Origin of the sequence: Cellulomonas iranensis NBRC 101100 = JCM 18110 (assembly GCF_001552375.1) — a bacterium.
GTDB lineage: Bacteria > Actinomycetota > Actinomycetes > Actinomycetales > Cellulomonadaceae > Cellulomonas > Cellulomonas iranensis.
Window position 1 is genome coordinate 1 of the sequence record NZ_BCRB01000021.1, and the last position, 54,495, is coordinate 54,495.

The window sequence follows — 54,495 nt, forward strand, 5'->3', positions numbered from 1 at the left end:
GGCCGACACCCGGTGCGGCCACCCCGCCGGCGGGGTGGCCGCCCGCGGGGTCGGACGCGCCGCCGCCGACCGCAGCGGCGTCCCCGCTCACGGCCGGGGGCAGCGCCGCCGCGAGCGCACCCAGCACCTGAGCCGGCGTCGGCACGCCCTCGGCCCGCGTCACGACCCGCCCGTCGGCGTCGAGCACGACGACGGTCGGGGTGCTCACGACCCGCAGCGCGGCCGCGAGCCCGGGCGCGTCCGCGACGTCGACCTCGACGTGCCGCACACCGGGCACCGAACCTGCCACACGCGCGAGCACGCGACGCGTCGCGCGGCACGGCGCGCAGAACGCGGTCGACACCTGCAGGAGCGTCGCCCGCTCCCCCCGCGGCCCGCCGAGGTCGTGCGCCGTGAGCGTCAGCGGCTCGGTCACGCGGGCAGCGCGGCCAGGTCGACGTCCAGCTCGGCGACGAGCGTCGCGGGGCCGGCGAGCTCGGCCTGCCCGTCGGCGTGCAGCGTGACGCGCACCGTGCCGCCCGGCACGTCGACGAGCCACACGTCCGGCGCCTGGTCCCCGCCCCACGCGCGGACCGCGGCGGCCGCGGCGACCGCCCCCGTGCCGCACGACCGGGTCTCCCCCACGCCGCGCTCGTGCACGCGCATGCGCACGTGCCCCCGCGGGTGACCGTCGGGTCCGGCCTCCTCGCCCAGCGGCACGACGAGCTCGACGTTGGTGCCGTCGTGCGGCACGGGAGCGACCTCGGGAGCGGTCGTGAGGTCGGCGCGCGCGAGGTCGGCGCCGTCCGCGAGCACGACCACCGTGTGCGGGTTGCCGACGTCGACCGACAGGCCCGGCCGCGTGACCGCGAGGCCCGCGACGTCGACGTGCGCGTCACCGCCGTCGGACACCGCGGTCGCACCGCCGGGCAGCGTCACGGCTCCCATGCCGACCGCGAACCACAGCCCCTCGCCGACGTCGGCGGGGACGAGGGCGACCGTCCGCAGCCCGGCGCGGGTGCCCACGTCGAGCGGGCCCGCGGCCGGGTCCCACAGCCCCAGGCGCTGCGCGTACGCCGCGAACACCCGCACGCCGTTGCCGCACATCTGCGCGACCGACCCGTCGGCGTTGCGGTAGTCCATGAACCAGCGCGCGGCGCGCGCCGCGGCGGGGGCGTCGTCGACGTGCGCGGTCGCGACGAGCCGGATCACGCCGTCACCGCCGACGCCCGCACGCCGCTCGCACAGCGCACGCACGAGCGCGGGCGTGAGGTCGAGCGCGCCGTCGCGGTCGTCGAGCAGCACGAAGTCGTTCTGCGTGCCGTGGCCCTTGGTGGCCACCAGGCGTCCGGCCGGCGGGGCGGCGGTCGGCGTGGCGGTGGTCGTGGCGGTCACGACCCCAGCGTACGGCGGGCGGGCGCGTCGACCACGGGGGCGTCCAGCCGCCCGGCGTCGGCCGCCGCGACCACGTCGAGCGCGCGCGCCACGAGGTCCGGGTCCCGGGCGTCGAGCCACGTGACGCGGGGGTCCCGGCCGAACCAGCCCATCTGCTTGCGGGCGAGCCGGCGCGTGCCCGCGGCGGTCGCGGCGCGCGCCTGCGCGCCGTCGAGCTCGCCCGCGAGCTCGGCGAGCGCCTGCGCGTAGCCGACCGCGCGGGACGCCGTGCGACCCAGCCCGTGGGCCGCGAGCGCGCGCACCTCGTCCAGCAGACCCGCGTCCCACATGCGCTCGACGCGCCGCGCGATGCGCTCGTCGAGGGCCGCGCGGTCGCAGTCCAGCCCGATCTGCACCGCGGGCACCTCATACTCGTGCCGCGGCAGGCTCGCGGAGTACGGCCGCCCGGTGAGCGTCACGACCTCGAGCGCGCGCACGAGCCGGCGGGCGTTGCGCGGGCCGATGCTCTCGGCGGCCGCCGGGTCGACGGCCGCGAGCTCGGCGTGCAGCGCGCGCGCCCCCTCGGTCTCGACGCGCTCCTCGAGCGCGGCGCGCACCGCCGCGTCCGTGCCGGGGAACTCCATGCGGTCGAGCAGCGCGCGCACGTACAGCCCCGACCCGCCCACCGCGACGGCGCGCACGTCGCGGCGCGCCAGGTCGGCGAGCACCGCGCGCGCCTGCACCTGGTAGTCCGCGACCGAGGCCTCGTCGCGCGGGTCGAGCACGTCGAGCAGGTGGTGGGGCACGCCGCGCCGCTCGGCGGGCGCGAGCTTGGCCGTGCCGACGTCCATGCCGCGGTACAGCTGCATCGCGTCGGTGTTGACGACCTCGCCCCCCAGCGCGAGGGCGAGCTCGAGCGCGAGGTCCGACTTGCCGGTCGCCGTGGGGCCGACGAGCGCCACGACGAGGCTCACGACGCCGCCCGCCACAGCACGGCGGCGTGGGCCGCGCCGCGCCAGACCGTCGCCAGCCGCACCTCGGGTGCGGGCCCCTCGTCGCGCGCCGTCGCCGCGCGGGCGTCGAGCGCGCCCACCAGCACCTGCCAGGGCGCCCAGCCCGTCACCGCGAGCGCCGCGGCGGTCGCCGGGTCGAGCGCGGCCAGCGCGCGACGCGCGGGTCCCGCACCGTCCGCGAGCGCGCGCAGCAGGGCGTCGTCCAGGTCGTCGGCGCGCGGGTCGCCGGGCAGGGGGGCGTCGTCGCCGTGGCGTGCCGACCCGGACCCGACCACGACGAGGGCGGTCGACGGGTCGGCGCCCAGCGCGGCGCCGAGCGCTCGCAGCGCGCCCGCGGGCCCGGGGGCGACCTCGACCGCGTGCAGCCGCTCGGCCCGCGTACCCGCCGCGAGCGCGAGCCGCAGCCCGACGACCGTCCCGGTCGCGGCGCCGCCGACCGCGGCGTCCGGCGCACCGGGGGCCGGGCGCAGCCGCACGGTCGGCACGGGCTCCCGCAGCAGGTGGTCCGGCACGCCCGCCGCACCGGCGCCGAGCGGGACGTCGCCGGTCAGCGCGCGGTCGCGCGCGCCCGGGGCGACCACCACGACGCGCTCGGCACCCGCCACCGCGTCCGCCACGACCGCGCCGGCCGCGGCACGCAGCGCGCGCAGCGCGGCCTCGTCGGGGCCGCGGCCGGCGGCACCCGGCAGCAGCAGCACGGTGTCGGGGACGAGGGCGGCGGCGAGCACGGACCGACCGTAACGCGTGCCACGTCCGCGACCGGCGCCCCGCCCCGCGCGTCGTCGGCGGTGCCAGGTAGGGTCGGCCGCATGGGGTGGTTCCGTCTGCGCGCTGCGCGCTGGAGGGCTCGTACGCGTCCCGCACCCGTGCGCGACGCGAGCTCCGTCGACGACCGCGAGCTGCACGACCGCGTGTCCGAGCTGCTCGTGCGCGAGCTCGGCGGCGCCGACGCGGCGACCCGGGCACCGGCACCCGTGTCCCCCGCGCGCATCGCGTCGTGGATGTCCGACAACCAGTTCTCCTACTTCGTCGACAACGACGGCGACCTCGGGGGGCTGTGGCGCGGACGGCTGTTCTACTTCTTCCTCTTCGGGGAGCAGTCCGAGATCCTCCAGGTCCGCGGGCAGTGGCACCGCGAGCTCGCGATCGAGCGCCTCGAGGAGGTGCTCGACCTGTGCAACGAGTGGAACGCCGAGCGGATCTGGCCCAAGGCGTACGCGCGCGTGCGCGACAACGGTCGCGTGCACGTGGTCTCCGAGGTCGCGACGGACCTCGAGCACGGCGCGACGGACGCCCAGCTCAGCCAGCTGCTGTTCTGCGGCCTGTCGACGGGCAGCATGCTGTTCGACGCGCTCGACGAGCGGTACCCCGACCCCGCGGGGACGGCCCCGTGAGCGCCCCGGGCTGGCTGCTGCGCGTGCTCGGCGGGCTGCCCAAGCCCACGAAGACGCGCCCCCAGGACGACGAGCCGCCGCAGCCCCTGACGCGCGACCGCGTCGCGGACTACCTGCTGGGGCGCGGGTACCGGTTCGTGATCGACGAGGACGGCGACCTCACCGGCACGTGGGACGGCAGCCGGTTCTGGTTCCTGCTGCTCGGCGAGCAGTCCGAGATCCTGCAGGTGCGCGGACGCTGGCACCGCACGCTGCCGGTCGAGCAGCGCCGCGCGGTCGCGCTGGCCATCAACGACTGGAACCGCGAGCGCATCTGGCCCAAGGCGTACGTCCGCGAGGAGGAGGGCGAGCTCGCGGTGTACGCCGAGGTCTCGGCGGACCTCGAGCAGGGCGTCACCGACCTGCAGCTCGCGCAGCTGCTCGCGTGCGGCCTGGGCACGGGTGTGCAGCTGTTCGCGGCGCTCGACCCCGTGGTCCCGGCGGACGGCCCGCCGCCGCCCGACGTGCCCGACAACTGAGCGCCCACACCGCCGCGGCGCCTCCCGGGCGGCGGGGCGTCACAGCCCGCCGAGCACCTGCCCCAGCACGATCTTGGTGATCATCGCGGCCGGGTACACGAGCGCGTAGCCGAGCGCGACGCGCGCGTCGTACCCGGTGCGCGCGTTCGCGAACGCGAGCACGGCCGGCTGGGTCTGCGTGCCGCCGACGATCCCGGACAGGCGCGTGCCGCCGATCCGGAAGACGCGACGCATGACGAGCGAGAGCCCCACCGCGACCGTCGTCGTGACGAGCGCACCGAGCAGGAGGATCCGCAACCACTCGCCGGACGTGAACGCGGCGCCGATCTGCGCGCCCGCACGTGACCCGGCCTGCGCCAGGAACACCAGGAGCCCGAGCTCGGCGACGGCCTGCGCCGCCGTGTAGGGCATGGCCGTGACGACCGGCCCGATCCGGCCGACGCGCCCGAGCACGAGCCCGACGAGCAGCGTGCCGGCGGCCGAGCCGATCGAGAACACACGGCCCGGCACGGGGAACGCGACGGCACCCAGGAGGATGCCCAGCGTCATGCCGACGCCGAGCACCACGGGCGTGATGTCCGACAGCCCGCGCGACGAGTCGCCGAACCACCGCGACACCTCCGCCATGCGCTCGCGCGGTGCGATCACGCGCACGCGGTCGCCGAGCTGGAGCTGGAAGTCGTCCGTGGCGAGGACGTCGACGTCGCCGCGACGCACGCGCGAGATGGTCGCGCCGAACCGGTGCAGCAGGTCGAGCTCGGCGATCGTGTGCCCCGCTGCGTGGTCCGCCGAGACCGTGACCCGGCGCATGTCGAGGTACAGCCGGTCGGCCTCGAGGCGGTGCGACGACGCGTGCCCGAGCTCGCGCGTCACCGCCTCGACGTCGTCCACCGGGCCGACCACGGTCACGAGGTCGTCGAGCACGAGCAGGTCCGCGTCGGCGGCCGTCCGGATCGGCGACGTCTCGCCCCGTCGCACGCGCGAGAACTTGATCCGGTCGCGGTGCGCGAGCTCGAGGTCGCGCACGCGCACGCCCGCGGTCGCCTCGACGCGCACGGTGCGGCTCACGAGCGTCGGGGGCGCGTCGGTGTCGTGCTCGCGGTGCCGCAGCGCGACCGACACCGCGACGAGCATCCCGACCACCCCGAAGAGGTAGGTGACGGCGTAGCCGATCGTCGGCGTCGTCGCGTCGCCCGCGGCGTCGCGCGCCGCCGCGAGCGCGGGCGTGTTCGTCACCGCACCCGCCCACGCGCCCGCCACCGTGGGGGCGTCCAGCCCGAGCAGCCGGCCGGCGCCGACCGCGACGCCCGCGCTGACGACGAGCACGCCCGCGGTCGCGAGGATCGGCGCGAGCGAGCGCCGCAACGACGAGAAGAACGTCGCGCCCGAGACGAGGCCGACGCAGAACGTGAACAGCGTGAGCCCGAGCGTGCCGAGCGCCTCGGTGATCTCGAGGTCGACGCCGTACGACGCCGCCCACGCGGACGACCCGATCGCGAGGAACAGCACGGCGGCCGCGCCGAGCCCGACGCCCCGCACCTTGACGTGGCCCACCGCGGACCCGACGCCGATGACGACGAAGAGCAGCAGCACGGGCTGCTGGGCGAGGAACAGGAAGACGTCTCGCATGACGGGCTCCACTGACGCTGCGACGTGGCGACACTGCCGCGTTCATTGAAGCGCCGGTCGTCGGGCCGCTCCTGGTCCGAAGGGCCCGGGTCGCGCGGCCGCGCCGGCAGGGCGCGTCAGCGCAGCGTCGTCGGCGCGCGTCAGCGCAGCGTCGTCGGGCGCGCGTCAGCGCAGCGTCGTCGGGCGCGCGTCAGCGCAGCGTCGTTGGGCGCGCGTCAGCGCGCGGGGCGACCGAGCGTCGGCAGGCCGAGCACCACGGGCCCGGCCGGTGCCGGCGCACCCGTCCCGCACGAGGACGCTCCGCCGTGGTCGTGCTCGTCGCGCCCTTCGGCACGGGCCTGCCACGCGTCGCCGGCGCGCGTGCGGCGCACGCGGAACGTGCCGCCGGGCGCGAGCGCCGAGTCGGCGACCAGGTGGTGCGGCGCGCCGTGCGTGACCTCGACGGTCACGAGGTCGCCCGGCCGCGGCGCGTCCTGCGGCGCCAGGTCCGCCGGCAGCGCGAGGTGCACCAGACGGTTGTCCTCCGCGCGCCCGGAGATCCGGGCCGTCGCACCGTCCTTGCGTCCCTCGCCCTCGGCGACCAGCACGTCCAGCGTCCGCCCGACCTGCGCGGCGTTCTCCTCGGCGGAGATCCGCTCCTGCAGCTCGACCAGCCGCTCGTACCGCTCCTGCACGACCGCCTTGGGCAGCTGGTCGGGCAGGTCCGCGGCCGGCGTGCCCGGGCGCGGCGAGTACTGGAACGTGAACGCCGACGAGAACCGCGACGCCTCGACCACCCGCAGGGTCTCGGCGAAGTCCTCCTCGGTCTCCCCCGGGAACCCGACGATCACGTCCGTCGTGATGGCGGCGTGCGGGATCGCGGCCCGCACGCGCTCGAGGATCCCGAGGAAGCGGTCGGAGCGGTAGGACCGCCGCATCGCGCGCAGCACGCGGTCGGAGCCCGACTGCAGCGGCATGTGCAGCTGCGGCATCACGGTCGGCGTCTGCGCCATCGCCTCGATCACGTCGTCCGTGAACGCGGCCGGGTGCGGCGACGTGAAGCGCACGCGCTCCAGGCCCGGGACGGCGCCGACGGCGCGCAGCAGCTTGCCGAACGCGTGCCGGTCGCCGAACCCGACGCCGTACGAGTTGACGTTCTGCCCCAGGAGCGTGACCTCGATGGCCCCGGTCGCGACGAGCGCCTCGACCTCGGCGAGGATCTCGCCCGGGCGGCGGTCGCGCTCCTTGCCGCGCAGGTGGGGCACGATGCAGAACGTGCACGTGTTGTTGCAGCCCACGCTGATCGACACCCATCCCGCGTACACGGACTCGCGCCGCGTCGGGAGCATGGACGGGAACACCTGCAGCGACTCGGCGATCTCGACCTGCGCCGCCGCGTTGTGCCGCGCGCGCTCGAGCAGCGTCGGGAGCACGTCGAGGTTGTGCGTGCCGAAGACGACGTCGACCCAGGGCGCGCGCTCGACGATGCCCGCGCGGTCCTTCTGCGCGAGGCAGCCGCCCACGGCGATCTGCATGCCTCCGGGGCGCGTGCGCTTGGTGCCCGCGAGCCGCCCGAGGTTGCCGTAGAGCTTGTCGGCCGCGTTCTCGCGCACGGCGCACGTGTTGATGACCATGACGTCGACGTCCTCGGCGGCCGCCTCGGCGGGCGGTGCGGGCACGTAGCCGGCCTGCTCGAGCATGCCGGCCATGTGCTCGGAGTCGTGCACGTTCATCTGGCAGCCGAGCGTCTTGACGAGGTAGGTCCGCGGGCGCGCGTCGGCGCCCGCGGGCGCGTCGGGCGCGTGCGGCGCGGCTGCGGCGTCGGTCAGGGTCGTGGACATCGTCCACCAGGGTACGACCCGCCCGGCGGCCCTCGACGCACCCGCGGGACTGACCCCGCCGACCGCGCGGGCGACACGGAACGGACGTTTCGTGTGAACCCGCTGTTACGCGACCGTGACGTCCACACGTGGCATACGCAACATCTCACCCGTAGGTTCGGTCCATGGTTGACAGCACCACGGCGGAGCCGGGCCGTGCGGACGTGGACGCACGTCCGACCGGCGAGCCGCTCCTCGTCCTCGACCACGTCGACAAGCACTTCGGTGCGCTGCACGTCCTGCGGGACGTCAACCTCACCGTGCACCGGGGCGAGGTGGTCGTCGTCATCGGGCCGTCGGGCTCCGGCAAGTCGACGCTGTGCCGCACGATCAACCGGCTCGAGACGATCGACTCGGGCACCATCACGATCGACGGCCGCCCCCTGCCCGCGGAGGGCCGCGAGCTCGCGCGGCTGCGCGCCGACGTCGGCATGGTCTTCCAGTCGTTCAACCTGTTCGCGCACAAGACGGTGCTCGAGAACGTCACGCTCGGCCAGATCAAGGCCAAGGGCGTCAGGCCCGCGCAGGCGAAGGCGACCGCGATGGAGCTCCTCGAGCGCGTCGGCGTCGCCAACCAGGCGCACAAGCGGCCCGCGCAGCTCTCGGGCGGTCAGCAGCAGCGCGTGGCGATCGCGCGGGCCCTGGCCATGAAGCCGAAGGCGATGCTGTTCGACGAGCCGACGTCCGCGCTCGACCCCGAGATGATCAACGAGGTGCTGGACGTCATGGTGAGCCTCGCGCGCGACGGCATGACCATGGTCGTCGTCACCCACGAGATGGGGTTCGCGCGCCGGGCCGCGCACCGCGTGGTGTTCATGGACGCCGGGCAGGTCGTCGAGGAGGCCGACCCCGAGACGTTCTTCACCGCGCCCCGCAGCGAGCGCGCCAAGGACTTCCTGTCGAAGATCCTCACGCACTGACCCGACCCGCGACCCATCCTCACCGACCATCCCGACCCTGACCGACGTAGGACGAACGAAGGGGAAGCACACATGCGTGCACGACGACTGGCCCTCGCGCTCACGGCGGTGGCCGCGCTCACGCTCGGCGCCTGCTCCGGCGGCGACGACGGCGCCGGCAGCGGCGGCTCGGACGGCGCGACCGCGGGGGGCGGCTCGGGCGAGAAGATCCGCATCGGCATCAAGTTCGACCAGCCCGGCCTGGGCTACCAGGACGGCAGCGAGTACACGGGCTTCGACGTGGACGTCGCGACGTACGTCGCGGGCAAGCTCGGGTACGAGCCGGACCAGATCGAGTGGGTGCAGGCGCCGTCCGCGCAGCGCGAGACGATGCTGCAGAACGGCCAGGTCGACATGATCTTCGCGACGTACTCGATCACCGACAAGCGCAAGGAGGTCGTCGCGTTCGCGGGGCCCTACTTCGTGGCGGGGCAGGACCTGCTGGTCGCGGCGGACGACGACTCGATCTCGGGCCCCGAGGACCTCGAGGGCAAGAACCTGTGCTCGGTGACGGGCTCGACGTCGGCGCAGCGGATCAAGGACGAGTACGCGGCGGGCACGAACCTGCTCGAGCAGCCCGGGTACGGCGAGTGCGTCACCGCCCTCGTCGCGGGCACGGTCGACGCGGTCACCACCGACGACATCATCCTCGCGGGCCTGGCGTCGCTGCCGGCGAACGAGGGCAAGGTCAAGGTGGTCGGCAACCCGTTCTCCGAGGAGAAGTACGGCGTGGGTCTGCCGAAGGACAACGACGTGTGCGCCGACGTCAACAGCGCGATCGAGGCGATGATCGAGGACGGGTCGTGGCAGAAGGCGCTCGACGACAACGTCGGTGCGTCGGGGTACGAGCCGAACGACTCCCTCAACCCGCCGACGGTCGAGGCCTGCGCCTGATCCCCGTCTGACCGTCGACCGGGGCCGGCCGCGCGCACGTCGCGCGGGCCGGCCCCGGCACCGCCCACCGCACCCCGGGAGGCCGCGTGGACGAGGGCTACCTCGACCAGTTCGTGTCCCTGTTCGACCAGTACGACGTGCTCGGCGCGTTCTGGGTGAACATCCAGCTCACGGCGTACGCCGCCGTGCTCGCGCTCGTCATCGGCACGGTCCTGGCCGTCATGCGGATCTCCCCCGTGCCGAGCCTGCGGTGGGCCGGCACGACGTACGTCACGCTGCTGCGGAACACGCCGCTCACGATCATCATCGTGTTCTGCGTGCTGGGACTGTGGGGCCAGCTCGGCATCACGCTCTCGAGCGACTTCCAGACGAACTTCTTCCGGCTCGCCGTGCTCGGTCTCGCGGTCTACCACGCGGCGTTCGTGTGCGAGGCGCTGCGCTCGGGCGTCAACACGGTGCCGGTCGGGCAGGCCGAGGCGGCGCGCGCGATCGGCCTGGGGTTCTGGCCGGCCGCGCGCCTCGTGATCCTGCCGCAGGCGTTCCGGGGCGCGGTCGCCCCGCTGGGCAACGTGCTGATCGCGCTCATCAAGAACTCGACGGTGGCCGCGGCGGGCTCCGTCGCCGAGACGTCGGGGCTCATGAAGACGATGATCGAGTTCCGGCCCGACGTGATCCTCGCGGTCTTCCTCACGTTCGCGATCGGCTACGTGATCATCGTCGTGCCCGTGGGGCTGGCGACGACGTCCCTCTCGCGACGGCTGGCGGTGGCCCGGTGAGCAACCTCGTCCTGTTCGACGTCCCCGGGCCGCGCACGCGGCGTCGGATGCTGCTCGTCAACGTGCTCGCGGGGGTCGTGGTCGCGGGGATCGCGGTCTGGGCCCTCGTGCTCCTGGGCCGCAAGGGCCAGCTCGCGCCCGCCATGTGGGAGCCCTTCGTCCAGCCCCGCACGTGGACGGCCTACCTGCTGCCGGGGCTGCTGCAGACGCTGCGAGCGGCGGGGCTCGCGATCGTCGGCTCCGCGGTCTTCGGGCTCGTGTTCGGGATGGGCCGGCTGTCCGGCTCGCGCGTGGTGCGCTGGGTCAGCGGCACGGTCGTCGAGTTCTTCCGCGCCGTGCCCGTGCTGCTCATGATGGTGTTCTTCTACAGCGGCATCGCGCAGCTGCGGGTCGTGGACCCGCCCGACGTGCCGCTCCTCGCGGTCGTGCTGGCCCTCACGCTGTACAACGGCTCGGTGTTCGCCGAGCTCGTGCGCTCGGGCGTGCACAACCTGCCGAAGGGCCAGCGTGAGGCCGCGCTGGTGGTCGGGCTGCGGCCCGCGCAGTCGTTGCGGCTCGTCGAGGTGCCGCAGGCGCTCATCGCGATGCTCCCCGCGATCGCGAGCCAGCTCGTGGTGATCCTCAAGGACACGGCGCTGGGCGCGATCATCACGTACCCCGAGCTGCTGGACGCGGCACGCCGGTTCGGCTCGGGCAACGGCAACATGCTGCAGGCCCTGCTGATCGCTGCGCTGGTGTTCATCGTCATCAACGTCGCGCTCACGACGCTGGCCGAGCGCCTCGCGGCGCGCGTCGGCCGGCTCACGGCGGGCACGGCCAAGGCCGAGACCCCGGCGATGGCGGCGACCACCTAGCCGTACGGACCGGGCACCGGCGCACCCGGGGGCCGGAGCGCTCCCGGCGCGACGCGGCCGGCCGGTGCCGCACGCGGCACGAGGGGGCGCGCGTCGCGTCAGCCCGCGGTCGCGCTCGCGCGCAGCTCCCGGACCACGGTCACGCGGATCTCTCCCGGGTACGTCAGGTCGGCCTCGATGTGCTGCGCGATGGCGCGTGCGAGGTGGGGCAGCGCCCGGTCGTCGACCTCCTCGGGCTCGACGACGACGCGCACCTCGCGGCCGGCGGCCATCGCGAGCGCGCGACGCACCCCCTGGTGCTCGGTGACGAGCGCCTCGAGCTCGACCATCCGCTCGACGTACTGGTCGACGTCCTGCCGCCGCGCACCGGTCCGCGCGGCCGAGACGGCGTCGGCCGCCTGCACGAGGACCGCCTCGACGGTCGCGGGCGGCACCTCGTCGTGGTGCGCGGCGATCGCGTTGACGACGGCTTCGCTCTCGCCGTGCCGGCGCGCGAGGTCCGCGCCGACGGCGGCGTGGGTGCCCGGCACCTCGGCGGTGAGTGCCTTGCCGAGGTCGTGCAGGAACGCGCCGCGCCGCGCCACCTCGACGTCGGCGCCGATCTCGGCGGCCGTGGCGGCGGCGACCTGGGCGCACTCCACGAGGTGCTCGAGGACGTTCTGGCCGTACGACGACCGCAGGCGCAGCCGTCCCATGGTGCGGACGAGCTCGGGGTGCAGACCCGTCACGCCGGCGCGCTCGGCGGCGTCGTGACCCGCCGCGTCGTGCCGCTCCTGCGCGCCGGCCTGGGCGTCGGCGTACGCGGCCTCGATACGCTGCGGGTGGATCCGGCCGTCGGCCATGAGCGCCTCGAGAGCGACCTGGGCGAGCTCGCGGCGCTCGGCGTCGAAGCACGACAGCACCACGCTGCCGGGCGTCTCGTCGACGAGGACGTTGACGCCGGTGAGTGCCTCGAAGTGCCGGATGTTGCGCCCTTCCTTGCCGATGATCCGGCCTTTCATCTCGTCGGACGGCAGTGGCAGCACGGTCAGCGCGTGCTGCGCGCTGCTCGGCACGGCGAGGCGTTGCACGGCGGTCGCGACGATCCGGCGGGCGCGGGCGTCGGCGGTGCGACGCGCCTGCGCCTCGGCGCGACGCACGCGGGCGGCGGCGTCGTTGGCGGCCTGGTCGGCGATGCGGCGCGTGAGCTCCGCGAGCGCCTCGTCCTGCGTGAGTCCGCTGACCGACTCGAGCTCGGCGCGCGCCTGCGCGCGGGCGTCGGCGAGGCGTTCGTTGGCGGAGCGGTCGGCGTCGGCGAGCGTGCGGGCGGCGACGTGCTCGGCACGGTCGAGCGCGCGGGCCGCGCTGCGCTCGGCGGCGGCGACGGCCTCCGCCTCGGCGCGGGTGCGGCGCTCGAGCTCGGCGATCTCGGCGCGCTGCGTGGCGACCTCCTGCTCGCGCTCGACGACGCGCCGTTCGCGCCGTTCGGCGTCGGCGAGCATCGCGCGCGCCTCCTCGCGGATGCGCTCGACGTCCTGCGAGGCCCGGCGTCGCTGCAGGTCGGCCTCGCGGCGCGCGACCAGGACGAGCAGGAGCGCGACGAGGCACGCACCGAGCAGCCCGACGACCGTCGCGATCGTGCTCTGGTCCACGTGGTCCTCCCGACGTCGGGAGCCGCGGCAGCACCCGTGACCTTCATTGTGCCGGGCGACGGGCCCGCCGCTGACCAGGTGGCGGCGCGGTGGCGCCACGGTGGGGCGTGGTGCGGGGCACGACGCGCGACCCTGCGGACCCGAAGAGCGTGGCTACAGCGTGCCGTCGTCCGGGGCGTCCTCGTCGTCGACGCCCTCGGCCGCGAGCTCCTCGCGCACGAGTCTGGACACGAGCCCACCGGGGTAGCCCTTGCGCGCGAGCGCTCCGTAGACGCGCCGTACGCGCACGTCGCGCTCGAGCGCCGCGGTGGTGCGCAGGCGGCGCCGCACGAGCTCGCGCGCGGCGTGCTCCTCGTCCTCGTCGTCGACGCCCTCGAGCGCGACGGCGGCGGTCTCGTCGTCGATGCCCTTGCGGCGCAGCTCGACGGCCAGCGCGCGCCGCGACAGCCCGCGTTCGGCGTGGCGTGAACGCACGAGCATGTGCGCGTACTCCTGGTCGTCGATCAGCCCGACCTCGGTGAAGCGGTCGAGCACGCGCGTCGCGACGTCCTCCGGGACGTCGCGGCGCGCGAGCGCGTCGGCGAGCTGGGCGCGTGACTGCGCCGCCCCGGTGAGCCGGCGCAGCACGATCGCGCGCGCCACCGACTCGGGGTCGGGCTCGTCGTCCTGCGCGGCCGCGCCGACCTCGGGCGGCTCGACGGCCGGCCGGCCGCGGCGACGTGCCGCGGGCCGGCCGGTGAGGTCTCCCACGATCAGAAGTCGACCGGGACCGGGGCGTCGGCGGGCGCGTCGACCACGGCGCCGATGCCGAGCTTCTCCTTGATCTTCTTGTCGAGCTCGTTGGCCAGGTCGGGGTTGTCGCGCAGGAACTTGCGCGCGTTCTCCTTGCCCTGGCCCAGCTGGTCGCCCTCGTAGGTGAACCAGGCACCCGACTTGCGGATGAAGCCGTGCTCGACGCCGAGGTCGATGAGCGACCCCTCGCGCGAGATCCCGACGCCGTAGAGGATGTCGAACTCGGCCTGCTTGAAGGGCGGGGCCATCTTGTTCTTGACGACCTTGACGCGCGTGCGGTTGCCGACCGCGTCGGTGCCCTCCTTCAGGGTCTCGATGCGACGGATGTCCATGCGGACCGAGGCGTAGAACTTGAGCGCCTTGCCACCGGTCGTCGTCTCGGGGCTGCCGAAGAAGACGCCGATCTTCTCGCGCAGCTGGTTGATGAAGATCGCGGTGGTGCCCGACGCGTTGAGCGCACCGGTGATCTTGCGCAGGGCCTGCGACATGAGGCGCGCCTGGAGGCCGACGTGCGAGTCGCCCATCTCGCCCTCGATCTCGGCCTTGGGCACGAGCGCGGCGACCGAGTCGATGACGATGATGTCGATGGCGCCGGACCGGATCAGCGTGTCCATGATCTCGAGCGCCTGCTCGCCGTTGTCGGGCTGCGCCACCAGCAGCGCGTCGGTGTCGACGCCCAGCTTCTTGGCGTACTCGGGGTCGAGCGCGTGCTCGGCGTCGATGAACGCCGCGATGCCGCCGGCCTTCTGCGCGTTGGCGACGGCGTGCAGCGCGACCGTCGTCTTGCCGGAGGACTCGGGGCCGTAGACCTCGATGATGCGCCCGCGGGGCAGACCACCGATGCCGAGCGCGACGTCCAGCGCGATCGAGCCGGTGGGGATGACCTCGACGGGGGCGCGGCCGTCGTCGCCGAGGCGCATGACCGACCCCTTTCCGAACTGGCGGTCAATCTGGCTGAGTGCGGCCTCGAGGGCCTTCGCGCGGTCAGGTGCGGCCATGGTGCTACCTCGTCGTCTCGTGCAGCGTCGCGCTGCTCCTGCGGGAACTGGTCTCGTCCTGCGTGACGCTATGCCCGACCACCGACATCCCGGCCGGACCGCCGCGCGCCCGCGTCCGGCGCTGCCGGGGGGCGGGGCTGTGGTCGGTTCGACCGTGTCACCGCACCCCACGCTACCCGAACACGTGTTCGATGCACGCACGCGTGCCGGCGTGTCGCGCCGCGCACCCGCACCCGCGCCGGCGGCGACCCGCCGTCACGGCGCCGCGCGGACCTCGGTGACGTCGCCCGGCTCGAGCACCCGCACCTCGACGTCCGGCGCGACGCGCCGCGCGGCGGCCTCGAACGCGCGCCCCGCACGGTCCATCCACCCCGGCGGCAGCCGCCGCGACGCGGGCGCGTGCAACGTGCCCCAGTGCACCGGGACGGCGACGCGCGCGCCGACCGACGCGCACACGCGCGCGGCCTCGAGCGGGTCGAGGTGCCCGCCGGACAGCCGCGGCCCCCACCCGCCGACCGGCACGAGCGCGACGTCGACCGGCCCGCCGGCCAGCTCCGGGACGCGCGCGAGCCCCGGGAACGGGCCGGTGTCCCCCGCGAACCACACCGTCACCCCGTCGCCGCGGACGACGAACCCCGTCGCCGCGTTCGGGCGGTGCGGCATCGGCCGGTGCCCGTGCTCCGCGGGGACCGTGCGCACCCGCACGTCCGTGCCCGGCGACCGCCACCACTCGTCGTCGGCGAGCCCGACGCCGTGCAGGCCGTGCGCCGCGAGCCAGTGCGCGCTCGTCGGCGCGGCGAGCACGGGCACCGGGCCGAGCAGCCGCAACGAGCCGAGCTCGGCGTGGTCGTGGTGCAGGTGCGACACGAGCGCGACGTCCGCGCCGCGCCAGTCCGACGTCCGCGGGGCGCGGCCGCCGCGGCGGCGCAGCACGCCGGCGTGCCGCCGCAGCAGCGGGTCGGTCACGACCCGCACCCCGGCCACGTCGAGCACGGTCGTCGCGTGACCGAGCCAGCGGACCCGCACGCTCACGACGCACTCTCCCCTGGCTGCCTGGTCGTGCGCGCGAGCGGCGCGGCGCGCACCCCCCGCTCGACGAGCCAGTCCACGAGCTGCGCGTGCACCGCGTCCGGGCCCACGAGCACGCGGCGGCCGTCGACGTCCTCGCAGCGCGCGTCGTCCACCGCGAGGTCCGCCGGGTGCAGCAGGAACGCGAGGTTCTGCGGACCGCCCAGTCCGCCGTGCGAGCCCACCTGCCCCTCGAACGCGTGCACCTGGTCGCGCGGGCCGACCGCCGACACGAGCAGCAGGTCGCCCGTGTGCGGCAGGCGCGCGGCGCGCGCGAGGTCGGCGCGGGCACGCGAGGGGTACGCCGCGAGCGGGTCGTCCCCCTCGACCACGTCCCCCTCGACCTCGAGCAGCCGCAGCCCCGAGCGCCCGACCGCCACGAGCCCGCGCGTGCGCGAGTCGACCACGACCACGCCCACCGCGGGACGCGCCGCGAGCCCCGGCACGAGCCCGGGCCAGCGCTCGTGCACGTCCTCGAGCGTCAGTCGCCCGGGCGCGTCCGGGAACCACACGAGGCCCAGGTTGCCCGACCCGACCACCACGACGTCCGGCACGTCGGAGCCGGCCCCGCGTGCGGCGCGACCGTGCTCGCGCACGCGCGGCACGCCCTCGTCGCGGCGCACCCGCCCGCGGCGTCGGTCGGCCCCGGCGTCCGGGCCCAGCACGACGGGGTCGCCGGGGCGTCCCAGCACGCTCGTGAGCAGGGAGTTCAACGGCCCCCAGTCCTCGCCGTCCGCGCTCTCGACACCCTCGACGCGCTCGACCCCGCCCTCGGCGGCGGGCTCGACCATGAGGGCGCGCACGGTGTCCAGCAGCGAGCGGCCCTCGACCTGCTCGAACGTCGCCCCGAGCGTCTGACCGTGGTCCGAGAGCACCACGAGGTCGTACTCGCGCGGCGCGACGCGCGCGACCTGCTCGAGGATCCGCAGCACCTGGTCGAGACCCTCCAGCGAGCGCAGCGACTCGGGCCGCGTCGGTCCCGCGTGGTGCGCGACCTCGTCGTAGTCCACGAGGTCGACGAACACGGTCGGCACGCCCCGCACGAGCGCGTCCGCGACCAGCGAGGTCGCGAGGTCGCGCAGCAGCACGTTGGTCACGGCGCGCAGCAGCACGTACCACCCGCCGCGGGGCACGCGCGGACGCACGTCGTGCACGGTCTGGCGGCGCGCCTGGTAGAGCTCCTTGACGACCTCGCCGACCGTGACGGTGACGGCGCGCGCGAGCACGAACGGCCGGGCGAAGAACCGCACGTAGCCCGGCCCCGGGCCCAGGCCGTGCCGGCGCCCCCGGCTCATCACGAGGTAGGACGCCGCGGCGTCGCCCGAGAACATCGTCGCGACCGCCGTGCCGCCGCCGGCCAGCAGGCCCGCGCCGTCGGACAGCCGCTCCTCGACGACGGCCGCGTCGTCGGGGTGGTTGGTGACGACGAGCCGGCCCAGACCGCGGTCCCACCAGCGGAACGCGGGGATCTGGTCGGCCGCGCCGTGCAGCAGACCGGCCTGCGCGGCGGGCGTCGTCGACGGCACGGTCGCCCACCAGGTCGCGAGGCGGTGCGTGCCCTCCTCGACCCACCGCTGCATCGTGGGGACGAGCCCGGCCTCGACGGCCTGGTCGAGCACCGGCGCGCTCACGCCGTCGAGCTGCACCACGAGCATGCCGCGCGGCCGGTCCCCCGCGTCGTGGTCGCGCGCGCCCGCGGACCGCTGCGCGCGCCGCACGACGTCCGCGACCACGTACTCGTTGTCGCTCGACCCCCAGAGCCAGCGCCCGGCCGCCATCACCACCGACGTGAGCACGAGCACCCACAGCACCGCCCAGCCCGACGTGACCTCGACGCCCGACGCGACGCTCAGCGCCGCCCACAGCACGAGCACCTGCGCCGCGAGCCCCGCCACGAGCGCCCCGCCCGCGCCCGCGACCGACGCGAGCAGCCGCAGGGGCGCGCGCAGCACGAGGTCCCCCACGCCGACCGCGAGCGCCGCCAGCAGCACGCCCCACGGGGTCGTCGCGCCCACGCCGTCGACCACGGTGATGGCCACGCCCAGCCCGAGCGCGGTGACGACGAGCGAGAACAGCGCGTCGCCCACGTCCACCGCGCGCGGCAGCAGCCGCCGGCGGCGGTCGTCCCCCACGGACGGGCGCGGGTCGGGGGCCACGGTCCTCAGCGGTCCGCGCGGCGCGGCGGCGCCTGCCGGTGCGGGTCGCTCCCCCAGCGTCGGGCGTCCGGGATGCCGAGCTCGTCGCACAGCGCGTGCCACACGGCGCGAGGGTCCTCGCCGTCCGCGAGCGCGACGGCGCCCGTGCGGCCGCCGAGCTCGCCGAGCACGAGCTCGTCGAGCAGCAGCCGGCCCTGGACGGGGCCCAGCACGTCGTCCACCAGGTCGGTCAGCTCGCGGTACCTCACGCCCCCAGCCTGCCACCGTCGCGCCGGGCCGCGCGTGTCGGTGCCGACCGACACAATGGCCCGGTGGTGCTCGACCGATTCTCGGAGCCGACCCGTGCGTGGTTCACGGGCGCGTTCGCCGCGCCCACGGCCGCGCAGGCGGGAGCGTGGGAGGCGGTGTCGGGCGGCGACCACGCGCTGGTCGTGGCCCCCACCGGGTCGGGCAAGACCCTCGCGGCGTTCCTGTGGGCGCTCGACGGCCTGCTGACGGGCGAGCCGCCCGCCGAGCCCGGTGCGCGGTGCCGCGTCGTGTACGTCTCGCCGCTCAAGGCGCTCGCGACCGACGTCGAGCGCAACCTGCGCTCGCCGCTCGTGGGGATCCGGCAGGCGGCGACCCGGCTCGGGCGCACGCTGCCCGACGTCACGGTCGGCATCCGCACCGGCGACACGCCGCCGAACGAGCGGCGCGCGTTCGCCACGTCACCCCCCGACGTGCTCATCACGACCCCCGAGTCGCTGTACCTGGTGCTCACGTCGGGCGCGCGGGCGGGGCTCGCGGGCGTGCGCACCGTGATCGTCGACGAGATCCACGCGGTCGCGGGCACCAAGCGCGGCGCGCACCTGGCCGTGAGCCTCGAACGGCTCGACGCGCTGCTCGAGCGCGAGGGCGGGCCGGGTCCCGTGCAGCGCGTCGGGCTGTCGGCCACCGTGCGGCCGGTCGACGCGGTCGCGGCGTTCCTCGGCGGCGCGCGACCGCGCGACGAGGGCGGTCGCGAGGTCGTCGTCGTGCAGCCGCCGTCGCAGAAGGTCATCGAGGTCGACGTCGTCGTGCCCGTGCCCGACCTGGGCGACCTCGCGTCCGCCGCGCGTCCCGGCGCCGCGGGCACCGCCCCGGGGTCGATGAACCGCTACGGCGGCCCGGGGATCGACCCCGACCTCGCGGGGTTCGGCGCGCCCGCACCGGGGGCCGCGCCCGTGGCGGTCGACGACGGGCCGCCGCGCGCGTCGATCTGGCCGCACGTCGAGGAGCGCGTCGTCGACCTCGTCGCGGCGCACCGCTCGACCCTCGTGTTCACCAACTCGCGGCGCGGCGCCGAGCGGCTCACCGCGCGCATCAACGAGGTCTGGGCGGAACGCCACGGCGCGGACGTGCCCGACCCGGGCGCCGCGCAGCCGGCCGCGGCACCCGGGCAGTCCGGCACGTCGGCGGGCGTCGACACGCGCGACGCCGCGACGATCGTCGCGCGCGCGCACCACGGCTCGATGAGCCGCGCCGAACGCACCCGCACCGAGTCCGAGCTCAAGGCGGGACGGCTGCCCGCGGTCGTCGCGACCAGCTCGCTCGAGCTCGGCATCGACATGGGCGCGCTGGACCTCGTCGTGCAGGTGGGTGCGCCGCCGTCGGTCGCGAGCGGCCTGCAGCGCGTCGGGCGCGCGGGCCACCAGGTCGGGGCCGTGTCCCGGGGCGTCGTCTTCCCGACGTACCGCGGCGAGCTCGTGCCGGCGGCGGTGACCGCGCAGCGCATGCGCACCGGCGAGCTCGAGGCGCTGGCCGTGCCGGCCAACCCGCTCGACGTCCTCGCGCAGCAGGTGGTCGCGATGGTCGCGGTGGACGACTGGCCGCTCGACGACATCGCGCGCGTCGTGCGGCGCGCGGCGCCGTTCGCGACGCTCGGCGAGGCGACGCTGCGGGCCGTGCTCGACATGCTCGCGGGCCGCTACCCGTCGGAGGACTTCGCGGAGCTGCGCCCGCGCATCGTGTGGGACCGGGTCGCCGACGTGCTCTCGGGCCGCCCCGGCGCGTTGCGGCTCGCGGTGACGAGCGGCGGCACGATCCCCGACCGGGGCCTGTTCGGGGTGTTCCTCGCGGGCGGCGGCGAGACCAGCGACGTGCCGGCCGACGCCGAGCGCTCGGGCGGCCGCGTGCGCGGCGGCAAGCGGGTCGGCGAGCTCGACGAGGAGATGGTCTACGAGTCGCGCGTCGGCGACACGTTCACGCTGGGGTCGAGCACGTGGCGCATCGAGGACATCACGCCCGACCGCGTGCTCGTCACGCCCGCCCCCGGGATCCCGGGGCGCCTGCCGTTCTGGAAGGGCGACGCCCCGGGACGCCCCGCCGAGCTGGGGCGCGCGGTGGGCGGGTGGGTCCGCGAGGTCGCGGCGCTCGGCGACGACGCCGCGCGCGAGCGCGTCGAGGCGGCGGGGCTCGACGCGTGGGCGGCGGACAACCTGCTCGCCTACCTGCGCGAGCAGCAGGAGGCGACGGGGCAGGTCCCGAGCGACACCGTGGTCGTCGTCGAGCGCTTCCGTGACGAGCTGGGCGACTGGCGCGTCGTGCTGCACTCGCCGTACGGCGCACGTGTGCACGCGCCGTGGGCCCTCGTCCTCGCGGCGCGCCTGCGCGAGCGGTACGGCGTCGACGCGGCCGCCATGCACGCCGACGACGGCATCGTGCTGCGCCTGCCCGACGTGCTCGACGGTGCCGCGGACACCGCGTGGGACGCCGACGGCGGCACCGACTCCGGGCCGCGCCTCACGCTCGACGACCTGCTGCTCGACCCCGACGAGGTGCTCGCGTCGGTGCGCGACGAGCTGGGCGCGTCGGCGATGTTCGCGGCGCGGTTCCGCGAGGCGGCCGGCCGTGCGCTGCTGCTGCCCCGACGGCGCCCCGACCGGCGCCAGCCCCTGTGGCAGCAGCGGCAGCGCGCCGCGCAGCTGCTCGAGGTCGCGGCGCGCTACCCCGACTTCCCGATCCTGCTCGAGGCGGTGCGCGAGTGCCTGCAGGACGACTTCGACACCGACGCGCTGATCGAGCTCATGCGGGACGTCGGCTCGGGGAGGGTGCGCGTCGTCGAGGTCACGACGACGCACCCGTCGCCGTTCGCGCAGTCGCTGCTCTTCGGCTACACCGCGCAGTTCCTGTACGAGGGCGACGCGCCGCTCGCGGAGCGACGCGCGGCCGCGCTCACGCTCGACCCGACCCTGCTGGCCGAGCTGCTGGGCTCGGGCGGCGAGTCGCAGCTCGCGGACCTGCTGGACCCCGAGGCCGTCGAGCGCACCGAGGCCGAGCTCGCGGGCACGGCGCCCGACCGGCAGGCGGGGACGCTCGAGCAGGTCGCCGACGTGCTGCGCCGCCACGGCCCGCTGCCCGTCGCCGACGTGCAGGCACGCACGCGCGCCGACGTGCGCGACCTCGTCCCCGACTGGCTCGACGAGCTCGCGGCGGCCCGCCGGGCGATCCGTGTGCGGCTCGGCGGCGTCGCGCCCGAGCGCGCCGAGCAGTGGGCGGCCGTCGAGGACGCCGGTCGGCTGCGCGACGCGCTGGGCGTCGCGCTGCCCGTCGGGGTGCCCGAGGTGTTCACCGAGGTCCTGCCCGACCCGCTCGCGGACCTGCTGCGCCGGCACGCGCGCACGCACGGCCCGTTCCCCGCGGCGCAGGCGGCCGCGCGGTTCGGGCTCGGCGTGGCCGTGGTCGGCGAGGTGCTGCGCCGCCTCGAGGTGTCCGGCGTGCTCGTGCAGGGGCGGCTGCGCCCCGACGTGCTGGGCGGCACCGGCGACGAGTTCTGCGACGCCGACGTGCTGCGCCGCCTGCGGCAGCGCTCGCTCGCGGCGCTGCGGTCCCAGGTCGAGCCGGTCGACCCGCGCGCGCTGGGCGTCTTCCTGCCGCGCTGGCAGGGCGTGCACGCGGTCGGGCGACGGCCCTCGGGCCTGCGCGGCGTGGACGCGGTGGCCCGCGCGGTCGAGCAGCTCGCGGGCTTCGCCGTGCCGGCGTCGGCGCTCGAGACGCACGTGCTGCCCGCGCGGGTGCCGGACTACTCCCCCGCGATGCTGGACGAGCTGACCTCGGCCGGTGAGGTGCTGTGGGCGGGCCACTCGCCCCTCGCGGGCCACGACGGCATGGTGTCGCTGCACCCGGTCGCGGTCGCGGACCTCACGCTCGCCCCCGTGCCGGACCTCGACGCGACCGACGCGCCCGCGAGCGGCCCGGTGCACCGGGCCGTGCTCGCAGCGCTCGAGGGCGGCGGCGCGTGGTTCCTCGGTCCGCTCGTCGAGCGGGTCGCCGCCGTCCGGCTCGACGACGACCCTGCGCCGGGCACGACGGCCGTGCTCGAGGCCCTGTGGGACCTCGTGTGGGCGGGCCGGGTGACGAACGACGGCCTCGGCCCGCTGCGCGCGTGGCTCGCGGGCGGCCCGACCGCGCACCGCACGCAGGCCGCCCCCGCGCGCGGGCGCCCGCTGCGACCGCGACTCGGGCTGCGGGCCGGGGTCCGGCTGGGTGTGCCGACGGCACGTGACGACGGCGGGCGCGTCGGCGGCTCGACGTCCGGCGCGGGCGCCGGACGCTGGTCCCTGCTCCCGGCACGCGAGCCCGACCCGACCGTCCGGGCGCACGCGCTGGCGGCGCAGCTGCTGGACCGGCACGGCGTCCTCACGCGGGCGGTGGCCCCCGCCGAGGGCGTCTCCGGGCGGTTCGGCGACGTGTACCGCGTGCTCAGCGCGCTCGAGCAGTCCGGCCAGGTGCGCCGCGGGTACTTCGTCGAACGGCTCGGGGGGTCGCAGTTCGCGCTGCCGGGCGCCGTCGACCGGCTGCGGGCGGACGCCGAGGTGGTCGACCGCGCACGCGAGCGCGCAGCCGACCGGCTCGACACCGCTCCCCTGGGTCCGGGCCTGCCGTGGCAGGACGTGCCGCCGCCCGCCTGGGGGGCGCCCGCCGGGCCGGGCGCGTGGTCGCCCGGAGTACCCGACGCCGACCGGCGCGCCGACCAGCCGTGGGTCGTCGTCCTGGCCGCGACCGACCCCGCGAACCCCTACGGTGCGGCGCTCGCGTGGCCCGACGCCCCCGAGGGGCGCGACGGCTCGCGGCACCGACCGGGGCGCAAGGCCGGCGCCCTCGTCGTGCTCGTCGACGGCGGCCTCGCGCTGTACCTCGAACGTGGCGGGCGGACGCTGCTGACGTTCAGCGACGACCCCGTGACGCTCGGCGCGGCGGCCGACGCGCTGGTGCACGCCGTGCGCGAGCGCCGCGCGGGCCGGCTCACCGTCGGGCGCATCGACGGCGCCGAGGTGCTCTCGGCGGACGTCCTCGCGACCCCGGCCGCGACCGCGCTGACCGGTGCCGGGTTCGTGACGACGCCGCGCGGGCTGCGGCTGCACGCGTCGTGAGGGCCGCCCGGGAGCCGGGGGCGACCGATGCCCGAGGGTGACGTGCTGCGCCGCGCCGCGGCGCACCTCGACCGTGCGCTCGCCGGGCAGCGGCTCGCGCGGGCCGACCTGCGCTGGCCCACCGCCGCGACGGTCGACCTGCGCGGGCGCACGGTGCTCGGCACGCGGCCCTACGGCAAGCACCTGCTGACCCGCTTCGACGACGGGCGCACGCTCCACACGCACCTGCGGATGGACGGGACGTGGCGGGTCGTGCCGTCGTCGGACCGCCGCGCGGCGGCCCGGGCACCGCAGGTGCGCGCGGTGCTCGCGGTCGAGCGGTGGACCGCCGTCGGGTACCAGCTCGGCATGCTCGACGTCGTGCCCACGTCGGCCGAGCCGACCCTGCTGGGGCACCTGGGGCCCGACGTCCTCGACGGCGACTTCGACGACACGCCCGGTGTGCCGTGGGCCGGGCCACCGGTCCTCGACCTCCCCACGCCGGGGATCGACGAGGCGGTGCGGCGCTGGCACGCGCAGGGCGGCCGCCCCGTCGGCGAGGTGCTGCTGGACCAGCGGGTCGTGGCCGGGCTCGGCACGATCTTCATGGCGGAGTCGCTGTTCGCACGCGGCTGGTGGCCGTGGGCCCGCGCCGACGCGGTCGACGACGCGGCGGAGGTGCTGCGCGCGGGTCGCGCGCTGCTGCGCGCGTCGGTCGCGACCGGCCGTCCGGACGCGGCGGTCTACGGGCGCGAGGGTCGCACGTGCCCGCGGTGCGGCGCGCGGGTCGCGCGCGACGACATCGGCGTGGCACCCACGCAGCGGCAGGTCTACTGGTGCCCGGGCTGCCAGGTGCGCGGGCGCGGCTGAGGCCGCGGGTCGACGACGGCAGGACGCACGACGGGCCGGGCACGCCGCTCCCGGCGTGCCCGGCCCTCGTGATGCCTGTGCGTCAGCCGACGGGCGTGAGCTCCGACCGCGGCATCGCCCACCCGGCGTCGCCGAGGTCGGACCCGGCGGCCAGGTCGGCGGGGACGGTGTCGGGGATGTGCAGACCCTCGGCCACCGCGACACGGTCGCTGACCTCGCGCAGCACGAGCGACAACGGCACGTCGAGCGCGTCGCAGATGCTGCTGAGCAGCTCGGACGACGCCTCCTTCTGCCCGCGCTCCACCTCGCTGAGGTAGCCGAGCGAGACACGGGCTGCCGAGGAGACCTCACGCAGGGTGCGGCCCTGGCGCTGGCGCGCGTCCCGCAGGACGTCACCGATCTCTCGTCGTAGGACGACCATCTGGGCTCCCCCCTTCACGTCACGTCCTCGGTCGACGGACGGTCCCGCGGGGTGCGCGGCCGTCCCACTCGCTGCACCCGGCCGCACGGCCGGGAGGCGACCACCGTACCGCGCACCGCCGACGCGTGCGCCTGACGGGCGGGTGGTGGTCCGGGTGGTGTTCACACCGTCCCCAACGCGAGGGCGGCCCGCCGTGTTCCCCGCGACGTCAGCGCTCACCCGGCAGCGCCGCGAGCGCGAGCGCGAGCACGGCCCGCACCGTCCCGGTGCGGACCCGCGCCCGGTCCCCCGCGAGCACGAGGCTGCGGACCTCGCGCACCCCGGCCGCGACGACGGCGACGTGGACGGTGCCCGGTGGACGACCGTCCTGCGGGTCGGGCCCCGCGACGCCGGTCGTCGCGAGACCGACGTCGGCGCCGCAGACTCGACGCACGCCCGCGGCCATCGCGAGCGCCACGTCGGGGTCGACCGCACCGCGCGCGGCCAGCAGCTCCGCGTCGACGCCCAGCACGCTCGCCTTGAGGTCGGTGGCGTACGCGACGACCCCGCCGCGCACCACGGCCGACGCACCGGGCACGTCGACGAGCGACGCCGCGACGAGCCCGCCCGTGAGCGACTCCGCGGCCGCGACCGTGAGGCCCGTGCGGGCGAGCAGCCCGACCAGCGCCCGGGCGTCGGGCAGCGGGCTCACAGCCCCGCCGTCGGCGGGACGCCCGCGGCGCGGCGGATCCGCACGGCGGTCCGCACGTAGTCCGCACCGGTCACGAGCGTGACCGCGACCGCGGCCGCCATGACCACGGCCGCGACGACGCCGACGAACGCCGGCAGGTGGTCGAGCGGCAGCAGGTACAGCGACAGCGCGACGGACTGCAGGACGGTCTTCAGCTTGCCGCCGCGCGACGCCGGGAGCACCACGTAGCGCAGCAGGAAGAACCGCATGACCGTGATCCCGAGCTCGCGCACGAGCACGAGCACCGTGACGGCCCACCAGAGGTCGCCCAGCCACGAGAGCAGCACGAGCGCGGCGCCGATCAGCAGCTTGTCGGCGATCGGGTCGAGCATCTTCCCGAGGTCGGTGACCTGGCCGGACCGGCGCGCGAGCCAGCCGTCGAGCCGGTCGGAGGCGGCGGCCACGACGAACAGCGCCGTCGCGAGCAGGCGTCCGCCGACCGTGTGCCCACCGTCCGCGAGGAGCGCGACCGCGAAGAACGGCACGACGGCGATCCGCAGGACGGTCACGACGTTGGCCGGGTTCCAGGCGGAGGGAGCGTCGGCGACCACGCGCCACAGCCTACGGGGCGGGCGGCGCACGACCGGCATCTCGCAGGTCACGGGTCCAGGACGCGCGCCCGGCGGTGACGGCGCGCCTCAGGCGAGCGGCAGCGCGCCGCCGTAGAGCCACCCCTGGCCGTAGCGCCAGCCGTTGCGGCGCAGGAAGTCGGCCTGCTCCTCGTTCTCGATGCCCTCCGCGATCGTCACCATCGCGAGCTCGCGCGCGAGCGCGCCGAGCGCACGTGTCACCTTGCCGGCGGTCGGGTCGTGCGGGATGCCTGACGTGAACGACATGTCGAGCTTGACGCCCGCGACGGGCAGGTCACGCAGGTACGACAACGGCGAGACACCGGTCCCGAAGTCGTCGAGCAGGATCGGCACGCCCGCGGCGGAGAGCTGGGTCAGCTCGTGACGGATCCGGGTCCCGGACGCCACGAGCGAGGACTCCGTCAGCTCGAGCACCAGCCGCCCCGCCGTCACGCGGTGCCGCGACAGGTCCTGCAGGAGTCGCGTCGCGAGCTCGGAGTCCCCCAGCTGGTCGGCCGACACGTTGACGGACACCCAGCGCGCGTCGTCGGCGGTGCGCGCCAGGAACTCCACGACGCGCGACGCCACGAACTGCCCGAGCAGCACCGACACGCCCGCCTCCTGGAGGTGCGGGAGGAACGCGCCCGGCAGCAGCAGGCCGCGCTGCGGGTGCTGCCACCGCACGAGCGCCTCGTACCCGACGACCCGGGCGTCCGACAGGTCGACGATCGGCTGGTAGTGCACGACGAGCTCGTCGTGCTCGATCGCGTGCACGATCTCGCGCTGCAGGGTCGGGGCGGTGGACAGCTCCATCGACGCGTCGTACACCTCGGTGCGGCCGCGGCCGCCCTGCTTCGCGCGGTAGAGGGCCGCGTCGGCCGCAGCGAGGAGCGTCGGGGCGCCGGCGTCCACGAGGTGCTGGTCCGCGAGCGCGATGCCCACGCTGGCGGCCACCGCGAGGCGGCGTCGCCCCACCCGCACGGGCTCCGCGAGCCCGGCGTGGATCGCGTTGGCGACCTCGAACACCGCGCGCGCCGCGTGCACCGACTGCAGCACCACGACGAACTCGTCGCCCCCCAGCCGCGCGACCGTGCCGCCGCCGGCCGTCGCGGCGCGCAGCACGCCCGCGACGTGCACGAGGATGTCGTCGCCGGCGGCGTGGCCGTACCGGTCGTTGACCGCCTTGAAGCCGTCGAGGTCGCACGCGAGCACCGACACCCGGTCGACCGCGCCCGGCTGCGACAACGCCGTGTGCAGCACCTCCTGCAGCAGCGTGCGGTTGGCCAGCCCGGTCAGGGGGTCGTGCATGGCCCGGTGCGTGAGCATCTCGGCCTGCATGCGGGACTCCGTCGCGTCGCGCACCTGGACGACGAAGTGGTCGGGCCGGCCGTCGGCGCCGCGCACGAGCGCCGCGTCGAGCACGACCCAGACGAGCTGCTCGTCCGCGCGCCGGCACCGCATCTCGAGCGAGAAGCGCTGCTGGCCGCCGCCCAGGAGCCGGTCGGTCGCCGCCCGCTGGGCCGCGTGGTCCTCGGGCGCGCTGAGGTCCGCCATGGGGTACCCGCGCAGGGCCTGCACGTGGGTCCCGAGCAGCTCGGCGAGCGCGACGTTGGCCTCGGTGATGCGCCACTCGAGGTCGACGAGCGCCATCCCGATCGGCGCGTTCTCCATCGCGACGCGGAACTGCGTCTCGCTGCGCGACAGCGCGACCTCGACGTCGCGGCGCGCGGTGATGTCGACGACCGTGGTCAGCACGGCGGCCTCGTCGTCGTCGGCGGGCACGCCGCGGCTCGTGACCTGGACGACCGACGGACGCGCACCCGCCAGCGGCGGGACGAGCGTGACCACCGTGGTGCGCTCCGGCTCGCCGTGGCGACCGAGCACCTGCGCGGGGCTCACCGCCAGCCCCCGGTCGTCGAGCAGCACGAGCGGCAGGTCCGCGACCGCGACGCCCACGACCGCGTCGCGGGCCACGCCCAGGATCTCGGCCGCGCGCTCGGACAGGTCCAGCACGCGCGCGTCGTGCGACTGCACGACGACACCCTCGTGCGTGACGCTCTGCAGCGCGTCGTACCGCCGGCGCAGCTGCCGGGCCACGTGCACGAGCTCGGCGTTGCGCCGCGTCTGCGCGCGCTCGCGCCGCAGCAGCACCAGCACGGTCACGAGGGAGACGATCGCGACGAGCGCGATGACAGCGCTGACGACGCCGTACGGTCCGACCAGGTCTGCGCCCACCGGACGGCCGCTCAGTCGTCGGCGGGCTCGGGCCCGCCGTCCCTCTCCTCGTCGTCCGGCCCGTCCGCGGCACCCGTGTCGCCGCGCAGCATCGCGAGCGTGCCGGGCAGGTCGTCGGGCTGCACGAGGACCTCGCGCGCCTTCGACCCCTCGGAGGGGCCGACGATCTCGCGGGACTCGAGCAGGTCCATGAGCCGCCCGGCCTTGGCGAAGCCGACCCGCAGCTTGCGCTGCAGCATCGAGGTCGAGCCGAACTGGGTCGTGACGACCAGCTCGGCGGCCTGCAGCAGCAGGTCGAGGTCGTCGCCGATGTCCTCGTCGACCTGCTTCTTGGCGGCGACGACCGTGACGTCCTCGCGGTAGACGGGCTTGAGCTGCGCCTTGACGTGCTCGACGACGGCGTGGATCTCGGACTCGGCGACCCACGCGCCCTGCGTGCGCATCGGCTTGGCCGCGCCCATCGGCAGGAACAGCGCGTCACCCTGGCCGATGAGCTTCTCGGCGCCCGGCTGGTCGAGGACGACGCGCGAGTCGGTGAGGGACGACGTCGCGAACGCGAGACGCGACGGCACGTTGGCCTTGATGAGGCCGGTGACGACGTCGACCGACGGTCGCTGCGTCGCGAGCACGAGGTGGATGCCGGCGGCGCGCGCGAGCTGCGTGATGCGCTGGATGGACGCCTCGACGTCGCGGGGGGCGACCATCATGAGGTCGGCGAGCTCGTCGACGATGACCAGCAGGTACGGGTAGGTCGCGATCTTGCGCTCGGAGCCCGGCAGCGGCTTGACCTTGCCCGCGCGGACCGCGGCGTTGAAGTCGTCGATGTGCTTGTAGCCGAACATCGCGAGGTCGTCGTACCGCGCCTCCATCTCCTTGACCACCCACTCGAGGGCCTCGGCGGCCTTCTTGGGGTTGGTGATGATGGGCGTGATGAGGTGCGGGATGCCCTCGTACAGCGTGAGCTCGACGCGCTTGGGGTCGACGAGGATCATGCGGACCTCGTCGGGCGTGGACCGCATGAGGATCGAGACGATCATCGAGTTGACGAACGACGACTTGCCCGCGCCGGTGGCGCCCGCGACGAGCAGGTGGGGCATCTTCGCGAGGTTCGCGACGACGTAGCCGCCCTCGACGTCCTTGCCGACCCCGATCACCATGGGGTGCTCGGACCGCTTCGCGGCGCTCGAGCGCAGCACGTCGCCGAGCGCGACGGTCTCGCGGTCGGTGTTGGGGATCTCGATGCCGATGGCGGACTTGCCGGGGATCGGCGACAGGATGCGCACGTCGGCGCTCGCGACCGCGTACGCGATGTTCTTGCTCAGCGCCGTGACGCGCTCGACCTTGACGCCCTGCCCGAGCTCGACCTCGTACCGCGTGACGGTGGGGCCACGGGTGAACCCGGTGACCTGCGCGTCGATCTGGAACTGCTCAAGCACCGACGTCAGCGACTCGACCACGCGGTCGTTCGCGGCGGAGCGCACCTTGTGCGGCGCCCCCTTGGCGAGCGCGTCCTCGTGCGGCAGCAGGTAGACGACGTCGCCCTCGAGCATCGGCTGCTCGCCGCGCGGCACGCCGGTCGGGGCCGGGGCGGTGAGCTCGGGCGTGACGACCGCGGTCGGCGCGGTGGGGGCCGCGGGCGGCATGCGCCGCGTCTCGACCACGTCGGGGACGTCGTCGACGTCGTCGAGGTCCTCGTGGTGGACCTGGGCGGCACGCTCGAACGCCTCGTCGCCCTCGTACTCGTCGAGGCGCCGGTCGTCGGGGTCGGGGACGTCGTCCGCGCGACGCCGGCCGAGCAGCGAGCGGCGCTTCTTCGCGGGCGGCTCGGGCCGCGCGCTGTGCAGCGCCTCGATCACCAGCGGCGCGTCCTCGTCGTCCTCGACCGCCGCGCTCTCGTGCTGGCCGGTCAGGCGCCGGTACAGGCCCTGCAGGCGCGGTCCGATCTGGTGCACGGGGGTGGCGGTGACGACCAGCACGCCGAAGAACGCGAGGATCCCGAGCAGCAGGCCGGCGACCACGGGGGTCAGCAGCGTCGCGAGCGGCGTGCCGACGGCGAACCCGACGATGCCGCCGGCCGCACGGACGGCCGCCATGTCCTGCGTGCCCGGCTGCCCGTGCGTGAGGTGCACGATCCCGCAGACCGCGATCGTGATCGCGCTCAGGCCGATGCCGATGCGCGAGTTGGCCTGGACGCGCTCGGGGTGCCGCATGAGGCGCACCGACACGCCCAGCAGCACGACCGGCACCGCGACGCCGACGACCCCGAACGTCCCGGCCACGACGTTGTGGATCACGTCGCCCGCAGTGCCGGACAGGTCCCACCACTCGCGTGCGGCGACGACCACCGCGAGGCCGAGCAGCGTGAGCGCCAGACCGTCGCGCCGGTGCGCCGGGTCGAGGTCGCGCGCTCCTGCGCCGACGTGCCGGGCGGTGCCGCCCACGACGTGCGCGACGCCCATCCACGCGCCGCGCAGCATCCGCAGCGGCAGGGGCGGGCGCGGGGGCTCGGCGGGCTTGCGGGCGGCGGGACGCGACCCGCCGCCCGCCCTGCCGCCCTGGGGCGACCGCGACGACGCTCCGGAGGCGCGCGTCGAGCGCGCAGTGCCTGGGGTCGTACGGGTCGCCATGGTCCTCACGGTAGCGGTGGGTCGGGCCGGAGCGTCGTCGGCGCACGTCCGTGTCGCGCACCGACCTGCGCCGTCCCGTCCGCACGACGCCCGTCGGACGGGTGTCGGCGCCCCGTGCCACGATGCCCGCATGGCACGCACGCCACGTCGAGCCGCCGGCACCGGCGCCACGCCGTCGGTCGACCGTGGGACCGCGCTGCGCCACCGCGCGCACGTGCAACAGCTCACGCGCCCGCCGTCGTCGGCGGCCGACCCGACGGACGCGCACGTCCTCGACCTGGGCGTCCAGGACACGGGACCCGACGGGGCGCTGTGGGCTCTCGCCGTCCGGGGCGTCGCGACGCGGGCGCGCGAGCACCCCGACGTCCTCGCCTACGCATGGACGCTGCGGGGCGCGCCGCACGCGTACCGCCGCGCCGGCCTGCGGGATGTCGAGCGCGCCGTGCGCCCGTGGTCGGACGACGACGCCGCGCGGCGCATCTTCGACGCGGCCCGGCCCCTGCGCGCCGCGGGCATCGGCCCCGCCGCGGCGCTCGGCCGGGTCGCGAGCGCCCTGCGCGAGGTCGTCGACCGCCCCCGGGTCAAGGGCGAGGTCTCGACAGCGCTCACCGCGCTGCTGCCCGCGCCGTACCTGCGCGAGTGCCGCCCCTGCGGGGCCACGCACGCCTACGAGCAGACGTTCCGGCTCGCGGCGCTCCACGCGGGCCTCGAGCTCGAGCCCGGCACGTCGCCACCCGTGCTGCGCCGCGTGCCCCGGTGGACGTCGACCCGCGTCGGCGACACCACGCCGGCCCCGCCCGGCGCGCCCCTCGACCTCGTGCACGGCGCGCTGCACCTGCTCGGACCGACCACGCGTCGCGACGTCGCGACATTCCTCGACGCCGCCCCCGCGGACGTCGCAGCGCGCTGGCCCGACGACGCCGTCGACGTCCTCGTGGACGGTCGTCCCGCCCAGGTGCTGGCCGACGACCTCGACGCGCTTCTCGCCGCACCCGCGCCGACCGGCGTCGTGCGGCTGCTCGGCCCCTTCGACCTCTGGCTGCAGGCGCGCGACCGCGACGTCGTGGTGCCCGACCCCGCCCTCCGTCGCACCCTGTGGCCCACGCTGGGGCGGCCGGGCGCCGTGCTCGCCGACGGCGAGGTCGTCGGCACGTGGCGTCCGCGGACGCGCGGCCGGAGCCTCGCACTCGAGGTCGAGCCGTGGACGCCGTGGGACGACGCGCTGCGCCACGCCGTCGACGAGCAGCACCGCCTGCTCGCCGCGTTCCGCGGCGTCGACGTGACGTGACGGTGCGGGCTCACACCCGCACCGTCACCGTCCGCTGCGCTCCGGCTCAGGCCTCGAACCGTGGTCGGTCCGCGCCTGCGCTCCGCTCCGGCTCAGGCCTCGACGACCACCGGGATGATCATCGGGCGACGGCGCAGCTTGTTGGACACGAAGCGGCCCACGACGCGCCGCATGACCTGCTGCAGCTGGTGCGTGTCGGTCGCGCCGCCGCGCACGGCCTCCTCGAGCGCGGCCGTGAGGTCCGGGAGCACGCCGTCGAAGACGTCGTCCTGCTCGGCGACGCCGCGCGCGTGGATCTGCGGGCCGGCGAGCACCGTCCCGTCGGCGGAGGACACGACCGCGAAGATCGACACGAAGCCCTCGTCGCCGAGGATCCGGCGGTCCTTGAGCTCGGCCTCCGTCAGCTCGCCGACGCTCGAGCCGTCGACGTACACGTACCCGCACGGCACGGCCCCGACGACGCTCGCGCGACCGTCGACGAGGTCGACCACGACGCCGTCCTCGGCGAGCACGACCCGGTCGGCCGGGACGCCGGTGCGCACCGCGAGCGCGGCGTTCGCGATGAGGTGCCGCACCTCGCCGTGCACGGGCATGACGTTGCGCGGACGCAGGATGTTGTAGCAGTACAGGAGCTCGCCGGCGCTCGCGTGGCCCGAGACGTGCACCTTCGCGTTGCCGGAGTGCACGACGCGCGCCCCGAGCCGCATCAGCCCGTTGATGACGCGGAAGACCGCGTTCTCGTTGCCCGGGATGAGGCTCGACGCGAGCACGACCGTGTCGCCCGGGCCCACGGAGACCTTGTGGTCGCCGTTGGCGATCCGCGACAGCGCGGCCATCGGCTCGCCCTGCGAGCCCGTGCACATGAGCACGACCCGGTCGTCCGCGAGCTTCTCGATCTGCTTCTGGTCGACCAGCACGCCGTCGGGCACCCGCAGGTAGCCCAGCTCGGCGGCGATCCCCATGTTGCGCACCATCGACCGCCCGACCAGGGCGACCTTGCGCTCGTTCGCGACGGCCGCGTCGATGACCTGCTGGACGCGGTGGACGTGCGACGCGAACGACGCCACGACGACGCGCCCCGTCGACTCCGCGAACACCTGGTCGAGCACGGGGCCGATCTCGCGCTCGGGCGTGACGAAGCCGGGCACCTCGGCGTTGGTCGAGTCGACCATGAACAGGTCGACGCCCTGCTCGCCCAGGCGCGCGAACGCCCGCAGGTCCGTGATGCGGCCGTCGAGCGGCAGCTGGTCCATCTTGAAGTCGCCGGTGTGCAGCACGGTCCCGGCCGGCGTGCGCACGGCGACGGCGAGGGCGTCGGGGATCGAGTGGTTGACCGCGACGAACTCGCACTCGAACGCGCCGAGCGTCTCGACCTGGCCCTCGCGCACCGCGAGCGTCAGCGGCGTGATGCGGTGCTCCTTGAGCTTGGCCTCGACGAACGCGAGCGTGAGCTGCGAGCCCACCAGCGGGATGTCGCGGCGCAGCCGCAGCAGGTACGGCACGGCACCGATGTGGTCCTCGTGGCCGTGCGTGAGGACGATCGCGTCGATGTCGTCGAGCCGGTCCCGGATGTAGTCGAAGTCCGGCAGGATCAGGTCGACGCCGGGCTGGTGGTCCTCGGGGAACAGCACGCCGCAGTCGATGACGAGCAGGCGCCCGCCGTACTCCAGCACGGCCATGTTGCGCCCGACCTCGCCGAGGCCGCCGAGCGGGACGATCCGCAGGCCGCCCTCCGGCAGCGGCGGCGGCAGGGTGAGGTCGGGGTGGGGGTGACTCATGGATCTCCTGGGTGATCGGTGGGTGCCGACCCGTGCGTCATGCCCGGTCGGCGCCCGCGACGACGTCGAGCAGCCCGCTGGCGGCCAGACCGGCGCGCACGTGCGCGGCCTCGTCGTCGGTGAAGGGGACGAGGGGCAGCCGCATCGCGCGGCTGCTCAGGAGGCCGAGCTCGACGAGCGCGGCCTTGGCGGCGGAGGCCTGGAAGCCCGCGCCGTTGACGGCCGTGACGGCCGGGAGGACCTCGCGCAGCACGGCGAGCGCACCGGCGGCGTCGCCCGCGTGCCACGCGGCGAAGAAGCGCGCGAACGCGGCCGGCGCGACCTGCGTCGTCACGCCGACGAGGCCGACGGCGCCGTGCGCGAGGAACGCGAGCGCGAGCGCGTCGTCGCCGCTGTACCACGCCAACCCCGTGCGCGGGATCGCGCGGGCGGCCTCGACCACGTCGCCCGACGCGTCCTTCATCGCCACGACGCGGTCGTGCGCCGCGAGCCGGTCGACCGTGCCCGGGGCGAGCCGGACGACCGCGCGCCCGGGGACGTCGTAGAGCATGACGGGCAGGTCGGTCGCGTCGGCGACGGCGGTGACGTGCCGCACGACGCCCTCCTGCGAGGGCCGCGAGTAGTAGGGCGTCACGACGAGCAGGCCGTGCGCACCGGCGGCCGCGGCCTGCTCGGCCATGCGGACCGCGTGCGCGGTGTCGTTGGAGCCGGCGCCCGCGACGACGTACGCGCGGTCGCCCACGGCCTCGACGACCGCCTCGACGACCGCGGCCTTCTCGGGCGAGTGCGTGGTCGAGGACTCCCCCGTGGTGCCGTTCAGCACGAGGCCGTCGTGACCCGCGTCGACGAGGTGCTGCGCGAGCCGGACCGTCGCCTCGAGGTCGATCGCGCCGTCGGCGGTCATCGGGGTGACCATCGCCGACAGCAGCGACCCGAACGGGTGGGTGGCGGAGGTCACGGCAGGCATGCGCACACGGTACCGCCCGGGCACGGCCGCGCGCGGCGGCGTCCCGTGCGCCGGTCGGCCGGGCCCGCGCCCGCGACCGACGGGCGCGTCAGCGCCGCCACGTGTCGAAGCGGTAGCGGGCGCCCGTGCGGGACACGAGCCACGGCGCGTCCTGACCGCCGGCGACGCACCGCCAGCCGGGGCCGATCGCGGGCGCCGTCGTGTCCCCCGGCACGTCGAGGTCGACGACGGTCACCTCGAGCACGTCGGCGCGGTCGAGCGCCGCGGCGTAGACCGCTCCCCCGCCGATGACCCACACGTCGCGCGCGGTCGCGAGCGCGGCGTCGAGGTCCGCCAGCACGTCCGCGCCGGGGGCGTCGAACCCCGGGTCGCGCGACAGCACCACGTTGCGCCGGCCCGGCAGGGGGCGGAAGCGCTCGGGCAGCGACTGCCAGGTCGCACGCCCCATGACGACGGTGCCGCCGGCCGTGACCTCGCGGAAGTGCGCCATGTCCTCCGGCACGTGCCACGGGATGCCGCCGCCGTCGCCGATGACCCCGGCGGGCGTCTGCGCCCAGACCAGCCCGATCACCGCGCTCAGACCGCCACGGGCGCCGCGATGGCCGGGTGGTGCCGGTACCCGACCACCTCGACGTCGTCCCACGTGTAGTCGAACAGCGACGCGGCGCGCCGCAGGTGCAGCTGCGGCGCCGGGTACGCCTCGCGCGTGAGCTGCTCGCGCACCTGGTCGACGTGGTTGTCGTAGACGTGGCAGTCGCCGCCGGTCCACACCAGGTCGCCGACCTCGAGGTCGACCTGCTGCGCGACCATGTGGGTCAGCAGCGCGTACGACGCGATGTTGAACGGCACCCCGAGGAACAGGTCGGCCGAGCGCTGGTACAGCTGGCACGAGAGCCGACCGTCGGCGACGTAGAACTGGAAGAACGCGTGGCACGGCACGAGCGCCATGTCGTCGAGCGCCGCGACGTTCCACGCCGAGACGACGTGGCGGCGCGAGTCCGGGTTCGACCGCAGCTCGGACAGGAGCGTCGTCAGCTGGTCGACGTGCCCGCCGTCGGGCGTCGGCCAGGACCGCCACTGCACGCCGTAGACCGGGCCGAGCTCACCGTCGGCGTCGGCCCACTCGTCCCAGATGTGGACGTCCTTGGCGACGAGCGAGGCGATGTTCGACTCGCCGCGCAGGAACCAGAACAGCTCCTCGGCGACCCCGCGGAAGAACACCCGCTTGGTCGTGACGAGCGGGAAACCGGCCCGCAGGTCGAACCGCATCTGGTGCCCGAACACCGAGCGCGTCCCGGTGCCGGTGCGGTCGGCCTTCGGGGTGCCGGTGGTCAGGACGTGCCGCAGCAGGTCCTCGTACGGCGTGGGCACGGTGGCGGGGAGCGCGACGGGCGCGGCGGCGAGGTCGGCCATGGGCACATCGTCGCACCCCCGCGCCGACGCACGGGCCCGGCGTCCGGCGCGCCGCGACCGCGAACCCCGTCACGGGCGTGCCGTCCGGTGCGGGACCCTCACCCCGCGGTTGGCGGGCGCGCCGCCACGCGGCGAGGATGGCGCGCATGAGCACGTCGCTGCCCCCCTCGGTCGCCGCCCACCTGCCCACCGGGCTGCTCGTCGGGGGCCGGTGGCGCCCCGCACGCTCGGGCGCGACGTTCGCGGTCGAGGACCCCGCGACGGCCACGACGCTGTTCGAGGTCGCGGACGCCGACGAGCGGGACGCGCGCGACGCGCTCGACGCGGCCGTCGAGGCCGCCGAGCCGTGGCGACGCACGTCGCCCCGCCGACGGGCCGACCTGCTGCGCGCGGTGTACGACGTGCTCACGGCGCGTGCCGAGGACGTCGCCGCGCTCGTCACGGCCGAGGGCGGCAAGCCTCTCGCGGAGTCCCGCGCCGAGGTCGCGTACGCGGCCGACTACGTGCGCTGGTACGGCGAGCAGGCCGTGCGGCTCGACGGGCTCGCGCGCCGCGCACCGGCCGGCACGCACCACCAGCTCGTGCTGCGACACCCGGTCGGCCCCGCGCTGCTCGTCGCGCCCTGGAACTTCCCGGTCGCGATGATCGCCCGCAAGGTCGCACCGGCGCTCGCCGCCGGGTGCACGTGCGTCGTCAAGCCCGCGCAGCTCACGCCCCTGACGACCGCGTACGTCGCCGAGCTGATCCGCGCCGAGCTCGAGGCCCGCGACCTGCCCGCGGGCGTCCTCAACGTCGTCCCGTCGTCGTCGGCGCGGCGCATCAGCGAGCCGCTGCTCGCGGACCCCCGCCTGCGCAAGCTGTCCTTCACGGGCTCGACCCAGGTGGGCGCGACGCTGCTCGCGGCCGCCGCGCCGCACGTGCTGCGCACGTCGATGGAGCTGGGCGGCAACGCGCCGTTCCTCGTCTTCGCGGACGCCGACCTCGACGCCGCGGTCGAGGGCGCCGTGCAGGCCAAGATGCGCAACAGCGGGCAGACCTGCGTCGCCGCCAACCGCTTCCTCGTGCACGCGTCCGTCGCCGAGGAGTTCACGGCCCGGCTCACCGCCGCGTTCGACGCGCTCGTCGTCGGGCACGGCGCCGAGCCCGGCGTGACCGTCGGGCCGCTGATCGAGCGCGCCGCCGTCGAGCGGGTCGCGGACGTCGTCGCCGAGGCCGCGGACGGCGGTGCGACCGTGCGGACGGGCGGCGACCCGCTGCGGCGCAGCGGCTACTTCTTCGCGCCGACCGTGCTCGCCGGCGTCGCGCCCGACGCGCGTGTCGTCACCGAGGAGACGTTCGGACCCGTCGCGCCCGTCGTGACGTTCGACGACGACGCCGAGGCGCTGCGCCTGGCGAACGGGACGCCGTTCGGTCTCGTCGCGTACGCGTACACGCGCGACCTGGCGCGGGCCATGCGGCTCGTCGAGGACGTCGAGGCCGGGATGATCGGCATCAACCGCGGCATGGTGTCCGACGCGACCGCACCGTTCGGCGGCGTCAAGACCTCGGGCCTCGGCCGCGAGGGCGGCGAGGCCGGCATCGAGGAGTACCTCGAGCCCGTGTACGTCGCGCTCTGACCGGGAGCCGCCGCGCCGCGTCCGGGCCCGGCCCGCGGCGGTCGCCCCGTGGACGCCGCGGCGGACCGCTCGAGGGCGTGTGCGACAGTGACCGCGTGACACCGCTCGACCCCGTGACCGCCGCACGACGGCAGGCGGTCTCGGTGTCGGTCGCCACGGGGCTGTACGGCGTGTCGTTCGGCGCGCTGTCCGTCGCCGCCGGGCTCGACGTGCCGCAGACCATGGCGCTCAGCCTGCTGATGTTCTCGGGCGGGTCGCAGTTCGCGTTCATCGGCGTGGTCGGCGCCGGGGGTGCCGCGGGCGCGGCCGTCGCGTCCGCCGCGCTGCTGGGCGCGCGCAACGGCCTGTACGGCGCGCAGCTCGCGCCGCTCCTCGCGCTGCCGTCGCGCCGGCGCCTGCCCGCCGCGCACCTGACGATCGACGAGTCGACGGCCGTCGCCACGGCGCAGCCGACGCGGGCGGCGGCGCGCGTCGGGTTCTGGTGGACCGGGCTCGGCATCTACCTGCTGTGGAACCTGTTCACGCTCGTCGGCGCCCTCGCGGGCGACCGGCTCGGCGACCCGCGCGCCTACGGCCTGGACGCCGCCGCGGCCGCCGCGTTCCTCGCGCTCGTCTGGCCCCGGCTCGCGGGTCGCACCGCGCAGGTCGTGGCGGTCGCCGCCGTGGTCGTCGCGCTCGCGACCACGCCCGTCCTGCCCGCCGGCGTGCCCGTGCTCCTCGCGGCGCTCGTCGCCGTCGTCGTCGGGCTCGTCAGCACGGGCCCGCCGCCGGCCGCCCCGGCACCCGGCGGTGCCGCGTGACCGGGCTCTGGTTCGCCGTGCTGCTCGCGGGGCTCGCCTGCCTGGGCATCAAGCTCGCCGGTCACCTGCTGCCCGAGCACTGGCTCGCGCAACCCCGCGTCGCCCGGGTCGCCGCGCTCGTCACGGTCGCGCTGCTCGCCGCCCTGGTCGCCGTGCAGACCGCCACGACCGGCGGCCGGCTCACGCTCGACGCGCGGCTGCCCGCGCTCGTCGTCGCGGCGGTCGCGCTGGCGCTGCGCGCGCCGTTCGTCGTGGTCGTGCTGCTCGCCGCGGCGACCGCCGCGGGGCTGCGCCTGCTCGGCATGCCCTGACGGACCGCGCGTTAGGCTCGCCGGGTGCTGCCCCCCACCGCCGACGTGTCCGTGCGCCCCGCCGTGCCCGGCGACGAGACCCGCATCGCGCACATCCAGCTCGCCGCGTGGCGCACCGCGCACGCCGACGTGCTGGGTGAGGTCGTGCTCGGCTCGCTCGACGAGGACGCGTTCGTCGCGCAGTGGGCGCAGGCCGTCACCGCTCCCCCGGGCCCCGGGTACCACGTGCTCGTCGCGTGCGACGGCCCGCACCTCGTGGGCTTCGCGTCGGTCGCGCCGATCCCCGCGCCCGACCCGACCGACGCGCCCGCGGGCGTCGTGCTCGCGCTCGAGGTCGACCCGCAGGCGCAGCGCGGCGGCCACGGCTCACGGCTGCTGGCCGCGGCGGTCGACCTGCTGCGCGCCGACGGCGCCGACCAGGTGCAGACCTGGGTGATCGAGGGCGACGCCGCGCGCGAGCAGTTCCTCGAGGGCGCCGGGCTGGGGCCCGACGGCCTGACGCGTCGGCTCGCCACCGGGCCCGGCCCCGACGAGGAGGCGCACGTCGTGGTCGAGCGCCGCTGGTACGCGGGCATCTGACCGCCGCCGGCCGAGGGCGTCAGGGCAGCTCGGTGCGGGTCGGTCGGCCGCGGTGCAGACGGCTCGCGGTCCGCAGCGCGGCCCGCGCACGCGAGCGGTCGCCCGCCGCGTCGTAGGCGAACGCGAGGTGGTACCACGCGCGCCAGTCGTCGGGCGACGCGTCGACGCGCTCCCGGTGCGGCTCGAACGCGGCGCGGGCCGCGGCACGGTCGACGCGACCGCCCGGGGAGCGCGGCAGGTCGTCGACCGGCAGCTCGCCGGCCGCCGCGAGCGCGTCCGCCATGCGCTGCACGTCGAGCGCCAGCAGCCACTCGCGCACGATCAGCGCGAGCACCAGCAGCGGCGCCACGAGGAACGCGACACCCAGCGCGACGCCGACGGGCTCGCCCGTGCCCATGAGCTGCACGGCGCGCACGCCCACCAGCCACACGTAGAGCGCGAGCAGCGCGCTCAGCGCGACGGCGGCGACGAGGCCCGTCCGGCGACGGCGCGTGCGCGGGGCGTCGGTCATGCGTGCAGGTCCAGCAGGTCCTCGAGACCGACCGTCAGGCCCGGCCGGTCGACGACGCGACGGACCGCGAGCAGCACGCCGGGCATGAAGCTCACGCGGTCGAACGAGTCGTGCCGGATCGTGAGCATCTCGCCCGCGTTGCCGAGCAGGATCTCCTCGTGCGCGACGAGACCCCGCAGCCGCACCGCGTGCACGCGCACACCGTCGACGTCGGCGCCGCGCGCGCCGTCGACGGCCTGCGTCGTCGCGTCCGGCACCGGGCCCAGGCCCGCGGCAGCGCGCGCCGCGGCGATGCCCTGCGCGGTGTGGCGCGCCGTCCCGGACGGCGCGTCGACCTTGTCGGGGTGGTGCAGCTCGACGACCTCCGCCGACTCGAACCACCGGGCGGCCTGCCGTGCGAAGGCCATCGCGAGCACCGCACCGAGCGCGAAGTTCGGTGCGACCACGACCCCCACCCCCGGCGCGCGGACCAGGTGGTCGCGCACCCGGCCCAACGACGCGTCGTCCCACCCCGTCGTCCCGACGACCGCGTGCACGCCCGCGTCGACGAGCGTGTGCACGTGGTCCTCGGTGACCGACGGGACCGTGAAGTCGACCGCGACGTGGGCGCCCGCGTCGACGACCGCGCGCAGGTCGTCCCCGGCGTCCAGGGTCGCGACGAGCTCGAGCCCGTCCGCCTCCTGCACGGCGCGCACCGTGGTGCCCCCCATGCGTCCGGACGCTCCCAGCACGGCCACGCGGATCGGTTCGTTCACGCCTCGCACCCTAACCGGCGGCACCCGCACCCGACGGACGGGTCCAGCCCGTCAGACGCCGGCGGGCCCCAGCCGCTGCGCGAGGTGCTCGGCCAGACGACGCAGCTCGACGGGCGGCAGGCCCGTGAACCGCTCGACCTCGCGCGGCGGGTAGCCCGCGTCCACGAACCACTCGACCGTCGCGACCGTCGCGGCCGCGTCGACCGGCCCGGTGCCGACGGACTCGCGCACGAACGTGCTGAACCGCACGGCCGCGAGGTACTGCGCGGGCGTCACGCCCAGCAGGGTCGTGCACCACCGGTGCAGGTCGCCGACGCTCGCGGCGACCTCGCGCGCGATGTCGCTCGCGCGCACGAGACCGCGGTGCGCCTCGACGTACGCGATCGCGTCCTCGAGGCGGTCGAGCTCGGCGCCGTCGTGCCGCGGCCGGGCCGCCAGCGCGTCGAGGAGCGCCGCGACGGCCGCGTCGTCCGCGCCCTCGTCGAGCAGCGCGCCCACGCGCGTCGCCGTCCCGGCCGGGAGGACGTCGTCGAGGGCGGTCCAGGCGTCCGCGAGGGGCCGGCCGGCGCGCAGCCGCGCCGGACCCAGCGGGTGCAGCTGCACGCCCAGCCGCACCACGGGTCCGCGCTGCCGCGCGACGACCGCGTGCGTCCGGGGTCCGCGCACGCCGTCGCCGTCGGGCGTGCGCGCACCCGTGAGCGGGTCGACGAGCTCGCCGGCCGCGCCGCGCACGACCTGCAGGAGCCCGCGGCCGTCGGGCAGCAGCACCTCGACGTGGTCGGCGCCCGCCGCGTGGCGCGCGACCCACGCGTGCTCGGCGACGCCGCGCAGCACGGCGGGGACGGGGTACCGGCGGTAGTGGTCGACGGCGACGGGCATGCCCCCATCATGCCGCGCGCGGCGGACGCCGGGACCCGTCGCGGGGCCCGGCGCGGGCCGACGAGGTCAGTCGCCGAACGGGCCCACGCGCACGACGCTGCGCGGCGCGGCCGCGAGCTCGGCCGCGAGCTCCTGCACCTGCGCCGCCGTCACGGCGCGCACGCGCTCGAGCGACTCGTCGACGTCGAGCAGCTCGCCGTGGACCAGCTCGGCCTTGCCGAGCCGGCTCATGCGCGACCCGGTGTCCTCCATGCCGAGCACGAGGCCGCCGCACAGCTGGCCGATGCTGCGCGTGAGCTCGGCCGCACCCATGGGCGCGTCGGCCATGCGCTCGAGCTCGGCGACCATCAGCGCGGTCACCTCGTCGACGCGTGCGGGCGTGCAGCCCGCGTAGAGCCCGAACAGGCCGGTCTCGGCGTGGCCGGTCGCGAACGAGTACGTCGAGTACGCCAGGCCGCGCTTCTCGCGGATCTCCTGGAACAGCCGCGAGGACATGCCGCCGCCCAGGGCGGCGCTCAGCACCGACAGCACGAACCGACGCGGGTCGGTCGAGGTGAGGCAGGGGCCGCCGACGATGACGTTGGCCTGCTCCGTCGAGCGGCGGATCGTCAGCTCGAGCGCCGCGGGCGGCACCGGGGCGCCGGCGGTGCGGCGCGCACGCGGCGTGGCCGTGGGGTCGAGCGGCCAGCCGCCCGCGGCGAGCGCGGCCTCGACCTGCGCGCACAGGGCGTCGTGGTCGACTCCCCCGGCGGCGGTGACGACGAGGGTCTCGGGGCGGTAGTGCTCGCGGTAGTGCTCCCACACGGCGTCGCGCGGCACGTCGCGGATGGCCTGCGGGGTGCCGCCGATGGGCCGCCCGAGGGGCGTGTCGCCGAACACGGCGGCGGCGAACTGCTCGTGCGCGACGTCCGACGGGTCGTCGTCGTTCATCGCGAGCTCTTCGAGGATGACGCCGCGCTCGGTCTCGAGCTCGTCGGCGTCGAGCCGCGCCGAGGTCACCATGTCCGCGATGACGTCGACCGCCATGGGCACGTCGGAGTCGAGCACGCGCGCGTAGTAGCACGTGTGCTCCTTGCCGGTCGCGGCGTTGGCCTCGCCGCCGACGGCGTCGAACGCCTCGGCGATGTCCATCGCCGTGCGCCGCGCCGTGCCCTTGAACAGCAGGTGCTCGAGGAAGTGCGTCGAGCCGAAGTGGCCCGACGTCTCGTCGCGCGAGCCGACGCCGACCCACGCCCCGACCGTGGCCGAGCGCAGGCCGGGCATGTGCTCGGTGAGCACGCGGACCCCCCCGGGCAGGACGGTGCGCCGCACGGCGGCGCCTCCGTCCTGCCCGACGACGAGGTCAGCCCCCGGCGAACCGGGGGCGACCAACGGGAGGGAGAGCGGCACGTCAGGCGTCGGCGGTGGCGGACGCGTCCGCTGCCTCGTCCTGGGCCCCGGCCTCGGCCTCGTCGAGCACCGCGTGCAGCGAGAGCTTGCCGCGCGGGTCGATCTCACCGATCTCGACCTGGACCTTCTGGCCGATCTTGAGGACGTCCTCGACGTTCTCGACGCGCTTGCCGCCCACGAGCTTGCGGATCTGCGAGATGTGCAGCAGACCGTCCTTGCCCGGGGACAGCGAGATGAACGCGCCGAACGTCGTCGTCTTCACCACGGTGCCGACGAAGCGCTCGCCGACCTCGGGCATGTGCGGGTTGGCGATCGCGTTGATCGCCGCCCGCGCGGCCTCCGCCGACGGACCGTCGGTGGCGCCGATGTAGACCGTGCCGTCGTCCTCGATGGAGATGTCGGCGCCGGTCTCCTCCTGGATCTGGTTGATCATCTTGCCCTTCGGGCCGATGACCTCGCCGATCTTGTCGACCGGCACCTTGACCGAGATCACGCGGGGCGCGAACGGGCTCATCTCGTCCGGGACGTCGATCGCCTCGGCGATGACGTCGAGGATCGCGAGGCGCGCCTCCTTGGCCTGCGTCAGCGCGCCGGCCAGCACCGAGGCGGGGATGCCGTCGAGCTTGGTGTCGAGCTGGATCGCGGTGACGAACTCGCGCGTGCCGGCGACCTTGAAGTCCATGTCGCCGAACGCGTCCTCGGCGCCCAGGATGTCGGTGAGGGCCGCGTAGCGGGTCTCACCCTCGACCGTGTCGGACACCAGGCCCATCGCGATGCCCGCGACGGGCGCGCGCAGCGGGACACCGGCGTTGAGGAGCGACAGCGTCGCGGCGCAGACCGAGCCCATCGACGTCGAGCCGTTCGAGCCCAGCGCCTCGGAGACCTGGCGGATCGCGTAGGGGAAGTCCTCACGCGCCGGCAGGACCGGGACGATCGCGCGCTCGGCGAGCGCGCCGTGGCCGATCTCGCGGCGCTTGGGCGAGCCCACGCGGCCGGTCTCGCCGGTCGAGTAGGGCGGGAAGTTGTAGTGGTGCATGTACCGCTTGCGCGTCTCGGGCGAGAGCGAGTCGATCTGCTGCTCCATGCGGAGCATGTTCAGCGTCGTGACGCCGAGGATCTGGGTCTCGCCGCGCTCGAACAGCGCCGAGCCGTGCGTGCGGGGCAGCACCTCGACCTCGGCCGAGAGCGTGCGGATGTCCCGCAGGCCGCGACCGTCGATGCGGAAGCCGTCGGTGAGGATGCGCTGGCGGATGAGCTGCTTCTGCAGCGAGCGGTACGCGGCGGAGATCTCCTTCTCGCGCCCCTCGAACTGCTCCGCGAGCTCGCCGACGACCTCGGCCTTGATCTCGTCGAGGCGGTTCTCGCGCTCCTGCTTGCCGGCGATCTGCAGCGCGGCCGACAGGCGCTCGGACGCGGCCTGCTCGACGGCGGCGAACGCGTCGGGCTGGTAGTCCGGGAACGTCGGGAAGGTCTGCGTCTCCTTCGCGGCCTGGGCCGCGAGCTGCTGCTGCGCCTCGACGAGGGCCTTGATGAACGGCTTGGACGCCTCGAGGCCCTGCGCCACGACCTCCTCGGTCGGCGCGGTGCCGCCGCCGCCGTGGATGAGGTTCCACGCGCCCTCGGGCGCGTCGGCCTCGATCATCGCGATCGCGACGTCGTCACCGACGACGCGGCCGGCGACGACGATGTCGAACGTCGAGCGCTCGCGCTCGGAGTAGCGCGGGAACGCGACCCACTGGCCGTCGACGAGCGCGAGGCGCGTCGCAGCCACGGGGCCGGAGAACGGCAGGCCGGACAGCTGCGTCGAGATCGACGCGGCGTTGATCGCGAGCACGTCGTACGCGTCGTCGGGGTTGATCGACAGGACCGTCACGACGACCTGGACCTCGTTGCGCAGGCCCTTGACGAACAGGGGGCGCAGCGGGCGGTCGATGAGACGGCACGCGAGGATCGCGTCGGTCGAGGGACGGCCCTCGCGACGGAAGAACGAGCCGGGGATCTTGCCCGCGGCGTACTGGCGCTCCTCGACGTCGACCGTCAGGGGGAAGAAGTCGAAGCCCTCGCGCGGGTGCTTGCCGGCCGTCGTGGCCGACAGCAGCATCGTGTCGTCGTCGAGGTAGGCCACGGCGGAGCCGGCGGCCTGCTTGGCGATGCGGCCCGTCTCGAAGCGGACGGTGCGGGTGCCGAAGCGACCGTTGTCGATCACGGCCTCGGCGAACTGGATCTCGGGACCCTCCACGGGTGCCCTCCTTGTTCTCGAAGGCGCCGCCCACCCCGCGACGGTCTTCGACCGTGGTACCCGGACACGAGTTCCGGGGGCCACTACCGAGGACCGGACGAGCGGGTCGGCGCGGTGGATTGCGGTGGAGCGTGCGTGCGGGGTACCGACCCCGTACGCAGGACCAGCCCGGACCGTGACGGTCCGGGCTGGTCCAGGTGGTTCAGCGACGCAGGCCGAGCCGCTCGATGAGGGCGCGGTAGCGGTTGATGTCGATCTTCTGCAGGTAGGCCTGGAGGCGACGACGGCGCCCGACCAGGAGGAGCAGACCACGACGGCTGTGGTGGTCGTGCTTGTGCTCCTTGAGGTGCTCGTTCAGGTCGTTGATGCGGCGCGTCAGCACGGCGATCTGGACCTCGGGCGAGCCGGTGTCGCCCTCGTGGGTGGCGTACTCGGCCATGATGGCCTGCTTCGTGGCGGGGTCGAGCGACACGGTGCTCCTCAGGTTTCTCGTTGCGCGGTGCGCCGGGGCATGTCCACCCGGGCTCTCTCGGTCCGCGGCCGGTCGAACGGCACGCCAACTCTACCGCACGAGGGCGCCTGGTCCGGGCGTTCCCGGCGGCGGGCGCAGGACGACGACCCGCGGCCGTCAGGCGCGCGGCAGCCCGAGCACCGCGCGGACGTCCTCGACGTCGCGGGCCATGCGCTCGAGCAGGGCCTCGACCGAGTCGAAGCGCAGCGTCGGCCGCAGTCGCTCGACGAGCTCGAGCGCGACCTCGTCGTCGTAGAGGTCGAGGTCGGTGCGGTCGAGCACGTACGCCTCGACGCGGCGGTCGTGACCGTCGAACGTCGGGTTGGTGCCGATCGACACCGCCGCGGGCAGCACGCGCTCGGCGGCCGGCACCGGCGTGCCGTCGGCGCGTCGTTCGCGCCGCAGCCAGCCCGCGTAGACGCCGTCGGCCGGGACCATGCCCGCGACGTGCCCGAGGTTGGCCGTCGGGTAGCCCAGCTCACGGCCCCGCGCGTCGCCGTGCACGACGACGCCGCGCACGTGGTGGGTGCGCCCCAGCACGTCGGCCGCGGCCCGCACGTCGCCGGCCGCGAGCAGCTCGCGCACCCACGTCGAGGACCAGCGGCGGTAGCCGCCCGGCTCGTCGGCGTCGTCGGGACGCACGTCCTCGATGACCTCGACCGTGAAGCCGTGCCGCTCCCCCAGCCGGCGCATCGTCGTGAGGTCCCCGGCGTTCTGCCAGCCGAACCGCACGTCACGTCCCACCACGACCGTGCGCGCGTGCAGCGCGTCGACCAGGTAGCGGCGCACGAACTCCTCGGGCGACTGCCGCGCGAAGTCCAGCGTGTACGTCACCAGCAGCGCGGCGTCCAGCCCGGTGCCCGCGAGCAGCTCGAGGCGGTCGGCGTCGCCCAGCAGCAGCGGGGGCGCCTCGAGCGGACGGTGCACCTGCGCGGGATGGGGCGTGAACGTCACCGCGACCGCGTGCGCGCCCACGGCGCGCGCGTCCGCGACCATGCGCGTGAGCACCGCGACGTGCCCGCGGTGCACGCCGTCGAAGTTGCCGAGCGTCACGACGGACGGCCCCCACGCCGTGGGCACCTGCGACACGTCGGTCCAGACCTGCACACCCGCTCCGTTCTGCGCCCCGCGCACGCGGGACCCGGCGGACAAGCCTGCCACGCCCCGGGCGTGGTCCGGGACGCGCGATGCCCGGCGCCGGCACGCCCGCCGCACGGCTGCGCCCCGCCGGTCGGTCGACCGGCGGGGCGCAGCGTCGTCGCCGGGGACGACGACCGGGCCGCTCGGGCCCGCGCGTCAGCGCCCCAGGCGGAGCGTCAGCCGCGCCGGGTCCGTCGTGGCGCGCCCCGCGTCGTTGCTGAACACCGCGCGGTACTGCGTGCCGACCGCGAGCGGCGTCACCGGCACGCGCAGCGTCGTGCCGTGCGCACCGGGAACGGGCAGCCAGGGGCCCGAGAACCACCGGAACTGCCACCGCACGGCGGGCTGCGGGTACCCGGTCGCGGCGGCCTCGAACGTCGCCCACGACCCCAGCCGCGCGGTCGCGTCGGCGGGGTGCCGCACGACCACCGGTGCCGCCGCCGCGACGGCGAGCCGCGCGGCCCGCGTCGTGGCCGTCCCCGACGCGTTCGTGAACACCGCCCGGTACGACGACCCGGCGGCCGCCGCTGTCGCCACGACCTCGAGCGACGCGCCCGTCGCACCCGGCACGTCGCGCCACGTGCGGCCGTCGCCGACCTGCCACTGCACCGTGGGCGCCGGGACGCCCGAGGCGGCCGCGGTGAACGTGGCGGTCGTCCCGAGCGCCGCCGTCACGTCGGTGGGCTGCGTCGTGACGACCGGGGCGACCGCGGCGACCGACCCGTCGCGCTGGTCCGCGACGAACGACGCGACCCACGACAGCGCCGAGTTCCAGTTGATCGTGAGCTCGTTCGACGCCCACGAGCTGATCTCGTCGAGGTAGCAGGTGGCCGGTGCGCACCCCTCGGTGAACGCGGCCTGCATGGTCGGGTCCCACGTCGAGGCGATCGAGTTGGGCCCGCCCGCGAGAGACCCGACCGGCGGGTGCGGCAGCGACGGGTCGAGCTGCGCCGCGAACCAGCGCGAGTGCTGGTTCTGCGACGACACCGTCCCCCAGCCGGTCACGTACGAGCGGTTGAGCGCGTTGCGCCCGAACAGGTAGTCCAGCCCCTCGAGCGTGCCGCGCAGGTACCGCGCGTCGTGCGTGAGGTCGTACGCGGTCGCGGTCACCACGAGAATGTTCGCGACGGACGAGTTCGAGCCCCAGTCGTACACGCCACCGGTCGGCGAGTACACCGAGCCCCACGGCTGCGCGTCCTGGGCCGCGAGGTAGGCGTCGGCCGCGGCGACGACCGACGCCCGGACGGCGTCACGGTCGGGCAGCGCGTTCGGCACGGTCGCGAGCGTGAGCCGCCCCAGCGCCGCCGTGCTCCCCCACGAGAACCCGCCCACGCCGAACACGTCACCCGTGTGGTGCGGGCTCGCCGCGACGTCGTCGGCGTACCGCTGCTCGCCGGTCGTGACGAACAGCTCGGCGGCCGCCCAGTAGAACTCGTCCGTGACGTCGGCGTCGTCGTACGGGCCGCCACCGTCGTTGCCCGCGGCCGCGGGTGCGTACACGTCGGGGTGCGCGAGCGCCGCGTCGTACGTCGAGCGCGCCGCCGCCAGCAGCGTGTCGGCGAACTCCTGGTCGTACGGCGCGAACAGCCGCGCGCCCTGCGCCGCGACGGCCGCGACGTTGAGCGTCGCCGCCGTGGACGGCCGGTGCAGCGAGCGCGGCTGCGCGTCGTCCGCGGGCATCAGCGGCAGCCCCGTCCAGCCCTCGTCGTGGACCTTGTGGTGCACCATGCCCGCGTACTCGCCCGACGGCGCGACCATCCGCAGCATCCAGTCGAGCTCCCAGCGCGCCTCGTCGAGCACGTCGGGGACGCCGTCGCCGTGCTCCGGCAGGGCGAGCGTGCCGTCGTCCAGCGCACCCGGCCGCGCCGTCGCGGCCGTGAGCGTGCGCTCGTACGTCGACAGCAGCTGCGCGACCGCGATGCCGCCGTTGACCACGTACTTGCCGTGGTCGCCCGCGTCGTACCAGCCGCCGCTCACGTCCAGCGTGTAGTCGCACGTCCAGCCGTCGTAGTAGTCGCGCGGGCCGATGCACGGCACCGCGGTGTCGCCCTGGTTCGGGGCGACGCCGACGTGCCCCGCCTCGCGCGCGTACTGCTCGCCGACGATCGACGCCTCGATGTCGGTGCCCGAGCGCGCGAGGTAGAAGTAGTTGAGCGCGTCGTACCGCAGCTGCGCGTACAGGTCCGCGGCGATCGTGAACGGGTGGCTCGTCTCGCCGGCGGCCACCAGCGTCAGGCCCGTGCCCGTCGCGTCGACGTCGGCCATGTCGATGACGTGGACGTGCTCGCCGGACGACGCGTCGTCGCCGACGACCTGCGTCGAGCCCTGCGCGAGGGTCGCGCCGTCGGCGTCGTGCAGCTCCCACGCGACCGGCTCGGTCGCGTCGGTCACGAGCGTCGCGCGCTTCGGGCCCTGCGGCAGGTACCCCACCTGGTTGACGCGCACGCGCGGACCGGTGTCCGGCTCGTACGGCGGCGGCGGGGTGGCGGACGTGGTCAACGAGACCTCCGAGAGGCAGAACGTGTACGGCGCGGCCTTGCCCAGGTGGAACGCCACCTGACCGGCAGCCTCGCCGTCGGCGGGGAACGTGTGCGCCGCGGTGAACGGGTACGCCAGGGTCGTGGCCTGCGTGCCCAGCGGTGCGGCGGACTGGTCGAGCACCGTACGGTACGCACCGCCGCCCTCGCCGACGATCGCGCGCACGGGTGTGGCGGGCTCCGTGCGACCCGTGAAGGTCAGCACGTAGTTCTCGCCCTCCTCGATAGGCAGACCCGTGAACGACAGGCCCGCGTCCCAGGGGTTCGCGTTGCCGCCGGGCACGTCGACGCACATCTCGCCGTCCGCGAACGTCGGGTCGCCCGTGCCGTACAGCCCCCAGGGCCCGAGGCCCTCGGCGAACGACGTGTGCGGCAGCAGCTCGGCGTCACCCGTGAACGCGACGTCGTCGAGGCAGAACGTCCACGCGTCCGGCGTGAACCCGCCGAGCTGGAACGCGATCTGCCCCTCCGGATCGCCGTCGCCCGACGTCGCGGGGTACGACGCGCCCGCCGTGAAGACCTCCTCGACGGGGGTCGGCGCCGAGGTGAGCGTCGGGCTCGTGTCGAGGACCGTGCCGTACGGTGCGCCGTTCTGGCCGACGAGCGCGCGGATCGTCACGTCGGTCGACGCGCTCGCCGTGTAGCTCAACGTGTAGGTCGTGCCCTCGTCGACGGCGACGCCGTTGAGGACGACGCCCACGCCGTACTGCGCGGAGCCGGCGGGCACGTCGACGCACAACGCGCCCGTGCTCGTGTCCACGTCGCCGTCCGTGCCGTAGGCGACCCACGCACCGGCGCCGTCGTCGAAGTCGTCGTCCACCGCCGTCGCGGGCGCCAGCCCGGCGCCGGCGAGCACCGCGGCGGCCGTGAGGGCGGTCACCGCGTGGGCGGTCCGTCGTGCGCGTCGAGAAACCACGTCGTCTCCCCTGGGTTCGGGAGCGCTCCCACATCGGTGTGGGCCGCGCTCGTCGTGCGAGCCAGGGTAGGGGTGAACCGGACGATCCGGAAGAGCCCGGCACCCGCCCGCGGCGGGCGCGCCGTCGCGTGTCAGGTCGCGGCGGGCGAGAACACCACCACGGGATGCAGCCGCGGCCCGCGTCGCTCGACGACCGCGACCAGCGCGCCGTCCGGGCCGATCGCGGCGAGGGGGCCGGCGGGGGCGTCGCCCGGCGCGATCCCCTGCCCGTACGACAGCGCGCGCGCGTCGGCGTCGTCGAGCTCCCGTGCGGGCAACGCGGCGCGCGCGGCGTCCGCGAGCGGCAGCACGGTCACGGGGCGGTCCTCCGGGGTCGCGGCGAGCTCGTCGAGCGTGCGCGCGTCGGCGAGCCCGTACCCGGCGACGCGCGTGCGGCGCAGGGCCGTGAGGTGCCCGCCGACGCCCAGGGCCGTGCCCAGGTCCCGCGCGAGCGCCCGCACGTACGTGCCCGACGAGCACGTGACCGCGACGTCGACGTCGAGCACGGTCACGCCGTCCACGGCGGCCGCCCGCACGTCGAGCACGTCGAACCGTGCGACGTGCACGGGGCGCGCCGCGAGCTCGACGTCCTCGCCGGAGCGGACGCGCGCGTAGGCGCGCTGCCCGTCGACCTTGATCGCCGACACGCTGCTCGGCACCTGCTGGATGTCACCCGTGAGCGCCGCGACGGGCGCCACGAGGTCGTCCCGCGTGAGCGCGGACGCGTCGTGGACGGCGAGGGTCTCGCCCTCGGCGTCGTCGGTCGTCGTGGCGACACCGAGGCGCACCGTCGCGGTGTAGTCCTTGTCCGCGCCCGTCACGTAGGTGAGCAGCCGCGTCGCACGGCCGATCCCGACGACGAGCACGCCCGTCGCCATGGGGTCGAGCGTGCCGGCGTGCCCGACCTTGCGCGTCGACGCGAGCCGTCGCACGCGCGCGACGACGTCGTGGCTCGTCCACCCGGCGGGCTTGTCGACGACGAGCACGCCGTCGTCCGCCGTGGGACGGCGCGGCCCGGCGGGCGGGCGGGCCGCCCGCTCGGGTCGGCTCACTCCTCGGTGTCGTCGTCGGCGCGGCGGTACGGGTCCTCGTCGCCGGCGTAGCGCGCACCCGCGGCGAGCCGCGCGACCTCGGCGTCCCGACGGGCCGCCTCGGACAGCGCCTCCTCGAGGTGCGCCGCGGTCTCGGGGACCGCGTCGAGGTGGAACGCGAGCGTCGGCGTCAGGCGGATGCCCGTCTGCTTGCCGACCTCGGAGCGGATCAGGCCCTTGGCGCTCTCGAGCGCCTTCGCGGAGCCGTCACGCGCCTCGTCGTCCCCGAGCACGGTGTAGTACACGTCCGCGTGCTGCAGGTCGCCGGTGACGCGCACGTCGGTCACCGTCACGAACCCGAGCCGCGGGTCCTTCACGCGCGTGTCGATCATCTGCGCGACGACCTGCTGGATCCGCTCCGCGAGCTTGCGCGCCCGTCCTGTGTCAGCCATGTCCGCCGTCCTTCCCTAGACCTTCTCCCCCACCGCGCGGATGGGGCGACTGACGTACGAGGACGACCGGAGGGAGGGGGTGGCGGGCCGTGGTGGGCCTGGCACGGGCCGCCAGGCCCGCGGTAGGCCCGCCACCCCCTCCCGGAGGTCGTCCGGAGATGAACCGACTGACGTCAGCTGCGCGGCTTCTCCCGCATCTCCCACGTCTCGATGACGTCGTCGACCTGCAGGTCGTTGAACGACCCGAGACCGATACCGCACTCGAAGCCCTCGCGGACCTCGGTCGCGTCGTCCTTGAACCGCTTGAGCGACTCGATGGTGAGGTTGTCCCCCACGACCTTGCCGCCGCGCAGGACGCGCGCCTTGGTGTTGCGGCGGATCTCGCCCGAGCGGACGAGCGAGCCGGCGATGTTGCCGAACTTGGAGGAGCGGAACACCTCGCGCACCTCGGCGGTACCGAGCTGCACCTCCTCGTACTCCGGCTTGAGCATCCCCTTGAGGGCCGCCTCGACGTCGTCGATCGCCTGGTAGATGACCGAGTAGAAGCGCACGTCGACGCCCTCGCGGTCGGCCAGCTCCTCGACGCGCTCCGCGAACTTCACGTTGAAGCCGATGATGATCGCGTTGTCGACCGTGGCGAGGTTGACGTCGTTCTGCGTGATGGCACCCACACCGCGGTGGATGACGCGCAGGTCGACCTCGTCGCCGACGTCGATCTTGAGCAGCGCGTCCTCGAGGGCCTCGACGGCACCCGAGACGTCGCCCTTGAGGACGAGGTTGAGGGTCTCGACCTTGCCCTGCTGGAGCGCCTGCGTGAAGTCCTCGAGGCTGATGCGCTTGCGACGCTTGGCCAGGAGGGCGGCACGCTCGGCCGCCTCGCGCTTCTCGGCGATCTGCCGTGCGGTCCGCTCGTCGGGCGCCACGAGGAACGTGTCGCCCGCGCTCGGCACCGACGCGAGACCCAGGACCTGGACCGGACGTGCCGGGCCCGCCTCGGTGACGGTCTCGCCGTGCTCGTCGAACATCGCGCGGACACGGCCGTGGGCCGTGCCGGCGACGATCGCGTCACCGACGTGCAGCGTGCCGGACTGGACCAGGACGGTCGCGACCGCACCGCGGCCCTTGTCGAGGTTCGCCTCGATGGCGACGCCTCGCGCGTCCTTGTCGGGGTTGGCCCGCAGGTCGAGCGACGCGTCGGCGGTGAGCAGGACGGCCTCGAGCAGCTCGTCGATGCCCATGCGCTGCTTCGCCGAGACGTTGACGAACATCGTGTCGCCGCCGTACTCCTCGGCCACGAGGTTGTACTCGGTCAGCTGCTGGCGGATCTTGTCGGGGTTGGCCGACTCCTTGTCCACCTTGTTGACCGCCACGACGATCGGCACGTTGGCCGCCTGCGCGTGGTTGAGGGCCTCGATGGTCTGGGGCATCACGCCGTCGTCCGCCGCGACCACGAGGATCGCGATGTCCGTGACCTGCGCACCACGGGCACGCATGGCGGTGAACGCCTCGTGACCCGGGGTGTCGATGAACGTGATGGCCCGCTCCTGGCCCTCGTGCGCGGCACGCACCTGGTAGGCGCCGATGTGCTGCGTGATGCCGCCGGCCTCGCCCGCGACGACGTCCGTGGACCGGATGGCGTCGAGGAGCTTGGTCTTTCCGTGGTCGACGTGACCCATGACCGTGACCACGGGGGGTCGCGGTGCGAGGTCCTCGTCGCCCTCGGCCTCGAGCTCGGCGTCGAGGTCGATGTCGAAGGACCCGAGCAGCTCGCGGTCCTCCTCCTCGGCCGACACCATCTCGATGACGTAGCCGAGCTCGGCCGCGAGCGTGCCGAACGTGTCCTCGTCGAGCGACTGCGTCGCGGTCGCCATCTCACCGAGGTGGAACAGCACCGTGACGAGCGCGGCGGGGTTCGCGTCGATCTTGTCGGCGAAGTCGTTGAGCGACGAGCCGTGACGCAGGCGGATGACGGTCTTGCCGTTGCCGCGCGGGACGCTGACGCCACCGAGCGACGGGGCCTGCATGGCCTCGAACTCCTGGCGCTTCGCGCGCTTCGACTTCCGTCCGCGGACGGGGCGACCGCCGGCGCGACCGAACGCGCCCTGCGTCGAGCCGCGACCGGCGCCGCCGGGACGACCGCCGCCACCGGGACGGCCGGCGAAGCCGCCACCGCCGCCGGGGGCGCCACCGGGACGACCGCCGCCGCCGAAGCCACCACGACCGCCGCCGGGACCACCGCGGCCGGCGCCCGCGGGGCGCTCGCCGGGGCGACCGACACCGCTCTGGGTGCGGCCGGGCATCATGCCCGGGTTGGGGCGCGGACCGCCGGGACGCGGACCGCCCGGACGGGGACCGCCGGGACGCTCGCCCGCGGCCGCGGCCGGTGCACCCTCGGCGGGACGCCGGTCACCGGGACGCGGCATGCCCTGCGAGGACGCGAACGGGTTGTTGCCCGGGCGCGGGCCACCGGGGCGCGGGCCGCCGGAGCGGTCCCCGCCGCGGGGCATGCCCTGCGACGGCGCGAACGGGTTGTTGCCGGGGCGTGCCGCGGGACGCGGCGCACCCGGGCGGGCGCCGCCGGAGGCACCGCCGCCCTGCGCGGGACGCGACGCCCCGGGACGCGCGGCGG

At 75.6% G+C, this 54,495-nt stretch carries 45 protein-coding genes; 13 read left to right on the forward strand and 32 right to left on the reverse strand.

Annotation, left to right across the window (positions count from 1 at the left end):
* The 4 genes from CS2_RS18490 to CS2_RS06435 all read right to left on the reverse strand — a co-directional run.
* The coding region (locus CS2_RS18490) for a TlpA family protein disulfide reductase (RefSeq protein WP_156442025.1) at positions 1–415 on the reverse strand (415 nt) is incomplete at its 3' end.
* Complete coding sequence (gene dapF / locus CS2_RS06425) at positions 412–1,374, reverse strand: diaminopimelate epimerase (RefSeq protein WP_082739929.1); 963 nt, start codon at positions 1,372–1,374, stop codon at positions 412–414. The genes dapF and CS2_RS18490, both read right to left, overlap by 4 nt.
* Entirely contained in the window at positions 1,371–2,327 is a 957-nt protein-coding gene (miaA, locus tag CS2_RS06430; RefSeq protein WP_070319376.1) for a tRNA (adenosine(37)-N6)-dimethylallyltransferase MiaA, read from the reverse strand. The genes dapF and miaA overlap by 4 nt, the downstream gene beginning before the upstream one ends.
* On the reverse strand, positions 2,324–3,094 hold the full coding sequence (locus CS2_RS06435) for a class III extradiol ring-cleavage dioxygenase family protein (RefSeq protein WP_070319356.1): 771 nt from the start codon (positions 3,092–3,094) through the stop codon (positions 2,324–2,326). Before CS2_RS06435 ends, miaA begins: the two co-directional genes overlap by 4 nt.
* A gap of 81 nt (positions 3,095–3,175) precedes the next feature.
* Between CS2_RS06435 and CS2_RS06440 the strand changes: the two genes are divergently transcribed.
* Positions 3,176–3,760, forward strand: a complete 585-nt coding sequence (locus tag CS2_RS06440; RefSeq protein WP_046528156.1) for a type III secretion system chaperone family protein — start codon at positions 3,176–3,178, stop codon at positions 3,758–3,760.
* Positions 3,757–4,278, forward strand: coding sequence for a type III secretion system chaperone family protein (locus CS2_RS06445; protein WP_046528155.1), 522 nt, complete (start codon positions 3,757–3,759; stop codon positions 4,276–4,278). The genes CS2_RS06440 and CS2_RS06445 overlap by 4 nt, the downstream gene beginning before the upstream one ends.
* Before the next feature lie 39 nt (positions 4,279–4,317).
* Here the strand turns inward: CS2_RS06445 and CS2_RS06450 are convergent, their stop codons facing one another.
* Positions 4,318–5,907 (reverse strand): aspartate:alanine exchanger family transporter, encoded by a 1,590-nt coding sequence (locus CS2_RS06450; protein WP_070319378.1) that lies wholly within the window; start codon positions 5,905–5,907, stop codon positions 4,318–4,320.
* Between the two features lie 215 nt (positions 5,908–6,122).
* Positions 6,123–7,727 (reverse strand): tRNA (N6-isopentenyl adenosine(37)-C2)-methylthiotransferase MiaB, encoded by a 1,605-nt coding sequence (gene miaB / locus CS2_RS06455; RefSeq protein ID WP_070319357.1) that lies wholly within the window; start codon positions 7,725–7,727, stop codon positions 6,123–6,125.
* 164 nt (positions 7,728–7,891) lie between these two features.
* On the opposite strand from miaB, the gene CS2_RS06460 reads away from it, so the two are divergent.
* The 4 genes from CS2_RS06460 (at position 7,892) to CS2_RS06475 (ending at position 11,249) form a co-directional block, all read left to right on the forward strand.
* Positions 7,892–8,686 (forward strand): amino acid ABC transporter ATP-binding protein, encoded by a 795-nt coding sequence (locus CS2_RS06460; protein WP_046528153.1) that lies wholly within the window; start codon positions 7,892–7,894, stop codon positions 8,684–8,686.
* A gap of 72 nt (positions 8,687–8,758) precedes the next feature.
* A complete protein-coding gene (locus tag CS2_RS06465) occupies positions 8,759–9,619 on the forward strand; it encodes a glutamate ABC transporter substrate-binding protein (RefSeq protein ID WP_070319358.1) in 861 nt (286 codons plus the stop codon).
* A gap of 86 nt (positions 9,620–9,705) precedes the next feature.
* Positions 9,706–10,395 carry an amino acid ABC transporter permease gene (locus tag CS2_RS06470; RefSeq protein WP_046528151.1) on the forward strand — a complete coding sequence of 230 codons (690 nt, stop codon included), beginning with the start codon at positions 9,706–9,708 and terminating at the stop codon, positions 10,393–10,395.
* Positions 10,392–11,249 carry an amino acid ABC transporter permease gene (locus CS2_RS06475; RefSeq protein WP_070319359.1) on the forward strand — a complete coding sequence of 286 codons (858 nt, stop codon included), beginning with the start codon at positions 10,392–10,394 and terminating at the stop codon, positions 11,247–11,249. Before CS2_RS06470 ends, CS2_RS06475 begins: the two co-directional genes overlap by 4 nt.
* A gap of 98 nt (positions 11,250–11,347) precedes the next feature.
* Here the strand turns inward: CS2_RS06475 and rny are convergent, their stop codons facing one another.
* From rny to CS2_RS06505, 6 genes are all read right to left on the reverse strand, one after another.
* On the reverse strand, positions 11,348–12,880 hold the full coding sequence (gene rny / locus CS2_RS06480) for a ribonuclease Y (protein WP_070319360.1): 1,533 nt from the start codon (positions 12,878–12,880) through the stop codon (positions 11,348–11,350).
* A gap of 153 nt (positions 12,881–13,033) precedes the next feature.
* On the reverse strand, positions 13,034–13,630 hold the full coding sequence (locus CS2_RS06485) for a regulatory protein RecX (RefSeq protein ID WP_070319361.1): 597 nt from the start codon (positions 13,628–13,630) through the stop codon (positions 13,034–13,036).
* A gap of 2 nt (positions 13,631–13,632) precedes the next feature.
* Positions 13,633–14,670: a recombinase RecA gene (gene recA / locus CS2_RS06490; RefSeq protein ID WP_046528147.1), complete on the reverse strand. Its 1,038-nt coding sequence runs from the start codon at positions 14,668–14,670 to the stop codon at positions 13,633–13,635.
* Positions 14,671–14,925: 255 nt separating this feature from the next.
* Positions 14,926–15,702, reverse strand: a complete 777-nt coding sequence (locus CS2_RS06495) for an MBL fold metallo-hydrolase (protein ID WP_070319362.1) — start codon at positions 15,700–15,702, stop codon at positions 14,926–14,928.
* Positions 15,699–17,894: a phage holin family protein gene (locus CS2_RS06500; protein ID WP_233421090.1), complete on the reverse strand. Its 2,196-nt coding sequence runs from the start codon at positions 17,892–17,894 to the stop codon at positions 15,699–15,701. The genes CS2_RS06495 and CS2_RS06500 overlap by 4 nt, the downstream gene beginning before the upstream one ends.
* A gap of 5 nt (positions 17,895–17,899) precedes the next feature.
* Positions 17,900–18,142 (reverse strand): DUF3046 domain-containing protein, encoded by a 243-nt coding sequence (locus tag CS2_RS06505; RefSeq protein ID WP_046530458.1) that lies wholly within the window; start codon positions 18,140–18,142, stop codon positions 17,900–17,902.
* A 63-nt stretch (positions 18,143–18,205) separates the two neighbouring features.
* On the opposite strand from CS2_RS06505, the gene CS2_RS06510 reads away from it, so the two are divergent.
* Entirely contained in the window at positions 18,206–23,284 is a 5,079-nt protein-coding gene (locus tag CS2_RS06510) for an Lhr family helicase (RefSeq protein ID WP_070319363.1), read from the forward strand.
* Positions 23,285–23,311: 27 nt separating this feature from the next.
* Positions 23,312–24,133: a DNA-formamidopyrimidine glycosylase family protein gene (locus CS2_RS06515; protein ID WP_070319364.1), complete on the forward strand. Its 822-nt coding sequence runs from the start codon at positions 23,312–23,314 to the stop codon at positions 24,131–24,133.
* Between the two features lie 82 nt (positions 24,134–24,215).
* On the opposite strand, the gene CS2_RS06520 is transcribed toward CS2_RS06515, so the two are convergent.
* The 5 genes from CS2_RS06520 to CS2_RS06540 form a co-directional block, all read right to left on the reverse strand.
* The gene (locus CS2_RS06520; protein ID WP_046528143.1) at positions 24,216–24,554 is read right to left on the reverse strand and encodes a helix-turn-helix domain-containing protein; all 339 of its coding nucleotides are present in this window, start codon (positions 24,552–24,554) and stop codon (positions 24,216–24,218) included.
* Positions 24,555–24,762: 208 nt separating this feature from the next.
* Positions 24,763–25,236 (reverse strand): CinA family protein, encoded by a 474-nt coding sequence (locus CS2_RS06525; RefSeq protein ID WP_070319380.1) that lies wholly within the window; start codon positions 25,234–25,236, stop codon positions 24,763–24,765.
* Between the two features lie 5 nt (positions 25,237–25,241).
* The gene (gene pgsA / locus CS2_RS06530) at positions 25,242–25,835 is read right to left on the reverse strand and encodes a CDP-diacylglycerol--glycerol-3-phosphate 3-phosphatidyltransferase (protein WP_052748179.1); all 594 of its coding nucleotides are present in this window, start codon (positions 25,833–25,835) and stop codon (positions 25,242–25,244) included.
* A gap of 87 nt (positions 25,836–25,922) precedes the next feature.
* Entirely contained in the window at positions 25,923–28,088 is a 2,166-nt protein-coding gene (locus CS2_RS06535) for a putative bifunctional diguanylate cyclase/phosphodiesterase (RefSeq protein WP_070319365.1), read from the reverse strand.
* Positions 28,089–28,099: 11 nt separating this feature from the next.
* On the reverse strand, positions 28,100–30,715 hold the full coding sequence (locus CS2_RS06540) for an FtsK/SpoIIIE family DNA translocase (protein ID WP_082739930.1): 2,616 nt from the start codon (positions 30,713–30,715) through the stop codon (positions 28,100–28,102).
* 130 nt (positions 30,716–30,845) lie between these two features.
* On the opposite strand from CS2_RS06540, the gene CS2_RS06545 reads away from it, so the two are divergent.
* Positions 30,846–32,003: a DNA glycosylase AlkZ-like family protein gene (locus CS2_RS06545; RefSeq protein WP_233421091.1), complete on the forward strand. Its 1,158-nt coding sequence runs from the start codon at positions 30,846–30,848 to the stop codon at positions 32,001–32,003.
* A 92-nt stretch (positions 32,004–32,095) separates the two neighbouring features.
* Here the strand turns inward: CS2_RS06545 and CS2_RS06550 are convergent, their stop codons facing one another.
* The 4 genes from CS2_RS06550 to CS2_RS06565 all read right to left on the reverse strand — a co-directional run bounded on the left by CS2_RS06550 (position 32,096) and on the right by CS2_RS06565 (position 36,161).
* The gene (locus CS2_RS06550; protein ID WP_046528137.1) at positions 32,096–33,781 is read right to left on the reverse strand and encodes a ribonuclease J; all 1,686 of its coding nucleotides are present in this window, start codon (positions 33,779–33,781) and stop codon (positions 32,096–32,098) included.
* Between the two features lie 37 nt (positions 33,782–33,818).
* Positions 33,819–34,748 carry a 4-hydroxy-tetrahydrodipicolinate synthase gene (gene dapA, locus CS2_RS06555; protein WP_070319382.1) on the reverse strand — a complete coding sequence of 310 codons (930 nt, stop codon included), beginning with the start codon at positions 34,746–34,748 and terminating at the stop codon, positions 33,819–33,821.
* 88 nt (positions 34,749–34,836) lie between these two features.
* Positions 34,837–35,319, reverse strand: a complete 483-nt coding sequence (locus CS2_RS06560) for a dihydrofolate reductase (RefSeq protein ID WP_070319367.1) — start codon at positions 35,317–35,319, stop codon at positions 34,837–34,839.
* A 5-nt stretch (positions 35,320–35,324) separates the two neighbouring features.
* On the reverse strand, positions 35,325–36,161 hold the full coding sequence (locus CS2_RS06565; RefSeq protein ID WP_046530455.1) for a thymidylate synthase: 837 nt from the start codon (positions 36,159–36,161) through the stop codon (positions 35,325–35,327).
* 146 nt (positions 36,162–36,307) lie between these two features.
* Between CS2_RS06565 and CS2_RS06570 the strand changes: the two genes are divergently transcribed.
* From CS2_RS06570 to CS2_RS06585, 4 genes are all read left to right on the forward strand, one after another.
* Positions 36,308–37,777, forward strand: a complete 1,470-nt coding sequence (locus CS2_RS06570) for an NAD-dependent succinate-semialdehyde dehydrogenase (RefSeq protein ID WP_070319368.1) — start codon at positions 36,308–36,310, stop codon at positions 37,775–37,777.
* Positions 37,778–37,872: 95 nt separating this feature from the next.
* Positions 37,873–38,577, forward strand: coding sequence for an AzlC family ABC transporter permease (locus CS2_RS19325; protein WP_082739932.1), 705 nt, complete (start codon positions 37,873–37,875; stop codon positions 38,575–38,577).
* Positions 38,574–38,888, forward strand: a complete 315-nt coding sequence (locus tag CS2_RS19330) for an AzlD domain-containing protein (protein WP_046528134.1) — start codon at positions 38,574–38,576, stop codon at positions 38,886–38,888. Before CS2_RS19325 ends, CS2_RS19330 begins: the two co-directional genes overlap by 4 nt.
* A gap of 27 nt (positions 38,889–38,915) precedes the next feature.
* Positions 38,916–39,467 (forward strand): GNAT family N-acetyltransferase, encoded by a 552-nt coding sequence (locus CS2_RS06585; protein ID WP_070319383.1) that lies wholly within the window; start codon positions 38,916–38,918, stop codon positions 39,465–39,467.
* A gap of 19 nt (positions 39,468–39,486) precedes the next feature.
* Here the strand turns inward: CS2_RS06585 and CS2_RS06590 are convergent, their stop codons facing one another.
* From CS2_RS06590 to infB, 11 genes are all read right to left on the reverse strand, one after another.
* Positions 39,487–39,978: a tetratricopeptide repeat protein gene (locus CS2_RS06590; protein ID WP_070319370.1), complete on the reverse strand. Its 492-nt coding sequence runs from the start codon at positions 39,976–39,978 to the stop codon at positions 39,487–39,489.
* Complete coding sequence (gene dapB, locus CS2_RS06595; RefSeq protein ID WP_082739933.1) at positions 39,975–40,733, reverse strand: 4-hydroxy-tetrahydrodipicolinate reductase; 759 nt, start codon at positions 40,731–40,733, stop codon at positions 39,975–39,977. Before dapB ends, CS2_RS06590 begins: the two co-directional genes overlap by 4 nt.
* A gap of 51 nt (positions 40,734–40,784) precedes the next feature.
* Positions 40,785–41,612 carry a helix-turn-helix domain-containing protein gene (locus CS2_RS06600; RefSeq protein ID WP_070319371.1) on the reverse strand — a complete coding sequence of 276 codons (828 nt, stop codon included), beginning with the start codon at positions 41,610–41,612 and terminating at the stop codon, positions 40,785–40,787.
* 66 nt (positions 41,613–41,678) lie between these two features.
* Positions 41,679–43,001: a M16 family metallopeptidase gene (locus CS2_RS06605; protein ID WP_046528129.1), complete on the reverse strand. Its 1,323-nt coding sequence runs from the start codon at positions 42,999–43,001 to the stop codon at positions 41,679–41,681.
* Between the two features lies 1 nt (position 43,002).
* The gene (locus CS2_RS06610) at positions 43,003–45,240 is read right to left on the reverse strand and encodes a polyribonucleotide nucleotidyltransferase (RefSeq protein WP_070319372.1); all 2,238 of its coding nucleotides are present in this window, start codon (positions 45,238–45,240) and stop codon (positions 43,003–43,005) included.
* Between the two features lie 202 nt (positions 45,241–45,442).
* Complete coding sequence (gene rpsO / locus CS2_RS06615) at positions 45,443–45,712, reverse strand: 30S ribosomal protein S15 (RefSeq protein WP_046528127.1); 270 nt, start codon at positions 45,710–45,712, stop codon at positions 45,443–45,445.
* A gap of 156 nt (positions 45,713–45,868) precedes the next feature.
* Positions 45,869–46,858 carry a bifunctional riboflavin kinase/FAD synthetase gene (locus CS2_RS06620; protein WP_046528126.1) on the reverse strand — a complete coding sequence of 330 codons (990 nt, stop codon included), beginning with the start codon at positions 46,856–46,858 and terminating at the stop codon, positions 45,869–45,871.
* A 189-nt stretch (positions 46,859–47,047) separates the two neighbouring features.
* Positions 47,048–50,308 (reverse strand): glycoside hydrolase family 9 protein, encoded by a 3,261-nt coding sequence (locus tag CS2_RS06625; RefSeq protein ID WP_233421092.1) that lies wholly within the window; start codon positions 50,306–50,308, stop codon positions 47,048–47,050.
* A 167-nt stretch (positions 50,309–50,475) separates the two neighbouring features.
* Positions 50,476–51,435, reverse strand: coding sequence for a tRNA pseudouridine(55) synthase TruB (gene truB / locus CS2_RS06630; protein WP_070319374.1), 960 nt, complete (start codon positions 51,433–51,435; stop codon positions 50,476–50,478).
* Complete coding sequence (gene rbfA / locus CS2_RS06635; protein ID WP_046528123.1) at positions 51,432–51,866, reverse strand: 30S ribosome-binding factor RbfA; 435 nt, start codon at positions 51,864–51,866, stop codon at positions 51,432–51,434. Before rbfA ends, truB begins: the two co-directional genes overlap by 4 nt.
* A gap of 173 nt (positions 51,867–52,039) precedes the next feature.
* Positions 52,040–54,495, reverse strand: a 2,456-nt coding sequence (infB, locus tag CS2_RS06640) for a translation initiation factor IF-2 (protein WP_070319375.1), incomplete at its 5' end; no start/stop codon positions are given.

Excerpts from the sequence above, each read along its gene's own strand:
- CS2_RS06440 (WP_046528156.1), top strand. The coding sequence starts at position 3,176 with ATGGGGTGGTTCCGTCTGCGCGCTGCGCGCTGGAGGGCTCGTACGCGT.
- CS2_RS06450 (WP_070319378.1), bottom strand. The coding sequence starts at position 5,907 with ATGCGAGACGTCTTCCTGTTCCTCGCCCAGCAGCCCGTGCTGCTGCTC.
- miaB (WP_070319357.1), bottom strand. The coding sequence starts at position 7,727 with ATGTCCACGACCCTGACCGACGCCGCAGCCGCGCCGCACGCGCCCGAC.
- CS2_RS06460 (WP_046528153.1), top strand. The coding sequence starts at position 7,892 with ATGGTTGACAGCACCACGGCGGAGCCGGGCCGTGCGGACGTGGACGCA.
- CS2_RS06465 (WP_070319358.1), top strand. The coding sequence starts at position 8,759 with ATGCGTGCACGACGACTGGCCCTCGCGCTCACGGCGGTGGCCGCGCTC.
- recA (WP_046528147.1), bottom strand. The coding sequence starts at position 14,670 with ATGGCCGCACCTGACCGCGCGAAGGCCCTCGAGGCCGCACTCAGCCAG.
- CS2_RS06515 (WP_070319364.1), top strand. The coding sequence starts at position 23,312 with ATGCCCGAGGGTGACGTGCTGCGCCGCGCCGCGGCGCACCTCGACCGT.
- CS2_RS06520 (WP_046528143.1), bottom strand. The coding sequence starts at position 24,554 with ATGGTCGTCCTACGACGAGAGATCGGTGACGTCCTGCGGGACGCGCGC.
- CS2_RS06540 (WP_082739930.1), bottom strand. The coding sequence starts at position 30,715 with ATGGCGACCCGTACGACCCCAGGCACTGCGCGCTCGACGCGCGCCTCC.
- CS2_RS06545 (WP_233421091.1), top strand. The coding sequence starts at position 30,846 with ATGGCACGCACGCCACGTCGAGCCGCCGGCACCGGCGCCACGCCGTCG.
- CS2_RS06550 (WP_046528137.1), bottom strand. The coding sequence starts at position 33,781 with ATGAGTCACCCCCACCCCGACCTCACCCTGCCGCCGCCGCTGCCGGAG.
- dapA (WP_070319382.1), bottom strand. The coding sequence starts at position 34,748 with ATGCCTGCCGTGACCTCCGCCACCCACCCGTTCGGGTCGCTGCTGTCG.
- CS2_RS06565 (WP_046530455.1), bottom strand. The coding sequence starts at position 36,161 with ATGGCCGACCTCGCCGCCGCGCCCGTCGCGCTCCCCGCCACCGTGCCC.
- CS2_RS06570 (WP_070319368.1), top strand. The coding sequence starts at position 36,308 with ATGAGCACGTCGCTGCCCCCCTCGGTCGCCGCCCACCTGCCCACCGGG.
- CS2_RS06590 (WP_070319370.1), bottom strand. The coding sequence starts at position 39,978 with ATGACCGACGCCCCGCGCACGCGCCGTCGCCGGACGGGCCTCGTCGCC.
- CS2_RS06600 (WP_070319371.1), bottom strand. The coding sequence starts at position 41,612 with ATGCCCGTCGCCGTCGACCACTACCGCCGGTACCCCGTCCCCGCCGTG.
- rbfA (WP_046528123.1), bottom strand. The coding sequence starts at position 51,866 with ATGGCTGACACAGGACGGGCGCGCAAGCTCGCGGAGCGGATCCAGCAG.